Below are 57,671 nucleotides of genomic sequence, written 5' to 3'. Positions count from 1 at the left end.
GAAGGCCGCAACGTAGGCCTGCTCACCCTACACGCCGCAGCGCCTGACGGGCGGCTGATCGGCGCCGACATGGTCGCACCCGCAGGCGAGCACCTCGCGCACATGCTGGCTTGGGCGATCCAGGAGGGCCGCACGGCTAGCGAGCTCCTCTCCCTCCCCTTCTATCATCCCACCATCGAGGAAGGTCTCAAGAACGCGCTGCGCACGATCTGCCAGGCGACGCCCATCGACCTTCCCCAGGACCAGGACGCTGGCACCCCGCCCGGCGCCTGATGGAAAAGGGCAGCCCGCAAGCGCCTTGAACGCGGCGCAATGTTCGCTTCATGGACAGAGGCGAGCCGCCATTTGCCTTGCTGCGTCCTGCCGGGGGAGGCTGGTGCTCGATAGCGCGCATCGTCGCGTCGCCCCCCAATCGAGCAAGGATCCATCTGCCTCATGACACCCCGGTCCGGCCTCAAGGCCGCACTTCTTCTCCTGTCCGCAAGCCTCTCCTCGACCGCGTTGGCGCAGGCCCAGCGCGCGCAGGAGGTTTCCGGCCCGGCCTCGGCGGGCACGAAAAATCCCGATGCGCGGGCGCGGGCAACCGAGAAGGCCATGACCGAGGAGGAGCGCTACCGCTACCTCGACAGCCCCATGGCGCTGGACCTCCCGGGCCTTGCGCAGGTCCCTGAAGGCGCGCATCCGGCGGTCGGCTATGTCCCACCGATCCCCCGCCTTGGCCTGCCCGCCCTCTACGAGACCGACGCCAGCCTTGGCGTCACCAACCCTTCCGAGGTCCGCAAGGGCGACTGGTCGACGGCCCTGCCCGCCAGCATTTCGCTGGCATCGACCTTCTCGCCCGAGCTGGCCGAGCGGGGTGGCGCCGTCGTCGGCCAGGAAGCCCGCGCCAAGGGCTTCAACATCGTGCTGGGCGGGGGCAGCAACCTCATCCGCGAACCGCGCAATGGCCGCAATTTCGAGTACCTGAGCGAAGACCCGCTGCTTACAGGGCTCATGGCCGCCGGATCGATCCGCGGTATCCAGAGCCAGAAGGTCGTCTCCACGGTCAAGCACATGGCTCTCAACGCGCAGGAGACGCTGCGCATGACGCTCGATGCCCACATTGCCGAGCCCGCGCTTCGCGAGAGCGACCTCCTCGCCTTCCAGATCGCCATCGAACGAAGCGCGCCGGGCGCGGTGATGTGCGGCTACAACCTCGTCAACGGCCAGTACGACTGTGAGAACGAATTCCTGCTCAACACGGTGCTCAAGGAGGACTGGGGTTACAAGGGCTGGGTCATGTCCGACTGGGGCGCGGTGCATAGCCTCCAGTCGGTGGTCAACGGGATGGACCAGCAGTCGGGCTCCCAGCTCGACCCCGATGTCTACGTCGGCGCCCCCTTGCGTGAGGCTGTCGCCGAAGGGCGCATCCCCAAGGCGCGCGTGTCCGAGGCTGTGCGCCGCATCCTGCGCTCGGTCTACGCGGTCGGCGCGGACGCCCCGTTCACCAGCGAGCCTGCTCCCATCGACTACGCCGCCCACGCCAAGGTCGCGCGCGAAGCCGGGACTGCGGGCATCGTCCTCCTCAAGAACGCCGAGGACATCCTGCCGCTTGCCGCCAGTGCAAAGTCGATCGCGGTGATCGGCGGCCATGCTGACATGGGTGTCATGACCGGCGGCGGATCGAGCCAGGTCACGCCTGAAGGCGAGGTCGCGACCCTGCCCATCGGCGGGCGCGAGAGCTGGGGCGGCTGGGCCAAGGCTGTCTACTTCCCCTCCTCCCCGCTCAAGGCTCTGAAAGAGGCCCTGCCCGACACGCAAGTTGAGTTCGACAGCGGCTACTACCACCAATCCGCCGCCAGCTTCGCGGCGCGCAAGGAGATCGCGATCGTCTTCGTCACCGCCTGGTCGGGTGAGGCGCTCGACGGCAGCCTGACCTTGCCCGAGGGCCAGGACGCGCTGATCGAGGCGGTTGCCGCGGCCAATCCCAACACCGTGGTCGTGATCCAGTCGGGCAACCCGATCAAGATGCCCTGGCTGGACAAGGTGAAGGGCGTGATCGAGGCCTGGTATCCCGGGCAGGAAGGGGGCGCCGCCATCGCCGACATCCTGACCGGCAAGGCCAATCCCTCGGGCCACCTTCCCGTCACCTTCCCGCGCGACGAGAGTCAACTGGTCCGCCCGGAAATCCCCGGCCTTGGCGAACCCGAAGGCACGCGCCTTGTCGTCGAGTACACCGAAGGCGCCGATGTCGGGTACCGCTGGTATGCGGCGAAGGACCTGAGCCCGCTGTTCCCCTTCGGACATGGCCTCAGCTACACCCGCTTTGCCCATGAGGACCTGCGCGTGAACGCGGCTCCCGGCAACGCGCCCACGGCCTCCGTCTCGGTGCGCAACACCGGAGCGAAGGCCGGTACGGACGTGGTCCAGCTCTATCTCACCTCTGGTCCGAAGGGGGCGACACGCCGCCTCGTCGGCTTCCAGCGCGTGGACCTGGCGCCAGGCGAAGCCCGCAAGGTGGAGATCACCCTTGACCCGCGCCTGCTCGCAAACTGGCAGGACGGCGCCTTCGTCCAGGCCGCCGGGCGCTACACGTTCGCCGCGGGCCATTCCGCGCAGGACCTGGGCGCCCCGGTCAAGGTGACGCTGAAGGAACGCTCGTTCGGCCGCTAAGCCCTACCGCACCCCACCCCAGGCGATACCCGCGCCCGCCCTCCCGGACCTGGGAGGGCGGGCGTTTTCGTATCTTCGCACCGCCACCGAACTCTACGCCTTCCCCAACGCGAAATGCCCGGCGTGCACGAGGCACACCGGGCATTTGCAGGAACCGATGGCAGGGACCGGCAGAAGGCCCCTGCAGATCGGATCGGGATCAGAAGTCGTAGCGGATACGCGCGCCCCAGGTCCGCAGCTGCGGAAGGCCCACGTACATCACGTCCTTCTCCTGGAAGGTCGCGTTCGGGTTCGACAGGTCCCAGTTGGGCTGCACGCTGGTGTAGGTCTTGTCGTTGAAGGCGTTGGTGACAAAGCCCTCGATCCACACGTTGTCCGAACGCAGGCCCACGCGGAAGTTGACCTTGGTCGAGGCGTCGGTCTTGGCGAAGTTGCCTTCGCTTTCGTAGACGCCCGACTTGTAGGACAGCTCCGAGCGCAGGTACCATTCGTAGTCCGGCATCGGCGAGAAGGCCTGCGCGAATTCCGCGTTCACCTGGGCCGAGTACTTCGAGACGAACGGCAGGCTCTGACCCGACACGTCATCCGAACCGGTCAGCTGCGCGCAGGTCGAGCACAGGCCCTCGTCGATGTTGGTGTCGTTGATCGCCCCGCGCGCGGTCAGCGTGAGGGCGTCGATCGGACGTGCCGTCAGGTCAAGCTCGATACCCTTCAGCGTCACCTTGCCCATGTTCGTGAAGAACCACGAAATCTCGGGCATGCCGCCGCTGTTGTTGGGAATGATCAGCGTCTGCTCGGTGATCTTGTCGGTCCAGATGTCGTAGTAGACATCGCCCGAGACGATCAGCCGGTCGTTGAAGAAACGTCCCTTGAAGCCGACTTCGAAGTTGTCGAGGTATTCCGGGCTGACGCCGCGGGTCACGCCCATCGCGATCAGATCGTCGACAAAGGCAGGATCGGCCGATTCCAGCGGATCGAGTCCCAGCCCCGGGTTCACGCCGCGCGAGTAGGTGGCGTAGACCATGGTGTCGAGGTCGGGCTTGTAGCGCAGGCTGACGCGCGGCAGGAAGCTGTTGTAGGTGCGCTGGTAGACGATGTCGTCGGTATCGCCGGTGCGGCTGATGACCTTGTCCGACTGGTAGCGCGCGTCGAAGTCGACGGTCAGCTTGTCGGTGATGTCATAGGACAGCCCCAGGAACCCGCCCCAGGTCTTGTTCTCGCTGGTGGACGAGAAGGCGCTGTTGATGCCGGTGAAGTAGTAGATCTCCGAGTAGCCTTCGTAGCCCTTGGCCCACAGGTAGCTGCCCCCGAACATCCAGCGGAAGCGCCCGTCCTGGTTGGAGGCAATGCGCACTTCCTGCGAGAAGTCCTTCTGCTCGTGCTGGATCATCAGCGGCCAGTCGGTGTACTCCTGCGCGAACTCGCCCGAGGTGAAGGTGTTCTCGTAGGGCGAGGCATAGGCGTTGAGCGGATAGAGCACCGTCCAGGAATTACGGTTCACGCCGGTCAGACTGGTGATCGAGGTGCCGCCAGCGGTGACGTATTCGGCAACGCCGCTGAAGTGGTTGCTGTCCCGCGTCATGCCGAAGTGGTCGATCTGCTCGTCCTGGTTCATGATCGGCGAGTAGTTCTCGAGCATGTTGGCAACGCCCGCATTGACCTCGGTGCGTGCGCTGGGCTGGCCCGGCAGCAGGCCCGGCAGCTTGCCGCAGAAGTAGGGCAGATCTTCGGCGCCCAGGTTGCAGTTGGACTGCGAGCCCAGGATCACGCCGGTGGCGCCCGGACCGTCATCGTCGTTGGCGACCATGCCGAACAGGTTGACGGTGAAGTTGTGGCTCGGCGTGAACTTGAGCTGCAGCGTGCCGCTGCGGGTGCTCTGGTCGCCCAGCGTCTTGCCCGGCTCGGCGTTGTTCTTCCACGAACCGTCCCGCGTGAAGTAGCGACCCGTCGCGCGGAAGCTCAGGACGTCCTGGATGATCGGCCCGCCGACCGCGCCGCGCAGGTCATAATAATCGTCCGTGCCGGCAAGGCCGCTGACATAGCCGGTGAAGTAGTCGGTCGGCTCGGCGGTCACCATGTTGATCGCACCGGCAAAGGTCTGGCGGCCGAAGTAGGCGCTCTGCGGACCCTTCAGGACTTCGACGCGTTCAAAGTCGAACACGCCCGTGACCGTGCCGTCGGAGACCTGGATACCGTTGATGAAGGTCGAGCTGGTGCGGTTGCCGCGCGAAGGCGCCATGCCGCGGATGATGAGAGCGGTCTGGCTGCGGTCCGAGCGGCCCGAACCGGTGATCGAGTTGTTGAGGTTCATCCCCGGCGTCACCGCGGTCAGATCCTCGACCGTCTGGACGTTGAGCGACTGGATGTCCTCGCCCGAAAGCGCGCTGATCGCGATGGGAACATCAAGCGCGCTTTCCTTGCGCTTGCGCGCGGTCACGACAATGTCGCCAAGCCCGGACTGCGCGGGGCCCTGCTGGGCCGCAGGCGCCGTCGCCTGGGCATGGGCCGCCTGGGTTCCCCCGAGAACCAGCGGCGCGAATGCGACTGTCGACAAGAGCAGCCGGCTCGTGTGCTTAAACATCATGCTTTACCCCCTAAGAGCTTCTTTTCTTCAAAACCGCAGCCCCCCGGCCCCTGCCCTCATGCAGGAACCGGACGCACATGCGGCGCCCTCCGGAGCCCTCGTGAAGCTCCGAAATCCTCAGCCCGTTGAACCGTGAATTGGCGTACCCGGGCCCCGTCCGTTTTCGTTCTTGCGGCACGCCATGTGCTCGCCCGGGGCAGTGAGGAGACTGCTCAGGGTTTCGTGTCCGGTCGACGGGACTGCGGCAAAAAATTCGTGACACGAACTATTCGCCGCGCAAGCATCCGCATGGAGAGAGACTGAAGTTGTGAGACGGTGGAGATCGAAGTGTCCGCCAGCCGGTCGCCAGGGCGTCCTGACCCGGCGATATCCGGGCCATCGCCAGGCATGGCGGCATCCCAAGCTACGGTAGTCGTGGAAAAAACGCGTTCCGCATTTGACGTTATAACATCACATAGCTTGAAGGCGCTTCCTTTTGAAACAGGTGGGACGCCATGCGACACGTTACCCTGCTCGCCGGTTCGGCAGCTTTCTTTCTTCCCCATTCCGGAGCGCTGGCCGCCCCGGCTCCCGACACCGATATCCTCGTTACCGGAGAGCGCGCAGAGGTCGCCCGCGCGAGCGACCTTGCCAGCGCCCCGGCGCGCGTGCTTGCAGGCGAAGCGCTGGAGGAGGACCGCTCGCAATCGCTTGGCGAGACGCTTGCCCGGTTGCCCGGGGTCCAGAACAGCTACCAGGGCCCCCTCGCCGGACGCCCCCAGATTCGCGGGCAGGCCGGCAACCGCGTCGCGCTGCGCCTCAATGGCCTCGCGCTCGATGACATGTCGGGCATCACCGGGGACCATGCCGCGCCCATCGAGCCCTTCCTCGCCGACGCGATCGAGGTCCTCAATGGCAGTGCCGGGGTGCTCTACGGTGGCCACGCCATCGGTGGCGCGGTCAACCTGCGCGATGGGCGCATCCCCCGCAGCGCCGCGAAGGCCCCTCTGTCCGGGCGGACGCAAGTAAGCGGCGGGTTCAACACGCCGACAACCGCCATGGCCCGGCTCGACGGCGGGAAGGACGCGTTCGCCTGGCACGCCGACATGCTCTATCGCCACGCTGGCGACTTCGACATTCCCGGCCTTGCCAAGGCCGACGAATGCCGAAGCTGGGCGGACCTTGTGACGAACGTCACCTTGCAGGGCATCTGCCAGGTGCGCACCGCGAGCCCGCAGTGGGCCTATGACCCGGATCAGGGCCGCTATGTCGATGCGACGCCCCCTGAGCAGCAGATCATCGAGGACCCGGCGCCGGGCCGCAAGGGCAAGCTCGTCAACAGCGGGCTCGAGACAGTCGCGGTCAACCTCGGCGCAAGCCATGTCGGCAGCCAGGGCTATTTCGGGCTCGCGGCGGGCTACTATCGCAGCGACTACGGCGTTCCCGGTTTCCAGTCGGTCACGCCCGCAAGCCCTTCCCCCTCGCCCATCGTCATCGCGGCCGAGCAGCTGCGCCTCGATATCGACGGGGTCCTCTATGCCCCGCTGCCGGGCCTTGCCGCCGTGCGCCTGCGCGCAGGTTCGGTACGCAGCCACGATCGCGAGCGGATCGACGGCAACGACGCCAGCGCCTTTGACATCCACTCCGACACCGTCCGGCTGGAACTAACGCAGGCCGCACTCGGCCCGCTCACCGGCGTCCTTGGCGGCGAGGTCAACCACCGCAAGCTGGAGACCCGCAGCGACACGGCCTACCTGCCCAGTGTCGAGACGACGAAGCTTGCGATCTTCGCGCTCGAACGTCTCACCATTGGCCCTGTGCGCCTGAGCGCAGGCGGCCGCCATGACTGGATCGAGCAGGACCTCGACCAGACCACCGTGCGCGATGGCCGCGGGCTCGGCGTCAGCTATGCCCAGGACCGCGACTTCCGGCTGTGGAACGCCTTTGGCGCGCTGCGCGTGACGCCGCTCTCCTGGCTGCACCTCGACGCCCGCTATGCACTGGGCGAGCGCGCGCCCGAGGTCAACGAGCTCTACGCCAACGGCAACCACTTCGCCTCGCTGTCCGATGAACAGGGCGATGGCCGCCTGCGCAAAGAGCGCTCACAGACCTGGGAACTGGGCGGAACGCTGGACCTCACGCCGTTCACGCTCTCGGTGACCGGCTACCGGGTGAATTATGATGACTACATCTACCTCGGCAACACCGGCATCAGCCGCACCCTGCCGGTGCGCGAGTGGCGCCAAGGCGACACGCGTTTCAAGGGCATCGAAGGCGAGGCGACCTTGCGCGTGGCCGACGTGGGCCCAGGCGATCTGGAACTCCATGTCTTCGCCGACCACGTGCTGGGCAAGCCCCGCTTCCACGCCCCCGACGACTACAGCCCGTTCAACTTCGACTATCCCTCGAACGCGCAGTGGACCGCCGAATACTACCGCCGCCAGCTCGATGGCGAATACCTGCCGCGCATGCCGGTTTCGCGCTACGGCGCCGATGCCGCGCTCACCGGCGCGCGCTGGCGCGTCTCGGCGGGCACGGTCCATTTTGCCCGGCAGACCCGCTTTTCGCAGGATGAGACCGCGAGCCCGGGCTACTGGCTGGTCGATGCCCACGCGCGCTACAAGCTGCCGCTGAGCGCGCACGACATCGAGATCTTCGTGGACGCCACGAACCTCACCAACACCGAGGCCCGCGCGCACAACAGCCCCCTGCGCTACCGCGCCCCGCTGGTGGGTCGAGCGGTCACGCTGGGCGCCCGCGCCGCCTTCTAGCCGCGCGCCTCGCCCTGTACCGAGAAGGGGGCGGTCCGAACCCGAACCGCCCCCTTCAAATGGGCTGCATGGCCATCGGAAAGTGGCTCTGTTTACCGCTCCCCGGCCGCAGGGCTCAGCCGCGCCGCCGCGCTGTCTTCGGTTGGGAGGCGGACCAGGTAGGGCGTACCATAGACATTGCCGGGCCGCTCGAAATCGGTCGAGACGATCTGGGCGCCACTCCCCAGCGCGGCATTGGCGCGGGTCATGTCGTTGGTCTTTGCCTCGTAGGTCTCGATGTCCGAGCGCGTGCGGACGAGATAGCCCTCGGCCACGGCCGTGCGGATCTCGTCCTCGCGCACGATCGCGTTGTCGTACATCAGGAAGGCGGCGTGATCCTCGCCCGGGTTGGCCCGCAGGAAGGCAACGCGCCCGGCGAGCGAGGGATGGCCTTCCAGATAGGCCGCCGCGCCCTGCGGCCCGTTGGCGGTGATCATCAGGAACATCACCTTTCCGCGCGCACTCTCCAGGCTTGGCCAGTTTCCAGCCAGAGCCGCGGCGTTGAGCGTGGCATACCGCCCGCGCAGATCGTCGGGCGTGATGATCCGGGACCTGTCGAAGACCGAGAGGATCTCGGCATCGAGCGCGTCGAACGCGGACCTGTCGAAGGGCAGCGGCTCGGCGGAATCGGCAAAGAGCTTGCGCCCCTGGCTTTTCGCCTCGACCAGGATGAAGAGCGGAACGTGGCCCCGATGGGCGTCCGACCAGTCCCGGATCTGCGAAAGGCAGGTCACGAACAGAGTGCAATGGCTGCGAAAGTCATAGTCGACGATGTGCTGCACCTTGTACCCCGGCGTGGCGAGCGCCGCTGCGTCGATGGTGAAACCCGGCGCAATGCCCTCCCGACGCAGCGCCCGATACCCGGCGGGATCGGCATAGCGCCCCCCCTCCGGGTCCGGGTTCACGTCAAGCTCCAGGCTGCGCATGCCCAGGTCCAGCTGCGTGGTGAGGTCGGGGTGCAGGTAGTTCAGGGCATCGTCGAAGGAGATCCCGTTGGGATGCTCCTCGGCCATCAGCGCGCGGCGTTCCTCGGGCAGCGCATCGAAGGCGGCAAGCATGGCCTCAAAGCGCGGGCGCATCAGTTCGACCAGGCGCCGGTCCACCGGCAGCGCATAGCTGTTGTGCGTTCCCAGGACCTGGAGATGGTTGATCGGCGTTGCGCCCGGCAAGTCCGGCGCATCGATGCGCTCGGGCGTGTCGGCACGCGGCGCTGGCGGGGCGCCTTGCGCGCTCACCGCGAAGAGAGGGAGCGCCAGCAAGGCGCCCCCCAGCACGCGGGTCCGTGTGATCCGGCCCCGCATCAGAAGTCCGCCGCGATGAAGCCGCCCAGCGTGCGGCGCGACGAAGGCGAGGTGTAGTGCAGCATGCCAACCGCACCGTAGTTCTGGAAACCCGTCGAGTAGTAGGTGTCGAACAGGTTGCGGGCATAGGCGCCGAAGCGGATGTTGCTGTCGGGCAGCGTGAAGGTCACGCGCGCGTTGACCAGGCCATAGCCATCGACGTGCGAGTAGTCGGGCTGGCCGGTGACGGTCCAGTACTCGCTGCGCCAGGCGTAGTCCACGTGGGCACGTGCGCCCAGCCCCGAAGCGAAAGTGTGCTCGTAGTCGGCCGAGACCATGCTGGAGAACTTGGGCGAATTGGTGAGCGCGGTGCCGGTGTAGTCGGTCGTCTCGTTGTAGACGTAGTCGGTGAACTCGCCATCGGTGTAGGTGAACGAGCCATTGAGGGTCAGCCCCGGCACCGGCACCAGCGCGATCACGCCTTCGACGCCCTTGGTGCGCAAGGCCCCCGCATTGCCAATCGTGGTCGCCTGCAGTTCACCGCCCTGCCCATCGGGAATGGTGGTCAGGATGGTGGTCTGGAAGTCCTTGAAGTTCGAGAGGAAGACATCGAGGTTGACACGCAGGCGGCGGTCCCACCATTCGGACTTGATGCCCGCTTCCCAGGCCTTCACGGTTTCCTTGCGGTAGGGGCTGTAGTCGTTGCCGACAAAGGCGATGCCCGCCGGCTTGTACCCGGTCGAGTACGTGGCGTAGAGCATGACGTCGTCGCTCACGTGGAAGGTCGGCGCGATGCGGTAGGAGAAGTTCCCTCCCGTGACCTTGCCATCGGGATATACCGGCGCCGGGCTGGTGCCCACAAAGGTCGGATTGTAGCCGGTGATCGGCTCGGGATCGAGCCAGATGAAGTCCAGGCTCTGCGAGTTCCAGTCGTGGGTGTAGCGCCCGCCCAGCGCCAGGTTGAACCGGTCGGTGAAGTTGAGCGTGACCTGCCCGAAGGCCGCCGCGGTCTCGTTCGTGGAATCGAACAGCGAAGTGTTGGCATCGGCGACCCCTGCCGCGCCCGTGATCGCGTAGAGCAGCGGTGCGACCGGGGCCCCGCTTGCATCATAGACAGGCGCGCCCAGCGTCGCCCACTGCAGCTGGGTCTGCTGCGCGTTCAGCTTGTTATAGAAAGCCCCCACGACATATTCCACGAACCCGCCGGTGGGCGAGGCCAGCTGGAATTCCTGGCTGAACTTGTTGGTATCCAGTTCGCCCAGGTTGAAGGGAACATAGGCATACTGGTCCAGCGGGAGCAGGTTTACAGGCGTCGAGTTGTCATAGGCGGTTTCGCGATAGGCCGTGATCGACTTGAGCTGATGGTCGCCAAGACCCAGGTTCACCTCCAGCGAGCCGCCGTATTCGCGCGTCGTGATCTCGCCAAAGCTGCCATCGGCGGTGTCGGCGCTGCGTCCATCGGGAAACACGCCCAGGGCGGCGAGCATCTGCGCCACGTTCTCGGGCTGGTTGCCAGCGGGCGTGCGCACGCTGGAATCCCAGTGACGGGCAAAGTCGGCGCGCGCAATGAATTCCAGGTCCGGCCCGGCATCGACCAGCAGGCGCGCACGGCCGCCGTATTCATGGGTCGAACCGATCGTGCGATCCAGCGTGACGTTGCGCCCGAACCCGTCCTGGGCCTGATCGAAGCCCGACACGCGCAGGGCAACGTCACGCCCCAGCGGCACATTGAGGGTTGCGTTGAGAATGCGCTCGTCATGTTCGCCATAACTGCCGCTCGCCGACAGCGAGGTCACGCCCAGTTCGGGCTTGCGGGTCGTCACCGAGATCACGCCCGAGGTCGCGTTCTTGCCGAACAGGGTGCCCTGCGGCCCCATCAGCACGTCGATGCGCTCCATGTCGGTGATGCCGATGAGGCCATTGGCCCGCTGGCCGTCCATCACGACACCATCGACGACGACACTGACCGACTTGGCGTTCGAGAAGTCGAAGGAGCGGCTGCCCACGCCGCGGATCTGGAAGGCCGCGCCCTGCGTGGGATCGTACTGCACCCCGGGGACCATGTACTGGATATCGGTGAAGTCGGTGTAGCCGGTCTGCGCCAGAGCATCGGCATCGACCGACTTGATGGCGAGCGGCACATCCTGGCTATTCTCCACGCGGCGCTGCGCGGTCACGGTGATTTCATCGAGCTGGCCGGGCGCAGCCACGGCGGCCTCGGCCATCTCACCAGCAGCGGCCATGGCGGGCAGCGAAGAGACAAGGGCGCTCCCGGTCAGGAGCACCGTGGCAAGGCGAAAAGGCAATCTGGAAGAATCAAAGGCGTGCATATCGAGCGTCCCTGTTGTGCGTCAGGAGCGCCCGATAGGAGTGACCCATTGCCGTTTTAAGACATCTGTTCTGTCAAATATCCGCCATATAATTCACAATTAGCACAGATGTTCCGCCTAATCGCGGACCAGTTGGTACAGCCGTTCCGGAAACGCGGCGCTGCCCGGCTGCTGGCCCTCATTCCCCAGAGCCATCGCCTCGCCGATCAGCGCCATGGTGAACGCCTGGCTGCGTGCACGATCCCCCTCGCCGTCGACCAGGGGGGCGACCTGCGCGTGAACATTCTCCGCGCGCCTTCGCCGCATGTCGATCGCAAAGGGCGTGAGGCGCGGATCGCGCAGGGCGCAGAGCGCCATCTCATGGGTCAGCAGCAGCACCTGGCGTCCTGCGCGCGCATCGCCGGGGCGCCCCAGCGACGCGCGCATACGCCGGTAGAGTTCCTCCACACCGCCCAGCACCAGATCGCGATGCGAGAGAAAATGGTGCGTCAGCGTGGAGAGAGGCACCCCGGCCGATGTGGCGATCTGGCGAAACGAGATCGCCTCCACCCCATCGCGGGCCATGGCGTCGGCAATCTGCCCCGCCAGCGCGGCCTTGGTGCCCTTGATCTCGCTCGCCCCCTCAAGCGCCGCCTGCGCCGGACCGGCCAGCTGCGCAATGAGGTGGAGATGCCAGGCACTCGACGCGCTGCGACCTTGCGCCCCGGCAGGACGCAGCAAGGCCCGCAAGGTGGACTGGCGCAGGAGCCGGTAGTCGCGGCTCTGCCCCAACAGGACACTGAAGACGCGCTCATCCACGCAATAGCCCGCGATCCGGCGCACCAGTCCCCGGGCCTCGGGAAAGCCCTCGAACAGCCCCTGCCAGAACCCCTGGTCGTGCGCCCACAACCGCGCGCGCAGCGGCTCGAGTGCCGGATCGCGATGGGCCTGAATGTAGATCTCGGCCATGACGATTGCCGAAACGCGCCCCTCCTGAGACACCTCGTCAAGGACCTGCGCGACGATGTCGGTCACGCTGGCAGGGTCCAGCTCGGGACAAGGGGCCAGCTGCGTGCGCCACTGGTCGCGGCGCGCATCGATGATCTCGCATTCGCGCGCGACAACAGCCTCCAGCAGCGCGGCCTTGTCCCCGATCTGGTAGCGGATCTTGCCGACAGACATCCCCGCCTCTCTCGCAACGAGACGCAGACTGAAATGGTACAGCCCTTCACGCGCCAGAACATTTCGTGCCGCATCAAGGATTTCGTCGCGATCCCGGGCCTTGGTCGAGGAGCTTGTCATCGCGGTTACGGATAGTGCGATCCTGCGATTTTCCAAGCCGGGACTTTGCCCGTCGTGGTCCGATGGTGTCCGCCCAGATGCCAGCGGCGGGCGCAACGCAGCGTGCAACGATTGACGCTGGCGCACGGTTTTCCTAAGCGCGGAGCATTATCAACCCACGGGGTGTCCTGGCGCTGTCAGGGCTGAGAGGCGGATCACGGCGCATTCCCGCGCAAAGTCTGCAAACCCGCGAACCTGATCCGGTTCATGCCGGCGGAGGAATAGGGACCATGCGACAACGCGCCGCACGTCACGCCACACGTACGTCTACCATCTTCACGGTTCTGGGCGCAGGCCTTGGCCTGGCCGCCCCCACCCTTGCCCATGCCGAGGAGGCCGTGGGCGAGGATCCCATCGTCGTCACCGCGCGCGGCCGCCCCGAGGCGCAGATCGCGGTCCCCGACACCATCACGGTCTACACGCAGGACGACATCGCCCGACGCAAGCTGACCACGATAGACGACTTCATCGCCGCAACGCCGGGCGTGTTCCTTATCAACGACCAGGACCCGGGCACCAACATGATCTCGGTGCGCGGGGTATCGACCAACCGCAACCAGTCGCCTTCCATCGCCTACGTCGTGGACGGCCTCGCGCTTGCCGATTCCGAGCTCTTCACCCTGCGCACTTATGATGTCGCGCGCGTCGAGATCCTGAAAGGGCCGCAAGGCGCGCTGTTCGGACGTTCGGCTTCGGGCGGCGCGGTGGACATTGCCACCAATGATCCCACCGACGAGGCGGGCGGCATGGCCTCGCTGGGCATGGGCAACGGCTTTACCTGGACCGCGGACGGCGTGGTCAACGCGCCCGTTTCCGAGCGCGTGCAGCTGCGGCTGGCGGGCTCGTACCGCAATTCCGACGGCTTCATCCGCAACAGCTACCTCGACAGGAAGGTCGACGGCTTCACCAGCCGCAACCTGCGCCTCAAAGCCAAGATCGAGACTTCCGAGACGAGCACCCTCAACCTGCGCCTTGCCTGGGCCGACGAGGATGGCGGCGCGGCCTATATCTCGTCCGAAAACGTCACGGGGCGCAACGGCGGGCGCCTCTCCGGTGCGATCCTGACCGATCCGCAGGGCGACTTCGAGGGCCGCTTCGCACGCAAGTGGTGGGGCGCGCAGGCAACCTTCGCGCAGGACCTGGGCGATACGCTCCAGCTCACCTGGTCGGGCGGCTATGACAACTACCACAAGGATTTCACCGAAGAGCTCGACTTCCGCCACGATACGCCCGTCACACTGGACGGCGTGCCGCTCTTCCCGGACGGCATTCAGCCGATCTCGCAGCCGGTCGACATCGAGGCCTGGACCAGCGAACTGCGCCTGACTTCGCAAGGCGTCGGCCCCCTGCGCTGGCATGCGGGCGTGTTCTTCCAGCGCCTCGAACGTGACCGCACCGACGATCTGGGCCCGCTGCTGTTCGGCGCCGAGCCGCAGCGCGCCGAGACCCGGAGCAACCAGATCGGCCTCTTCGCGCAGGCCAGCTACGATGTCCTGCCCACCCTGGAGGCAACGCTGGGGCTTCGCTACGACCGCGACCGGCGCAAGGAAGACACGGTCGGCACGGACACTGCCACCACCACCGCCCGCCGCGCGCAGACTTTCGACAAGTGGCAGCCCAAGCTCTCGCTCGCCTGGCGCCCGAGCCAGGATTTTACCGCCTATGTCACGGGCAGCGTCGGCTTCAAGGCGGGCGGCTTCAATCCACTTCCCGGCCCCTCGGACATCTGGACCGCGAACTTCGCGGCCGAAACCGTCAAGTCGCTGGAAGCAGGTATCAAGGGCCAGCTTGCCGAAGGGCGCGTGCGCCTTTCCCTCGCAGGCTTCGTGACGGATTACAGCAACTTCCAGAACACCGTGTTTCTGGGCAATTCGGTCGTGCTCTCGGTACCCAAGGTCAATGTCCACGGGCTGGAAGCCTCCGCGCAGGCGGACCTTGGAGAAGGCTTCCGCCTCGATGGGGGCGCAGCCTGGACGCACAGCCGCACCGGCACCTACATCACCCCTAACCCCACGCCGGAACCGGGTGAGCCTGACCTGGTGGATCTCACCGGCAAGCGCACCCCCAACGCGCCCGACTGGACGCTGAACGGCGGCATCGGCTGGGAAGGAGAGGCCGGGCCTGCCAGGCTCGACGCGCGCCTCAGCGTTGCCTACGTCTCGCGCGTGGACTTCGAGATCGACAATATCCTCCACACCCCCGGCTACGCCTCGGTGGACGGGCGGCTTGGCATCGAACTTGGGGCGTGGAACCTGGAAGTCTGGGCCAAGAACCTCTTCGACAAGCGCTGGGCGATCTCCGCCTTCGGCCAGCAGCAGTTGCCGCTGCTCCTCGGCCTTGGCCCCAACGGCCCGTTCGACAGCTTTACCATCAACACCGGCCGCCAGTTCGGCGTCGGCGCCACCCACCGTTTCTGAAGGACGCTCCCATGAGCTTTTGCGACACGATCTGGCAGGACGTTGCCCCACTGCGCCGTGCGATCCTGGACCAGCCTTTCCTCGCCGAGCTCGCCGATGGCTCGCTCGCGCCGGAAAGCTTCCGGCACTACATGCTGCAGGACAGCCTCTATCTTGCCGAATATGCGCGCGCTTTGGCCATTGCCTCGGCCCGCGCGCCCACGGCCACCGCGCGGCTCGAATTTTCCGACGGCGCCAAAGTCGCGGTGCAGGTGGAACAGGCGCTGCACCAGGCCTTCTTCGAAAAGTTCGGCGTCACGCCCGAAATGGCGCGCGAGGCCGAGCCCACCCCCGTATGCCTTGGCTACACCAGCTACCTCACCGGCCTTGCCGCAACGCGCAGCTACGAGGAACTGATCGCGGGCATCCTGCCCTGCTTCTGGGTCTACTGGGAGGTCGGCTGCGACATCAAGCCGCGTGCGGCCTCGCCCAACCCATATGCCGCCTGGATCGACACTTATGCCGATCCCGGCTTCGGCGAAGCGACCGCGCGGGTGCGCGCGCTGGTGGACGAGGCCGCAGCCAATGCCACCCCGGCGGTCCGCGCCGCGATGGAAACGGCCTTCCGCAACGCCACGCGCTACGAGTGGATGTTCTGGGATTCGGCCTACCGGCGCGAGACCTGGCCGATCTGAGCCTTGCGCCCGATCGGCCAGACGTGATGATGCACGGGAAAGGGCGCGCCTACCAACTGACGCCGATCTTCCCGAAGTGGGCCCCGCTTTCCTCGTAGCGGAAGGCCTCGGCGAGGTCTGCGAGCGCGAAACGACGGTCGACATGGGGCTTGATCCCCATGACCTCGATGGCGCGCACGAAATCGACCTGCTCGCGCCGGCAGCCGACGATCACGCCGTGCAGCCGCACCTGCTTGGCCATGAGGAGCCCGGTCGGAACCTCGCCGCCCATGCCGGTCAGCACGCCGATAAGGGTGATGTGGCCGCCGATGCGCACCGCCTGGAGCGATTGCGCCAGCGTGGCAGGGCCGCCGACCTCGACCACATGGTCAACGCCGCGCCCGCCTGTCCAGGCAAAGACCGCCTCGCCCCACTCCGGCTCACTGCGGTAGTTGATCGTGTGGTCCGCGCCCATCGCTCGCAGCTTTTCCAGCTTTGCATCGGAAGAGGAGGTGGCCACGACCCGGGCCCCCATCGCCTTGGCAATCTGCAAGGCCCAGATGGAAACGCCGCCCGTGCCCATGACCAGGACCGTGTCGCCCGCCTTGAGGCCCCCTTCGACGATCAGCGCGCGCCATGCGGTGAGGCCTGCGGTGGTGATCGTGGCGGCCTCCACGAAATCGAGGCCTTCGGGCATCCGGGTGAAAGCCGTCGCGGGGCGCACGACCAGCTCCTGTGCGAACCCGTCGATGCCGTCTCCGGGGACGCGTGCAAAGTCGCCCACGGCGGGCGGCCCGTCCTGCCAGTCCGGAAAGAAGCACGAGACCACGCGGTCGCCTTGCGCGAATGCGTCCACGCCCTCGCCCACCGCCTCGACGATGCCCGCACCATCGGCGAGAGGAATGCGCCCATCCTCGGCAGGCGTCGCGCCGGAACAGACGAGGTAGTCATGGTAATTCAGCGATCCGCCATGCAGGCGCACGCGGATCTCTCCGGGGCCGGGCTGGCCGGGATCGGGAAGGTCGACGCATTCCAGCGTGTCGAGGCCACCGGGCGCCTTGATTTGAATGGCTTGCATGGATCGTACTCCTCATTGGCTCGCCCGATCAGGTAGGTATCGCAGCCCCGGCTTCAATGCAGGCACGATGGAGTGCCCCCACGCTTCGATGCGGCGCAGGCGCTCAGGCGCACGGGCGGGGCCCCGGCGAAAAGCCCGAGCCGGGCAGCTGCGCCGCAGCGGCCAGGGCATTGATCACGATGCGCAGGCGCGGCTGCTCATAGCGTGAGCTGGGCCAGACGAGGTGGATCGGCATCTCGGCCCCTGCACATTCCTCCAGCACCGGCACGAGCGCGCCAGCGGCAAGTTCCTTCTCGATCAGCCAGTCGGGCAGTTGGGCCAGCCCTTCCCCTGCCAGCGCGGCGGCGAGAATGGCCTCGCCGTCGCTGAATTCATGGCGGACCTTCACTTCCTGGACCACTTCGCCCCCGGCCTTGTCCTTCAGGAGCCAGACCGGGCGGGGAACCCTGCGCCAGCCGATGATGCAATCGCGCTGCGTCAGCTCCTCAGGGCGCATCGGCGCGCCATGGCGGGCCAGATAGTCCGGCGAAGCGCAGATCAGCAGGCGCTGCGTGCCCAGCCGCCGCGCGGTCAGGTCCGCATCGTTGCCGAGCGTGCCAATGCGCACGGCCAGATCGATCCCCTCCTCGATGACGTTTGCCGTGCGCTCGGTGAACATAACCGAGAGGTCGAGATGGCGGTACTGCGCCGTTAGCTCCAGCAGGATCGGCATCACGTGCCTGCGCCCGAAGGCAGCCGGCAGATTGAGGTGAAGCGTACCCACCGGCGTGTCGCGGCCCGAGGCCATCGCCAGCTCGGTCCCGTCCAGATCGTCGAGAATCCGCTGGCACGCCTCGAGGTAGACCTGCCCTTCCCCCGTCAGGGTCAGTCGCCGCGTCGTGCGGTGCAGGAGCTTGGTTCCCAGTCGCGCCTCCAGCCGGGTGACGCTCTTGCCCACGGCCGAGCCGGTGACGCCCAGTTCGCGCGCGGCCGCCGCAAAGCTTCCGAGGCGGACAGTCGTGACGAACTCGGTCAATCCGGCAAAGCGATCCTGCACATCCATTCCGGAACTGTGGGATCGAGTGAATGGAATAGCAAGGGGATTATCCTCCAAGAATTCCACTCTAGGTAGAGCGCAACGCTTCGCCCCTTCCTCTCCCGCCGCACTTTTCAGGATACCCATGACCAAGCTTTTCGAGCCCTTCGACCTCTCCGGCCTCACGCTGCGCAACCGTGTCGTCATGGCGCCGATGACCCGGGCCCGGGCGCTCGACACCGTGCCGAACGACCTGACCGTGGAATACTACAGCCAGCGCGCGGGCGCGGGCCTCATCATCAGCGAAGGCGCGCCTGTGTCGCTGGAAGGCTGCGGATACCTCTTCAACCCCGGCCTCTACACGGCCGAGCAGGCCGCAGGCTGGCGCCGCGTGACCGACGCCGTCCACGCAAAGGGCGGGCGCATGTTTGCCCAGCTCTGGCACGTTGGCCGGGTCTCGCACACCTCGATCCTGGGCGAGGGGCAATCGCCTGTCTCGTCCTCGGCCACCGTGGGTGAAAATGTCTGGGCCTTCGGGCGCGACGAGGACGGCGTTGCCAAGAGCCTGGCGGCAAGCCCGCCGCGCGCGCTGGAAACCGAGGAAGTCGCTCGCATCACGCGGGACTTCGTGCGCGCCGCGCGCACCGCCATCGACGCCGGTTTCGATGGGGTCGAGCTGCACGGCGCCAACGGCTATCTCTTCGAGCAGTTCGTCAACGGCGCGCTCAACCAGCGTGAGGACCGCTACGGCGGCTCGATCGAAAACCGCCTACGCTTCATGCTCGAGACGCTCGATGCGATCAGCGCGGAGATCGGCAGCAACCGCGTGGGCGTGCGCGTCTCCCCGTTCGGCCGCCTCTTCGGCATGGAACCCTACGCCGATGAGGCCGAGACCTGGGTCACGCTGGCGAGCGAATTTGAAAAGCGCAGTCTCGCCTATGTGCACCTCAGCGACCAGCTGACGATCGGCGCGGAGAAGATGCCCGAGACCTTCGCGCGCGATTTCCGCACCACCTATACCGGCACGCTGATCGCGGCGGGCGGCTTCGAGAAGGACAGCGCCGAGGCCGCACTGCAGTCGGGCGAGCTTGACCTTGTCGCCTTTGGCCGCCCGTTCATCGCCAACCCCGACCTGGTCGAGCGCATGCGCGCAGGCCACCCGATCAAGCCCGCCGACCGCGCCACCTGGTACGGGGACCTCGGCGCACGTGGCTACACCGATTACCCCACCTGGACCGAAGAGGAGGCCGCCCAGAATGGCTGAACCTGACACCCCTCACGAGAACGACCGCGACACAGCGCCGCTGCACCTCAGCCTGCTAGACTATGCGCCGGTCGATGAAGGCCAGAGCCCCACAGATGCCTTCGGCGCCTCGCTGCGCCTTGCCCAGCTGGCCGAACAGGAAGGCTTTCACCGCTACTGGGTGTCCGAGCATCACGGCATCTCGGCGACGGCCAGCAACTCGCCCGAGATCCTGATGTCGCATGTCGCCTCGGGCACCTCGCGCATCCGCGTCGGCTCGGGCGGGGTGCTTCTGCCGAACTACTCCAGCCTCAAGATCGCGGAGAACTACCAGCTTCTCGAAGCGCTGTTCCCCGGCCGCATCGATCTGGGCTTCGGCCGCGCGCCGGGCGGGGACCAGCGTATCAGCGGCGCGCTCAACGATGAGAAGGCGCGCCCGCTACCCTACCCGCAGAAGGTGTCCGACCTGCTCGGCTTCGTGACGGGTTCGCATCCGGCCGGATCGCGCTATTCGGGGATGAAGGCCCGGCCCGAAACGCAGGCCCCGCCCCAGCCTTTCGTGCTGGGGGCCTCGGGATCGACCGCACAGATCGCGGCCGAGGCGGGCCTTGGCTTCACCTTCGCGCACTTCATCAATCCCACGCGCCGGGGGGCAGATGCCAGCAGGGTCTATCGCGAAGCCTTCCGTCCCTCCCACTTTGCCCAGCGTCCGCAGGTCATCGTGGCGGTCTTCGTGGCCGTAGGCGATACCGAGGAGGAGGCCGCCGCGTATGCCGATGCATTCCACCTGTGGCTCACCCACGCCGAGAGCCACACGCAGTTCGACCGCGTGCCCTCGCTGGAGACGAGTGCGGCCCACGTCTGGACGCAGCAGCAGCTTGCGACGCGCGCGGGCAATGAAGGCCGACTGATCTCGGGCACGGCCGCGCAGGTCCTCACCCAGCTGCGTGCCCTTGGCGAGGCCTATGGCACCAACGAAGTGATGATCAACCTGATGATGCCGGGGGAGGCCGCGCGCACCAACGCCGTAAAGGCGTTGAGCGCCGCGCTGCGGGCGTAAGGGGCGCTCAACGCATTCATCCGATGAAGGAGGCCGACATGAACGCCATCCCCACGTCCCAGCGCCATCACATCGCCCTCTCCCTCGCCCACCGGTGGTTTGCCTTTTTCGAGGCGCCCGGAGGCGACATGGCAGCGCATCTTGCGATCTTTCATCCGCACGTGCGCCTGTCGGGCCACCGCGGGCAGCGCCTCTTCGCACAGGATCACGAGACCCTGCGCGCGTGGTTTGCCGCGGTTCCGGACGAAGTCAGCTCGCACCATATCCTCCACTCGGTCTACGAGGACCTTGGCCCGGATAGTGGACGCCTCGCGTTTCTCGTCGCCTACCAGGCGCCGGGCGCGGAGGGCGCGGTGCGCGGCTCGATCATCAGCTACGAAACGCAGATCGCGTTTGATCGCGAGCCCCGGTTCCTGGCTCTCGACAAGACACCGACCCTGCCCAGCACCCGGCCCGTCTTCGAGTCGTCCTGGGCCAGCAACCGCGTGCTCGCGCGTCTTCACGCCGAACTGGGCGGCCTTGGCGAGGCTGATGATGCAAACGGGCAGGCCCTGCGGTCGGCCATGGGGAACAACGTCCAGGCCCTGTCCGTCCTGACGAACGCCCCGGACGGCAGTTGCTCCTACGAGGCTCTGGCCTCCTGGATCGGCGGCACCCCGTCCACGCCAACATCACTGCGCCTCGCCGTGTGCGACGATGTGCGCGCCCCTCTCCCGACAATCCAGCCTCTCAGGGCCACCTGAGCCCCACCGGAAGGTCCACGAAACCATGCACGACAAGATCCAGGCGCTGCTCGACAAGGACGAGATCCGCGACCTACGCATCCGCTACTCCCACCTTCTCGACGGCAACCGTATCGACGAACTCGACACGGTGTTCGCCGCCGACGCCGTCGTCGAGGTGACGGTCGGCCGGATGGAAGGGCTGGATGCGATCAAGGCCGGACTGAAAGAGGCCTACGCCCTGTTCGACCGCGACGGGCGGGGCCACTACCCCTTCCTGCATCCCATCGCCAACCACCTGATCGAACTGACCGGCCCCGACACGGCACAGGGAACCTGCTATCTGGTCGATTTCGAGACCGCCTCCAAGGCCGATCCCAATCCCCTCCTGCTGCTGGGCCTCTACGCCGATGAATACCGGCGCATCGACGGCGCCTGGCGCATTACCCGCAGCCAATTGGAAGTCGTCTGGCCGACACTCGAAGCTCTCGAAGAGAGCAACGGCCCGGCGTAAACTCCGCCCCGATACCGGATCTCGACCCCGCGCCTCCCCCCTCCCGACGAGGCCGAGACCGGTATCGGCTTTCTCTTCTGAACACGGCGCAAGCCCTGTCCCCACGAAAGCGGCGCGCACGAGCGCCCAAAATGTGCTACACTGCAAAGAAAACGGCCGGGCCGCAAAAATATCCATCGAGTAGTTATAGTTAGAACTGCCTTGGGAGATATTTCGCGATGCCAGATGCAGCCAGGCAAAGCGGCGGATGCCCCTTCATGGCCCGCCACGACCAGACCCCCGAGATGGTGTCGGACGATCCGCTCGCACACATCAACGCCGGAAATTTCGCGCGCGCCATCGCGATCTACCGCGCCCGGGACACAGACGGCACGTTGTCGGCCGAAGACTGCGCGCTGGCCGCCCACGCGCTGCGCAACACCGGGGAATTTGGCCAGGCGGCGGACTGGTTGCTAAAGGCGATAGACCTTGCCCCGGAGCATCGCTTCGCCGCATCCTGGCGCGCGCAGGTCGAGACCAACCGCATCGATGAACGCAGCGGCGCCGGGATCCTGCGGCCAAACACGCTGAGCGAAAGCTACCTGCGCACCGACCCCGAAGACACCTATCGCGACAATCCCGCAAGCTGGGTCCTGTGCACCGACTTCCAGCGACCGGGCGACTACATCCCGCCCCAATCGGTGCGCGACAAGCTGCGCAACTTCAAGGATTCGCTGGTCTCCCTCGCGCTCGGGCCGATTGGCGAACTGGCCAACAGCGGGGCTACCCCCGGCAATGCAGGGCGCTGGACCCAGCGCCGCCTCAGCATCTTCCGCCTCGCCGCGCTGGGGGCTGCGCGCACCTGGATGGCCAGGCGCGAGCGCGATCCCGATGGCGAGCATCACGATATCGTCGGGCAGCTTGCACGGCGCAAGGACCTGCCCAAGTGGGCAAATTCCGGCTTCAGCCCCGACGGCGCCCATGTCTCGGACCAGTTCGGCCCCGGCGAGGGGCGGGTCGGCCAGTCCTTCGTCGACCATGGCATGCCCGAGAACTACCGCCCCCAGGACCGTTCGCACGACGCCAACCTGCCCAGTGAGGCCGCCGTGGCCAGGGCCTTCGGCTACCGCAATGGCACGACGCACGAGGCCATGACCGCCAGCTTTCATGCCGCCGCCCACCTCCAGCAGCTTGTCCACGATGTGGCCCAGACCGCGCCGGACAACCAGCGCAAGCACGCCATTCCCATCGATCCCGACAGCGAACTGGCCGCGCTGGGGGTGACCCATAACTGGAGCCGGGCCGATGCGCCCAATGTCCTGCGCCCCGATGGCGAGGGCATGCACGGCACCACCGTGTGGTGGGACATGAGCCACATCTACGGCAGCGACATCGAGACACTGGCCGCGATCCGCTCGTTTCCGGACGGCGGCAAGGTGCCCGGTGGCAAGATCTACCTCGAGGGCATGGACGCGGCCGGGAACGGGGGGCTTTTCCTTCCCACCCGTGAGGTCGCGGCCGGCGAGAACGGGCGCGCGCGCCGCCAGATCCTGACCGGGTTCGGGCGCAACATGACCGCCCCGCTCGAAGCCGAGCACACGCTCTATGCGCGCCACCACAACTGGGTCGCCGATATCCTGAAGGAGCGCTACCCGGACTGGTCGGACAACCAGATCTTCCAGATCGCGCGGCGCGTGGTGACGATGACCTACGCCAAGATCCACACCGGCACCTGGACGCACACGCTGTTTGCCAACGAGGCGGTGGTGAACGGCCTCAACGCCAACCTGTTCGGCCGCGCCGAGCGCAAGCTTCCGCACTTCGACAAGAAGATCTACCGCCCTGAACAGGGCACCGACCCCATCGCGCACGGCATCGCGGCGGGCAAGGTCGACAAGGACAAGCCCGAGATCAAGGGCAACTTCTTCAGCAAGGCCTATCGCTTCGGCCACCAGATCTGGGTCGACCAGCTCCACTGCCCGCCCATCGGGGCCAAGCCCGATGCGGACACGCGCCGCGTCAACATGAAGGAGCTGCGCGAGCTTGACGGGCACGAGTTCCTGCGCCGCGAAGGCCTGGGTGCGGTCTACTACTACATGATGCACACGAGGCTGGGCGCGCCTGTTGCCGGCAACACCGCGGACTTCTTCCGCGACATGGCCAGCGAAGAGGGTGTGATGAACATGCTCGAACAGGAGATCCGCAAGGATCGGCGGCGCGGCACCCCCTCCTGGACCGACTACCAGAAGGCCCACAACATCCCGCCGAGCGAAACCTGGGAGCACCTTTTCCTCGATCCCGAAAGTCCGCAATCGCAGGCCACCATCGCCACCTTGAAAGCGCTCTATCCCGATGGGATCACGACGCTCGACGCGGTGATCGGGCTCACGCTCAACGAACACCGACCCGAGGGCCTTGCCATTACCAACGAGGGGTTTCAGACCTTCGTGCAGGAGGCGACCAGCCGCATCCGCAAGAACCCCTACCTCACCGAGAAATGGCGCCCCGACGAGGTCGGCTGGACCGCGATCAACCTTGTCGAGGCGATCGACAAGGAGAAGCTGCTCTACCTCCACTGCCCCGAGCTGCGCGACTGGCTGCTAAACCGCGAGACGGTGAACAGCTACGAATATGCAGGCACGAACCCGCGCGACAATCCTGAGGAACACCCCCTCGAAAGCACCGGCATCATTGTCTGGGGCGAACAGAACATGCACGACTTTGGCCTCGGCGATGCCTGGAAGGACGCGCATTTCCACGCGGGCGTCCCCAACGACATGCTGCGGATCGAGCACGGCGAAGAGACCTATGTCGTCGATCTCACCGACAATCAGGTGCTGGCCGATTTCGAAGGCGAGGGCCGCGTCCATGGCCGCGATGTCCTGTTCGAGGACCCGCCCGGCGTCACGCGGCGCGAACTGCTCGCAGCCGCAAAGGCGATCCGGGATACAGCGCGGTATCCCTGGCCGGGCTTCGAAGCGCCCGGACATCCCGGCTTCGTGAGCGGTTGGCGGCTTAGCCAGGACGAAGTCGACACGCTCAAGCGCTACAAGGGCGATGCTGAAGGGCGCGGCGTGCAGGCGCGCCTGACCGATCTGGAAAAGCACCTCGTTCCCTTCAACCTTGCCGGGAGGAGCCCAACCATCGGCTTTTCGCAGAACCTGCACGGCTGGCGCACGCTCGAGAAGAGCGGCGCGCGGGCCCTGTTCCTCACCCTCGGCTCGATCTTCACGTTCGGCGGCCTCTGGAATTTCGTGACCGGGCGCGGCATCCCGATGGACGCCATGGCCCGGCGACGGCCCGCGCAGCGTACCGGGATCTTCGATGCCCAGGGCATGATCGACGAGGCCCGGCTGGCTCAATACCTTGCCGATCTGCGCGCGATGGCCGGGCCGAGTGAGACGGGCGCGATACCCGAAGAGGACTTCATGGCGATGCTCAAGGCGAAAGGCGCCCTCGACAGCCTGACCCGCAAGCAGTGGGGCTCCTACTTCCGCCTGCTCGAACGCGCAGGGCGCGCGCAGGCGATCACGCCCGAAGACTTCGAGGGGCTCTACCGCAACACGCTGATCCCGGCGATGTTCGAGAAGCTGGAGCGCACCTAGCGCCGGATCAATCGAAGCGCTCGTCCCCCGTAGGTTCGATGTGCGCGACCGCGTTGTTGGCCTGCCGGAAACGCGCCAGTTCGGAATAGATCCGGCGCCGCGCGCGGTTGAGGTTGCCGAGCGGACGGTGCGCGGCGATGCAATGCCAGGGGTTGTAGGAAAGGTTGCGCGCAAAGGCCATTTGCGCCGGTGTATCGAAGACCTGCCGGGGAATACGCAAGGTGGCCACCGGCACCCGGGGGGAGAGTTTCTCCGGCCACAGGATGCCTGCGTGTTCGATCGGCATGCGGCGCGCGTCGGTCTGCACCTGTACGGTCATGGTGAAGGCGACATCCTGGCGCGCCAGGGTGCGGGCCATGTTCTCGCGCAGATAGTGGTCCGAGGGGCGACGTGGCAGGCCCTCGACTTTCATGTCGACCTTGCCTTGGGGCACGAAGGCGTACTGCATCGCTCTCCCCTCCCCCAGAAAATAGGGCACGCAGCTGTAGTAGGCCGTGCCCAGCGGATTGCCCTGCGTCCGGCTCCAGAGCCCCTGCATCAGAAGGTCGAACACGTGGGGACGCGGCCCCAGGAAGTACCACAGGGGCAACTCGCGCAGGCTCCAGTACTGCAGGCAGACGTTCTCGCGCAGCGTAGGCGTGGTGAAGGTCGGGCAGCTGATCCCGGTGAGGTCCTGCGTGAAGCGCTCGTCCTCCATCAGCTTGGGGCCGGGTACGTCCATCAGCTTCACGCCGATGCTCAGCACGCCGACATCATCGATATCGGGCGGGGTGTGCGGGCCTGGTCCACCCAGCCGCACCCAGGCCGGGTAACTGCGCTCAGCAGCAAAAATCCCCTTTCGCAAGGGCTCGGGCAGATCGGCATGCACCACCAGTTCGCCGCGCACCACGCCATGTGTCTTGGTGTTGCCGCCGCGCTCCATCTCCCTGGGCGCAAAATCCTGCGCCATGTGCTGGCGCATGTGCGTGATGACCTGCTCGAGCAGGCGCTCTTCATCGGGGCCTACACGCTCTTGCGCCAACGCCAGATCATCGCCCCGGTACCACAGCAACGTGAGCTTCTGGACCAGGGCCGTGCCTGGCCGCTGCAGCAAACCATCAAGCGCAGGACGTAGCCACGGATCGATCCGCCGCTCGGCACGGAGCGAATATTCCAGGAAATTGTGCAGCCAGCGCAAAGTCACGACAGCCCTCCCTGAACCATGACCGGGCATGATCAATTGTACACATTAGAGAAACGTGGCACTTTTGTCATCACACAACCATGTCGAGTCGGCCCGTAGAGACCTCCAGTGCTCTTTGGCGGGGATCACATATCCGGGAACGACTTGCGCTTTGGGGAGGCAAGATCATGACCGTGACTGTCGCGGACCTGCTCACCAAGACCGGCGAGGAACTCGACGCGCTGTTCGCAGCGGCCCCGCGCGGCGACATCCCCGATGGCGAGACCAAGGGCACGGCCATCATCGCGGCCGGGACATCCTACAGCGACGAGGTTGCGAAACTGGTCGAACTCTTCGCCTGGCAGGGCAAGGTCTTCGATGCCGAGCACGGCTTCCTGCGCAACTACATCCTGCCCTTCGGGATTAAGGCCATCGTCGCCAAGGTCTATTACGGGCAAAGCTGGATGGACCAGAAGGACTGCATCGTCATCGACTATTCGGAAACCTCGCTGGTGGCCGCGCGCGTGCGTGACGAAATCCGTCTGGTCGCGCCCGGCCTCTTCCTCGGCAAGGTCTACTGGGGCGACAAGGCGCTGATCCACTTCGCGCTCGAGGTCTAGGCCCGTGGCGCGCCAGTCGCTCCTAGCCGTGGCCGCCACCGTACGCGATCACGCGATCCCGGAGCTGGAGGCCCTGCTGCGCACGATGACCCGCGCGCCGGAAGCCCCCGGGCAGGCCGATCCGGACAACCCGATCATTCCTTTCGGCCAGATCGAGGGGGTCCATTTCCTGCGCTTCGTCCTCCTGGAGGACCCCTCACTTCCCGACCGCGCGGCCTACCCCCGGCTTCCGGCCTACGAGCCGACCCGGCTCATGCTGATGGTTGATGGCGACGGGTCGCCCGAGGACATACTGCACCGGCTGCTGCGCACGGCCCGCGAGGGCCTCGTGCGGGTCTTCATCCATTGCGATGCCACGGTCACCGGCACGAACATCGCGGCATGGATGGATCGCCACCGGGTGAGGTCGGCCGCGAACTACGTCAACTGGCCCGGGCGCAGCGCGCGTCAGGTGCGCGAGGAAGCGCGCCTGCACGAGGCCTGGCTCGCGGTGCGCCTGGCCCATCCGGACACGTCTCCCGAAGAGCTCTGGCCGCTTTTGCGCGCGGCGGCCCAGGATCTGCCCCTCTCCCCCCCGGTGCGCCCTGCGCTGGCCGAGCGGCTGGGCAACCTTATCCACCTCCTCTCCCTTCCCGTGCTGGCCCTGCTGAGCCTGCCCGTGCTGCTGCCCGCACTTCCCGTCCTGATCGTGATGCTGCGGCGGCGCGAGACGCGGGACCGGGTGATCGCACCGCGCCCCTCGCGCACGCGCAACGCAATGCTTTCCTCGCTCGAAGACCACGATGTCACCAACCCCTACAGCGCCATCGGCAGTCTCAAGCCCGGACGCTTTCGCCGCTGGCTGGCCATTGTCATCCTGTGGATCATCGACTGGGGCGCGCGCCATATCTATCGCAGCGGACGCCTCGCGCGCGTGAACACCATCCATTTTGCCAGCTGGACCTTCCTCGACGACAAGCGCCGCGTGTTCTTTGCCAGCAATTACGACGGCAGCCGCGAGGCCTACAACGACGACTTCATCAACAAGGTCGCTTTCGGGCTGAACCTCTCGTTCTCGAATGGCCTGGGCTATCCCCGCACCGACTGGCTCGTGCGCGGCGGCGCCCGGCACGAGCGCGACTTCAAGTGGTACCTCTTCCACCACCAGATCCCGACGCAGCTCTGGTACAACCCTTTCCGCGGCCTCACGACTTACGACATGGCGCGCAACGCCCGGCTGCGCGCGACGTACGAGCGGCGTCCGACAGGCGCGGAACTGGCCCGCTTCGTGGCCGAGATCTGACGCGATGGCGGTGGACAGGGACGATGTGCAGGCGCTGGTGCGGTCCGGGTTCGGATCGCTCGGCAGCGCGCGCTACATCCTTGTGCGGATCGTCGATGCCGCGCGGGCCAAAGCCTGGTTGCGCGGGCTCGTCCCGACACGGGCCAGCGAAGTCGGAGGGGGCCGCGCACTGGAGACTGTCCTGCAGGTCGCCTTCACCCGTACAGGTCTACGCGCGCTGGGCTTTACGGCGGCCGAACTTGAGAACATGGCCCCGGAATTCCTCGACGGGATGGCCAGCGATGCGCGCCGCTCGCACCGGCTTGGCGATGTCGGTGAAAGTGCGCCCGCACATTGGGCATGGGGTACAGGCGCGCGCGAGCCCCATGTGCTTCTCCTCCTGCTAGCCGGGCCGAACCGGATCGCAGACTGGGCAAGCCACGTCGAGCGCGACGCGCGCGCCAACGGATTTCTCCTCGTGACCACCCTGGCCAGCAATCCCGGGCCCGAAGAGACAGGCCCAGCACGCGAGCCTTTCGGCTTTGCCGATGGCCTCTCGCAACCGGAGATCGACTGGGACGCCAAGCACCGGCCGAGCGCCCGCGCCGATCGCGCGTACCGCCCCCACATCGCGGCGGGCGAAGTGCTGCTGGGGCATCGCAACGAATATGGCGCAATCGCGGGTGATACGACAGGGCCGCTGGTCCAGCGCAATGGCAGCTACCTTGTCTATCGCCAGCTCGCGCAGGACGTCACCGGCTTCTGGGGCTGCCTGCGCGCGGCCGCGGGGCCCGACGGGGCGCAGGAACTGGCCGAACGGATGGTTGGACGCTGTATCGACGGCGCGCCCCTCCCCGGACTGGTACACGGGCGCGGACTGGAAGACTTCGATTTCCAGAGCGATCCGCTGGGGCTCCTGTGTCCGCTGGGTGCTCACATCCGCCGCGCCAATCCCCGCGTAGGGGATGATCCCCTGGGCCCTCTGGGTATCCTGGGCAACCTGCTTTCGACCGCAGGGCTGCTGGGAAACGCGGCGGGCGATGCGGTCGCCAGCGCACGCTTCCACCGCCTACTGCGCCGGGGCCGCCCCTATGGCGCGTCCATGACGCCCGAGCAGGCCATGCGCCCGGGTCAACCCGAGACAGAGGCCGGGCTGCACTTCCTGTGCCTCAACGCCAGCCTCGCGCGGCAATTCGAATTCGTGCAGGGGGCTTGGCTCATCAGCCCGACCTTTGGCGGCCTTTCGCAGGAGGGCGACCCACTGATCGGCGATCGCTGCCCATTTCCCGACGACCGGCGCACCGACCTGTTTCGCTATCACGATGCCGAGGGCATACCCCATATCGCGCAGGGGATGGACCGTTTCGTCACGGTGCGCGGCGGGGCCTACTTTTTCCTGCCGGGCATCGAAGGCCTGGCCTCGATCACCGCGCGATAAGCCGGTCTAGACGAGGCCGTAACGGGCGCCCTTTGCCGCCGCTTCGGCGAGGGTGAGTGCATCCAGCTTGCGCTTGAGATTGGCCGCATGCAGATCGACGGTCGGCACCGCGATCCCGAGGCGATGGGCGATTTCCTGGCGCTGCAGACCTTCGGCCAGCCAGCTCAGCACATCCTGCTCGCGCGGGGTCAACTTCTGGGAAAAGCCGTCGATCTGCGCCTCCAGCACCGGCGCGATCCGGTCGAGCAGGGCAAAGGCGGCCAGTTCCAGTTCCGGCATCAACGCCGTGATGTGGCCACCTGAACCCCGCTCTCCGGCAAAGACGAAGCCGAAGAAGCGCCCCCGATGGAGCGGCCCTGCGCCCGATGTATCACCGATCAGCGCCATGCCCTCGACGATGCCGTGGCGCGCGCACTCCTGCTGCACCGGCACCGAAGCGGGATTGAAGGCCGCGACCTCGTCAAGGGCAGGAAGGCCAATGGAAAAGCGGGCCACCGGCGCGCGCGTGGTGAGCTGCGCGGACTTGCGCATGACATAATCCTCACCGGCGAGTTCCTCGGTGAACTCCTCCTGGAAGGGAAGCGGGAGGCGGGACCCGCTGAAGGTCCCCGCATAGGCCCCGCCGTCCCTGCTCCTCCGGAAGCCGCCGAAGTTGCAATGCGCGACCCCCACCGCATCGAGGTAGCGGTAGAACGAGCCAATGGCCGCGTCCCGGCCTGCGGTATCCTGCACGCCCACCTTGCCACGGCGGGGCAGCATGGAGGTCAGGAACGCGGCGAGATGGGGCGACATGGCCGACACCTGTCAGGCCGTGACCGGCTGATCGTCCACGACCTTGCGGATCCAGCGGCGGAACCGCAGGATGTTGGGCGAGGTCCAGCGGTCATCGCGTGAGAGCAGCGCGTAGCTGCCGAAGCTGACCGGCTGGAACGGGGTCTGCGCAGGCATGACCCGGACCAGCCGTCCGGTCGCCAGTTCATCGTGCAGCAGCATGGTGTTGACGAGAGCAATGCCCTTGCCCCGGCAGGCCGCGTCGATGGTGAGGTGCGCGTGCCACAGGCGCGGACCGCTCAAACGCTCGGGCGGCGTGATCCCCTGGGCGAGCAGCCAGTGATGCCACTCGGCCCCGTCCTCCTCGTGAAGGAGCGGCAGGTCCAGGAAATCCCCGGCCTCCCGGATCGGGGCGACGCTGGCCAGAAACGCGGGGCTGGCTACGGGGAAGACCTCGGGGCGGGCGATGTCGAGGCGGCGCACCTCGCGCGGGATCTTCTCCTCCTCCCAGGACCGCACGTAGCGCACGTCGCAGTCCACGTCCTTGCTGCGGAAATCCGGCCCCACGTCGGCGGGACGGAAATCGACGTCGAGGTCTGGGTTCTCCTCCAGGAAGTCCCCCAGGCGTTCGGCCAGCCAGAGCGAGGCGAAGCCCGGGATGCACCAGACGCGCAACGTGTTGTCGGTGCCTTCGCCCAGCAGCGATCCGGTCGAGCGGGCGATGATCGAGAGCGCCTTGGCGACCTCGCCGTGGTAGACTTCGCCCTGGTCGGTCAGCCGCCGGTCGTTGCCGTAGCGCAGCACCAGCGGCGCGCCGACCCAGCCCTCGAGCGAGCGGATATGGCGGCTCACCACGGCATGGTCGATCATCAGCTCGCGGGCGGCCCGGCGAATACCGCCCAGGCGTCCGACGGCTTCGAAGGCGCGCAAGGCGGCCAGCGGCGGGTACAGGCTCGTATCGGTCACGACTACCTCTCTCAAATTCTTGTGTGCCCCGCGTGTCGGTCGAAGACCGCAGGCAGGTATCAAGCCCTTCAAGAAGGCATCCTCTGCCCAGGCAAGGCGCCGCATTTCGAAAATTCGCAAGCTGAACTGGTGGCCCCTGCGCACCGCATCATGCATTCAAGGCAACTTGCTGACAAGAATTCTATGCGCCTCAATACATTCGAACTTATTTATTCGCGAAACCTGTGCACTATTGCGCAATCGCGGTGCAGGACGCGCGGGGGAAACGGGGAATGGCGATGGACGAAAGCGAACACGAACGGCTGGGCATGAACCGGCCGATTGCCCGGCGTAGCTTCATCGGCGGCGTGGCCGCGGGCGGTGCAGGGCTTGGCGCGCTGTCGCCGCTGGCGCGGGCCAGCGAGCCCCTCCCCGCAGGAAGTGCACGCCCGGCACCTGCCCCCGATGCCTCCACCTATCCGCCCGTGCGCAGCGGCCTTCGCGGCCAGTATCCCGGCTCCTTCGAGAGCGCCCATGCCGTGCGCGACGGGGACTTGGGCGCGGACTTGAGCGCGGACATGGCCGCGCGCGATATCGGTGAACACTATGATCTCGTCGTCGTGGGCGGGGGCATCTCGGGCCTGTCCTCGGCCTGGTTCTACCGCAAGGCGCTGGGCCGGGACATGCGCATCCTCGTCCTCGACAACCATGACGACTTCGGCGGCCACGCCAAGCGCAACGAGTTCCACCACGAGGGGCGCACCATCCTCGCCTTTGGCGGGACGATGAACATCGAGAGCCCGTTTCCCTACAGCTACACCGCCAAGGCGCTGCTGGCCGAACTGGGGATCGAGCCCAGGACCTGGGAACACTACCGCCGCGAGGACACCTACAAGGGCCTGTCGGGCGGCGTCTTCTTCGACAAGGAAAGCTTCGGGCGCGACGCGGTTGCGCCGGGCTACGGCGCGCTTGCCTGGGAAGACTTCTTCGCGCGCGCGCCGATCCGCGCCGACATCCGCGCCGAGCTGACCCGGCTCTACACCGCGAAGACGGACTACCTGCCCCATCTCGATCCCCTCGCCAAGGCCGAGGCGCTCAAGCGCATCAGCCTTCAGGACTTCCTGCTCGGACCCGCGGCCATGAAGCGCGAGGCGCTGCCCTTCTTTGCCGGGATGGGCTTTCGCAACAACAAGCGCGTGGACACCTGCCCCGCCTACGAGGTCGCGCACCTGCCGATCTTCGATGGCATGGAGATCGCTGGCCAGATCCGCATGCACTGCGACGAGTTCCACTTTCCCGACGGCAACGCCTCGATCGCGCGCCTGCTCGTCAACCGGCTGGTGCCCGGAGCCCTTCCCGGGGTCCACGACCAGGAGAGCATCGTCACCGCGCGTGCGGACTACAGCCAGCTCGACCGCCCCGGCGCCCCCACGCGCCTACGCCTGGGCAGCACGGCCGTCCATGTCGCGCACATCGGCACGGTCACCGCCGCAACCGAAAAAGCCGTGCGCGTGGTCTACATGAAGGACGGCCAAGCCGCCTCGGTCACCGCCGCAAACGTGGTGCTGGCCTGCTTCAACAACATCATCCCCCATCTCGTGCCCGAACTACCGGACGCGCAGAAGGCGGCGCTGGGCGAAGCCTCGAAGGTGCCGATGCAGTACACCAACGTGCTGGTGCGCAACTGGGAGCCCTGGCGCAAGCTGGGCGTGCGCAGCCTGATGGTGCCGAACGGCTATCACACGCGGGTCGGGTTGGATTACCCCATGGCCATCGGCGGCTATGCCAGCGCCACCCGGCCCGACCAGCCCGCCATCGTGACGATGATCCGCAATCCCAACCAGCCCGGCCTGCCGCGCAAGGAACAGCACCGCGCCGGGCGTCACGACATGCTTGCCACGCCGTTTGAGACCAGCGAGCTGGAAGTGCGCCGTCAGTTGCAGCGCATGCTGGGCAGCGCCGGGTTCGACGCCGCGCAGGACATCCTGGCGGTCACGGTCAACCGCTGGCCCCACGGCTATGCCTATACCTACGACACCCTGGCCGATCCCGACGTGCCCGAAGCCGAGCGCCCGCACGTCGTGGGGCGCCGTCCCTTCGGGCGCATCGCGATTGCCAACGCCGATGCAGGCGCGGCGGCCTACACCAATGTCGCAATCGACCAGGCCGAGCGCGCCATTGGCGAGGTTCTGGTGAGCCGCGGGCTGACCTGACCCTTTCGCGCTGCCTCAGCGGCGGTAGAGCACCTTGCCATCGACCAGCGTCAGATCGACTCTGGTGGCAAGGATCTCTTCCTCGGGCACGGTGAGCAAGTTGCGGTCGAGCACGACGAGATCGGCAAACTTGCCCGGCGTGATCGTGCCGCGATTGTCTTCATCGAAGCTGAGGTAGGCGGCCTCGCGGGTGTACATCGCCAGCGCCGCCATACGCGAGACCTCCTCTTCCTCGCGGGCATAGGCCCTGCCGCTTTCAGCCTTGCGCGTCACCGCTACGTAGACGCCGTAGAGCGGCCCGATGGGCAGGTTGTCCGAGCCCAGCACCATCTTCACACCGTGGCGCAAGGGGCTGCCCAGCGGGTTGATGTGGGTGAGCGCGCGGCCCTCCAGCGTCTGCTCGTAGCGCCCTTCAAGGTTGTAGAGGAAGTTGGGCTGGGCCGCGCCCCAGATACCATGAGCGGCCATCGTATCCAGAGTCGCCTCCGGCGGCAGCATGGTGAGGTGCGAGGAGAACCAGCGGTGGTCCTCCAGCGGCTTTTCATCAAGCGCTGCGGCATAGACATCGATCAGCCGCTCGATGGCGGCATCGCCGATGGCGTGAATGCCCATCTGCCAGCCCAGGTCACGCGAGGTGCGCACCATTTCCTCAAGGGCGTCGGGCTCGATCGCGAGACGTCCGCGAAAGCCCTCCATCCCCTTGTAGTCTGCGAGGGTCCAGGCGGTCGGGCCGGTAAAGCCGCCATCGACACCCGGCGCTTCGCCGATGGGGCCGATCTTGAGGCGGTCATCGCCATGTCCGGTGCGCCAGGGAAAGCGCTTGAGACGCTCGGCTCCCGGATAGACGATGTACATCGTCGTTCGCGGCAGTTCGGTCCCGTGCGCCGCGTAGATCTCCTGGAACTGGCGCCAGGTGTGGACCGCGCCGCGCTTTTCCGGGGCCAGCCCGCCCTTGTCCACCGGCTCGTCGTCGATGGTTGAAAGCGCTTCCATGAGACTGGTAATGCCCAGCGGCAGGAGCGCCTTCAATTCCGCGGTCCAGCTCGGCTTCATCTCCTCGGGCGTTGCGGGCGGGACGTGCGAGAGGAAAAGATCGGTACGCTCGCGCACGAGGCCATTGGGCACGCCATCGGCGCCGCGCTCGATAAGGCCATGCTCGGGATCGGGTGTCTGCGCATCGATCCCGGCCTTGGCCAAGGCAAGGCTGTTGCCCACGATCGAGTGGTGCCCCGCGCGCGTCAGGGCCACCGGATTGTCGGGGGCGGCTGCGTCGAGATCGGCCCGCAGCGGATTGCGCCCCTCGGCCATCTGCGCCTCGTCCCAGCCATAGCCGGTGATCCATTCACCGGGCCCCAGCTCGCGCGCCTTGGCCCGCACCATCTCCTGAAGCTGCGCAATCGAACGGGCCTTGCCCGCCGCAATCGCGCGCGGCGCCTGGCCGATGATGTGGATGTGGGTGTCGATGAAGCCGGGCATCAGCATCCGTCCGGCAAGGTCGATGGTCTCGGGCGCAGTGTAGGCCTCCGACAGTTCCGCGCCCCCTACCGCCACGATGCGCCCATCGCGCACCGCCACCGCGCTGGCGAAGGGATGGTCGGGGTCCATTGTCACGACTTCGCCGTTGGTCAGCAGGAGGTCGGCCGCCTCCTGCGCCAGCGCCTGGGGGCTGGCGCAGGCAAGCAGTGCAGCGGTCAACAGGCGCACAGGGGACAGGGCGCGGGCCATCGGGGTCCTTTCCATCAGAATGCCGCGTTCACGCGCACATACCAGAAACCACCGTTGTACCCGAACGGGGAGCTGTCGATATAGCGGTTGCCGCTGACCGTCGCCTGGGTGGGCTGGTACCAGTTGGAATTGGGCTGGCCGAGCGAACGGATGTCGCGGTCGGGGTAGTTGTCGAAGATGTTCTCCGCGCCCAGCGCCAGCGTGAAATTGTCGGTCATGCGGTAGCGCACTTCGAGGTCTGCGGTCACTTCGGACCCGACGTCGAGGGGGCCGCCGTTCTCGGGCAGGGCCCAGCTGGTGAAGCCATCGTAGAAATAGCCGCGCGCCGTGACCGACAGGCGCCCCAGCGTCCAGGTCTCGGTCATCGTCGCCTGCCATTTGGGAAGGCTGTCCTCGATGTTGCCCGCGCGCATGTCGTCGACCACGGTGGGATCGCTCGAGAGCACCTTGGTGGCGTTGTAGTTGACGGCCAGCGTCGTTGCGAACTGGCCAAAGCCGGTGTCCGCGCGGTGGCTTGCGGTAAAGTCGACACCCTGCGTACGGGTCTTGAAGCCATTGGCGAAGTAGCGCACGAGGCCCACCGTTGCCCAGTTGGCAAGGCCCGCCTCGCGCAGGACCGCACGCTGGGCATCGCTTTCGATCGGGATGTAGCTGGCAATCCCCATGCGGTCACGAATGGTGATGTTGTAGTAATCCACCGTGAGGTTGAAGCCCCCACCCGGCGTGAAGACGAAGCCGGCCGAGAGGTTGGTCGATTTCTCAGGCACCAGCGGCGTTGCGCCAAAGGCCTGCGCGGCGGCGTTGTCGGCGGGTAGCGTCAGCAGCTCGACCGGGTTGGGCCCGAAGAAGGCCGTGATCCCGGCCGTGGTGAAGAGCTGGCCCGGCGTTGGCGCGCGAAAGCCGGTGCTTGCCGTACCGCGCACCGCCAATGCGGGCGAGACGGCATAGCGGGCCGAGACCTTGCCGTTGGTGGTGCTGCCAAAGTCGGAGAAATGCTCGTAGCGTCCGGCAAAACCCAGGGTCAGGTTCTCGACGATGTCGCCCTCGATGTCGATGTACCCGGCGTAGGAACGGCGGGAACGATCGACCGCGAAGTTGGGCGAGTAGCCCGGAAAGCCGCTTACCCCCGGCCCCTGCGTGGCGAAGGCCCCGGTGTCGAGCTCCTGCACGGTATAGGGCCCGGCCTGATAGGAAGGCAGGTCGCCAATGCCGATCTGGTAGGCCTCGGTGCGGTGCTCGGCGCCAACCGCAATGGTCACCGGCGAGGCCAGCCCGATCTCCCAGGGGTAGGCGAGGTCGGCGTTGAAGTTCGTTTCACGCTGTTCGAGCGAGCCGGAATAGAAGCTGGTCGGGCTGTCCGGGCCCATCGAGGCGTTGAGCGATTCATCGACAGTGTATTCCACCCGGCTCTGGCCGTAGCTTGCACTGAAATCCCAGCTGAGGCCGCTGTCGAATTCGCCGCGATAGCCCCCCGCCAGCGAGAGGTCGGTCACCTTGCCCTGGAACTGCGGGTTGAAGCCATCGGGATAGAGCGAGGCAAAGTTGAAGGTGCGCCCGTTCGAATCCCAGGTGCCATCGGGCAACTGGTCGAGGTAGATGTCGTTGAAGACACTCGAGCGCGGATAGATCGCGGTGCCGGTGCCGTCCTGGCCCGGCCCTTGCGCGTCATAGGGCTGGCGCCAGTTGAATTCGAAGGCCTGCTTGCTCCAGCCGTAATTGCCGAACATGTAGATCTCGGACGCGTCCGAAAGCGCGATCGCGCTGTTTACGAAGAGGCGATAGGAACGCAGGTCCGGGTTGCCGATGCGCTGGATCGGGTCGGCCACGTTGACATCGGGCAGCGAGAGGGAAGTCGCGAGCGCGCCGATGCGCTGCCCACCGCGACTGGTCGGCGCGGAATCGAGGAACTCGCCCGAGACGTTGATGAAGCCGGTCGGCCCGAGCGGCAGGCCCAGGTTCGCCGCGATCTGGTAATCCTCGCCATCGCCCTCGTAGAACTGGCCGTAGCGCGAGCGCACTTCCAGCCCCTCGGCCGCATCGCGCAAGGTGTAGTTGATGACGCCTGCAATGGCGTCCGAACCGTACTGCGCCGAGGCGCCGTCGCGCAGCACCTCCAACTGCTTGACCGCGATGCTGGGGATCTGGGCGACGTCAGGCCCCTGCGCCCCGCTGGCGAGCGCCCCGCCGTTGAGCTGGACCATGGCCGAGCGATGGCGACGCTTGCCGTTGACGAGGACCAGGATCTGGTCTGGCGGAAGGCCGCGCAGGGTCGGCGGTCGCACGAAGCCCGAGCCATCCGAGAGAATGCCCACGAAGCGCCCCACGTTGTAGGAAGGCACCAGCGAACGCAGGATGTTGTTCATGTCGCCCGAGGCCTGGGTATCGAAATCCTCGGCCGTGAAGACGTCGATGGGCGCGCTCGATTCCAGCGCCGAACGGTCGGCACGGCGCGTGCCGGTGACGATGATCGCGCCTGCGTTTCCGGCCGTTTCGGTCTCGGCCTCTTGCGCGAAGGCCGGTGTGGACAGAACCATCGCCGCGGCCATGGCGGCGTGGCTCGTTGCGAATGCAAAGCGCATGCGTCTTCCCCCTGTTCGTGGTCGTGCGCCGCACCGGGCGCCGCGTTTCCGCTGGGCCGCCTTGCGGCTCTTGCGTGACTTTCGCAGGCCCCTGACGCAGCGGAAGGAGCCAAGTCTGACACCGCCGGTGCATGCAGGGCACCACTCCTGAACCATGTAAAAAAAGACCGCCAATCCCGAAGGATGGCGGCCGTCTCGAGGTTGCCGTAGGGTACGACGTGATCGGGTGGGATAGAGCGCTCAGGTGCGCCGGGCGAAGGGGTAGGTTTCGCGCTCGACGACCTCGCTGACGGCCCGGTGCGCCTCCAGGATCGCGGCATCGGTATGCGGACTTGCCGCAGCATCGGAGTTGGCGATGGAGACAAGTCCATAGGGTTGCCGACCGACCACGCAGGGCCGCTCGGGCGACTGCGTGTAGACCCATTCGACCGGATCGTAGAGGCTGTTGTAAGTATAGGCATAGCCGTGCGGCCAGCGGTTGACGGTGATCGCGGCGATGTCGCGCGCAGGGTCGAAACCGCCCGGCCCGAGGATGCGCGCAAGCTGGCTGCGGGTTTCGCGCTCGAACGTCTCGAAGCTCATTTCCAGCAATTCGGCGCGGCCGATGCGGTGCTGGTCGCGGCGGGGCTGGCCCGGTGCGTTCATGAACTTGGTGAGGTGCAGCGCGATCGGCTCCGCGCTCGAGCGGGCGTGGCGCAATGCGCCAAGGTCCGCCGCCTCGGTGAGCGCGACGACATCGTGGAACATGGTCGGGCACGAGATGCTGGAAACGCCCAGCTTCTCGAACGCGCGCCAGTTGCGCAGCACCACGTTGGTGTAGATGAGCGGCCCCTTCACGCCGTAGGCCAGCGCCTCCTTCTGGGGCGCGGGCAGTTCGGGCATCATGTAGGGGATCGCCATGTTCCAGCAGGCCATGATGACCGACCGCGCGCGCACCGATTTGAGCGCATCGCCGTTGGCATAGGTGATGACGGCCTCGCGCGCGGTCCTCGCATCGCCGTCGTGGGCCACGTTGACAACGATGCTGGAGAGACGGATGCGCACCGGATTCTCCGCCCGGTCAAGCGCGCCATAGGCAATGCGGGCGGTGCCCATGTCCTCCTGCGTGCGCGCCGAGGTGGTACCGGGTACGAGGTGCGCGACCAGCAGCCGGGCCAGCGTGGCGTTGCCATCGGGAAAGTGCACCGCGTTCCAGTCAATCTTCTGGCGCCCGTGCTGGCCGCCGGGAAGGTCGGCGAAGAGGCCCTCGGGGATTTCGCCAAGGCCCAGCCCCGAAAAACCGGGATAGCCCTCGACCCAGCCGAACAGTGCCGGGGTGGCATCGGCCCCGACGCAGAAGCTGCTGGTGCCCATCTGCTGGAAGAACCACATGACCTGGGGATCGACCTTCAGGGTCTTGAGGTAATAGTCCCGGAACGAGGTGGTCGCGAGGAAGTGCTTCTTTTCCGCCACGCTCATGCCCGCCAGATAATCGGGCTGGTCGGGTGCGACGAGGCGGGCCATGTCGGCGCGGGCCTTGGCCGAAAGCGGCGTGCGGGCGAGGAACTCGGCCGAGCCCATCGCGCCCGGACCGCCCCCGTGGCCGCCGCCGCTTTCCGGCACGACAAGTCGGTCCGCCTCCCAGGTCTCGGCATCGAAGAAGTGGCCGCGCGTCAGGCCCTTGTCCGCATAGAGATCGCGGACCTCGGCGTTGGAGACCCGGTAGCGTTCCAGGTCGATCCCCATGTCGTCCAGCAGTTGCGCGGCCCAGCGGTTGTAGCGCGCGGGCGATTCAACGTTGAGCGTGCCCCCGTTGATCACCACCAGCTTGCCATCGACCATGAACTCGTTGCGCTTGGCATGGCCGCCAAAGTCGTCGTGGTTGTCGAGGATGAGGATACGCGCGTCCTTGCCCACCGCCTTGCGGTAGAAGTGCGCTGCGGACAGGCCCGAGATACCGCCCCCCACGATCACCAGATCATAGGTTTCGCCCTGATCGGCCACCTCCTCGATGGGCAATTGCCCATCGCGCATGAGGTGCGCGAATTCAAAGGAGCCGGGGTGGCTTCCGCGCATGCCGGTCTTGGCCGGGGGATAGCTGGTGGCCGCCGCCCCGCCTGCCGCTGCCCCGCCTGCCGCCGTCTGCGCGAAGCCCGGCGCCGACAGGCTGGCCGCGCCGAGGGTGCCCAGGGCCATGGCGGTGCCGTTCAGGAAGTCGCGCCGGTCGATGCGGCAGTTCATTCCGAGACGCAGGTCATTCTCGGTCATTCAGCAGGCTCCTGGATAGTCGTATCGATATGGGCAAGCGGGTCGAGCGGGGCCGCCTTGGCCCGGCGCAATACGAGGAAGAGCACCGCGAAGAAGGCGGTGATGGCCACGCTCGACCAGAACTCGGCGGCCGATCCCGGGTTGAGCGCCATGGCGCCCAGGATCACGCAGATCGCCAGCACCGAGGCCCCGCTCAGCCAGGGGAAGAACCAGGTGCGGATGGTCAGTTGCTGCGGGCATTCACGCTCGAAAGTCCGGCGAAGGCGCATGTGCGAGAGCGCGATCATCAGGTAGACGATCAGCATCAGCGCGCCCGAAGCGTTGACGAGGAAGCTGAACACGACCTCGGGCGAGAGCACCGAGGCGGCCAGCGCGGCGTAGCTGAAGAGGCTCGCAATGAGGATCGCGCGAGCAGGCACCTTGCGCGCGTTGACCCTTACCAGCGCCTGGGGCGCATCGCCGCGCGCGGCCAGCGTGAAGAGCACGCGCGAAGTGACGTAGAGCCCGGAATTGAGGCACGAGAGCACCGCGACCAGCACGATCACGTTCATGATCAGCGCCGCGCCCGGAATGCCGATGGCGGCCAGCGCAGCGGTGAAGGGCGACTGGCCGGGCACCACGCTGTCCCACGGCACGACCGAGACGATGAGGAATACCGAGAGGATGTAGAAGACCAGGATGCGCAGCGCGACGGTGCTGGTCATGCGCGCGACGGTGCGGGTGGGTTCGGCGGATTCGGCTGCAGCGATCGTCGCGATCTCGGCGCCTACGAGCGCGAAGATCACGCTTGTCGTCGCGGCGAGCACCTGCATGCCTCCTGCCGGCGCGAAGCCGCCGTGCGCGGTGAGATTGCCGAAGGTCGGCCCGTCCGGCGCGCCCAGCCCCAGCGCATAGGCGCCGGTGACGAGGATGAAGACGATGATCCCTGCCACCTTGATCGAGGAGAACCAGAACTCGAACTCGCCGTAGGAGCGCGTCGACATGAGGTTCACTGCGGTCAGCACGGCCATCAGCACGATCCCGATGAGCCAGACGGGAAGAGCGATCCACCCCGCGATGATGACCGCGCCCGCAATCGCCTCGATGGCCACCACGACCACCCAGAAATACCAGTAGAGCCAACTGCTGAGAAACCCGGCCCAGTGGCCCAGACCCATGCGGGCGAACTCGGGAAAGGACTGGATGCCGGGGATCGCGACCGCCATCTCGCTCAGCATGCGCATGATGACCAGAACGATCGCGCCCGCCAGCGCGTAGCTCAGGATCACCGCAGGCCCTGCCGCAGCGATGGACGTGCTGCTGCCCACGAAAAGCCCCGCACCGATGATCCCGCCAATCGCGATCATCGAGACGTGGCGCGCCTTGAGCGAGCGACCAAGTTCATCCTGGCTCTCGCCCGGATAGACTTCCGCTGGCGAGACGATGTCGTTCTGCGGGATCGCCTGCGTCCCCTCGTCTGCCCTGCCGTTCATCGCGCTCCCTGCCGTGTCATGTGTGAGGGACCCAGTGCAGGTCGTATTCGACCTCCCAGGTCGCACCGTCGTCCTCGCTGCCCACCGAGAGCTCGCGGATGCCCCCGTCCCCGGTGCGCGTCAGCGTCCAGTGGCGCAGGCGCACCCGCTTTTCGCCCAGTGGCCCCTCGCCCAGTGGTTTGCGCGTCACGTAGCGGATCGCGCCGGGCCCTGTGGGTTCGCCGGTGAAGGTGGTGCTGGCACCATCGTCGGTCACCCAATGGTACATCCAGTGTCCGAGCAGCGCGGAGTAGTTGAAGATGCCGAGCCCGTTTCCACGTGTGCGCCCGCCGGTCACCGTCCAGGTCTCCTCAATGGCGCAGCTTTCCAGGATCGGCTCCAGCGTGACCCGCGCGATGCGTGTTTCGCCCGCGTAGACGTCCCAGTCCCCCAGCGTGAAATCCTGCGCGCGAAAGGCCGGATTCTCACGGCAGATGTCGGCGGCGGGGGGCTCCTCAGCGTGCGAGGAAGCGAAAGGAATGGTCAGCGCCACTCCGCACATGAGAGCGAACAGACGCAGCAAGCGGGCAACCACGGGCATCTCAGTCGACTTCCGCGATGATGCGGCGCAAGGTGTCCACGATATGCGCGACCTGCCCTTCCTCGATGATGAGCGGGGGCGAAAGCGCGATGATATCGCCCGTCACGCGGATCAGAACGCCCTGCTCCCAGCAGCGCCGGTAGATCTCGAAGGCGCGTGTGCCCGGACCGTGCGGGCCTGCCTCGAGTTCGATCCCGGCAATGAGACCAAGGTTGCGGATATCGACGATGGGCGCCAGCCCCCGCAGCGAATGGACCGCCTCCTGCCAGAGGGGTTCCAGCGCGGCGGCCTTCTCGAAGAGGCCCTCCTCACGGTAGACATCAAGGCTGGCGAGCGCGGCGGCACAGGCCAGCGGGTGGCCGGAATAGGTATAGCCGTGGGGCAGCTCCACCGCGCCTTCGGCCGCGGCCGCGCAGATCGTCTCGTAGATCCCCTCGCGCACCAGGATCCCGCCCATCGGCACCGTGCCGTTGGTCAGCCCCTTGGCCATGGTGATGATGTCGGGCATCACACCGAAGCGCTGCGCGGCAAAGGGCGTGCCCAGACGCCCGAAGCCGGTGATCACCTCATCGAAGATGAGGAGGATACCGTGGCGATCACAGATCGCGCGCAGCCGTTCGAGATAGCCGCGTGGGGGCACCAGCACCCCGGTCGAACAGGCGACCGGCTCGACGATGCAGGCCGCGATGGTCTGCGCTCCGTGCAGTTGGACGAGGCGCTCCAGATCATCGGCAAGGTCCGCGCCATGCTCGGGCAAACCCTGGGTGAAAAGGTTGCGCTGCGGGTCGTGCGTGTGGCGAAGGTGGTCAACACCGGCGAGCAGCGCGCCGAACATCGCCCGGTTGCCGACGATGCCACCCACCGAGATCCCGCCGAAGTTGATGCCGTGATAGCCGCGCTCGCGCCCGACAAGGCGAGTGCGCGTCCCCTCGCCCCGCGCGCGCTGCCAGGCGAGCGCGGTCTTGAGCGCGGTTTCAACCGCCTCGGAGCCGGAATTGCAGTAGAACACCTGGCCAAAGCCCTCGGGCGCCAGATCGACAAGCCGGTTGGCCAGCTCGAACTGGGCGGGGCTGCCCATCTGGAAAGGCGGTGCGTAGTCGAGCTTTGCGGCCTGCTGCTGGATCGCCTCGACGATCCGGGGCTGCCCATGCCCGGCGTTGGAGCACCACAGCCCGGCCGTCCCGTCGAGAATCTCCCGCCCGTCATCGGTCTGGAAATACATGCCCTGTGCGCCCGTGATCATGCGCGGGGCGGCCTTGAACTGGCGGTTCGCGGTGAACGGCATCCAGTAGCTCGACAGGTCATTGAGCTTCATTTGCAAGGGCTTCGCGCTCCCGGTTGTCTCTTCCGCAAAGAGACCTATCGCCGCAGGAGGTGCCCCGGGAGATGCCTATCCGGCGTGGACTGGTGCCTCGCGCGCACCACCTGCCGCTTGCCCCCTTCCCAATCCCTATCGAAAGCTGTGAGCAAGCTGCGCCAGCAAAGGCCCCTGCGGAGCGCTCCTTGATGGAACGAACCGCAGGGGCGTTGCAGGCTCAGAAGCGATACTTGCCCTCAAGTCCGAAGGTACGGCGCTCGGGGAGACCCACCACAAGGCCGGAATAGTAGGTACTGTAGGCGAAGTTGTTGCTGAGCACCGAGGTGTTCGCAATCGAGGTGTACGTCTCGTTGTCGAAGACGTTGCGCACCCAGGCCGAAATCGAGAACGCCTCGAAATCCACGCCAAGACGGGTGTTCACCGTGACAAGCGAGGGCGTGCGCACCGTGTTCGAGGCGTCTGCCCAGAGACCCGACTTGTAGGTCATGTCGCCGCGCACATACCAGGTTCCGTCCCCGGTCTCGAGATCGCCGTGCACCTGCGCGCCCAAAGTCGCCGAGTATTTGGCGGTGTTGGGGTTCTCCTTGCCGCTGAAGTCGGTGATCCCGGTCAGCTGGCTGACCTGCGCGTTCTCGTAGGACTTGATCTTGCTGTCGTTGTAGGCCCCTGCAAAGTCGATATCGAGGTGCTCGAACAGGGCCAGGCTGCCCTCCACTTCAAAGCCCTTCATATCCACACTGCCGGTATTGCCCGTCGCACGGATGATCTGCACCGACTGGGTTACCGGATCGAACTCGGTGATGGTGAGCGCGTTGATCTGGTTGCGCCAGGGAGCGTAGTACGCCGCCATGGCAAAGGACAGGCGATTGTCGAACAGCCGCCCCTTGAGGCCGATCTCGTAGTTGGTCACCTTTTCGGGATCGACGCGCACCTGCAGGCCTGCGGCCTCGGCCGCGCGCTGCAGCGGAGCGCTGAAGGAGAGGAACCCGACGTTGAACGCGGCCGGGTTCACGCCCTTGGAATAGGACGCGTAGGCCATGACATCAGGGGTCACATCGTACTCGACGATCGCACGCGGCAGGAAATTACGGTAGGTTGCCTTGAGCAGGGTGTCACCGCCCGCATAAGTGCCCTGGGGCACGAAGATATCGCTGTCGGCGGTAAAGCCTGTTGGCTGTGCATAGGCGTAGAGCTTGTCGATCTGGTAGCGGCCCTCGAGGCTGACGCGCAATTCGGGCAGCACTTCGTAGTTGGCGCCGAAGAACAGGCCAAAGGTCCGATTGCGCGTGGCACCGTCGACATTCGAGAAGGTGCTGGTGCCAAGCGCGCCGTTACCGCCACCAAGTCCGCCCTGGGCAAACGCATTGAGATAGCTGGCCCCGAGCGTGCCGGTGAAGGGTCCGCCGCGATCGTAGGACAGGCGCATTTCCTGCGAGAAGTCGCGGTTCACGCGTTCAACCAGGTAGGGCATGTCGAAATAGTCGGGAGCGCCCGGCGGGGGCGGGCCGAAACCGTTGTTGGGGATCGCGGTCGTGCCGTAGTTGTCGATGTCCGAGAACTGGCTGTAACGCTCGTTGTTATAGGATGTCAGCGAGGATATCGTCAGCCCGCTGTCCCCCAGCTCCCAATCCGCGATCAGGTGCAGGTGGTAGTAGCGCCGCACCAGCCCGTAGCCTTTGACCCCGTCCTCGGGACTGACCAGTCGGCCGGTCGGATTGGCCAGAAAGTCGGTGATGTAGCTGTTGGCAATCGTGTTCTGCGAAGGGCCAAAGGCGAGATCGGGCGTGACACCGCAGATGAACGGATTGGAAATCGCCCCACCGGCCGAGTTCCTACCCGAAAGCGTGCAGTTGGACTGCGAGGGCACCACCACCGTTCCATCGGGCGCGGCGATCTCGTAGGCCGAGATGAGGCCCTGGGCGGAGGGACCATCCTTGTCTTTCGAGAGAAGCCCGAAGCCCTTGATGGTCAAGGCGCTGGAGGGGGTCGCGACCAACTGCAGAGTGCCGCTCGTGGTGCGCTGATCCCCCAGTGTTTCGCCGGTGAAATCGTTGCGCCACGACCCGCTCTTGCCGAACCGGTTGACGGTGGCGCGAAACGAAAGCAGATCGTCGACCAGCGGACCGGACATGTCCGCGTGGACGCGGTAGTTGTCTCGCGTGCCGACCATGCCGCTCACGCTTCCCGACAGGGTGTCGGACGGTGTCTTGCTGACGAAGTTGATCGCGCCCGAGAAGGTGTTGCGCCCGAAATAGGCCGCTTGGGGCCCCTTCAGCACTTCGACCCGCGCCGGATCGCTCAGCGCCGAGAAGGCCGTGGTCGAGGCCACCGGCGTCCCGTCAATGAACAGGGCCGCGGTCGGGTTCGTCGCCTGTGACGGGGTGAACCCTCGGATGATGACCTGCTGGAAAGAGCGGTCACTGCGCCCTGCCGCATTGTTGTTGATGACGACGCCGGGCGTGTTGTTGGCCACGTCGTTGAGGTTGACGATCCCCTTTTTCTCGATCGCATCCTCGGTCAGGACGGACAGCGAGATCGGCGTCTTGAGCATGTCCTCGGCGCGCTTGCGCGCGGTAACGAGGATTTCTCCCCCCGACCCGGCCGCCACGTTCGGCGCCCCCTGCCCATCGTCCTCGGCAAGGCGGGCCGGTTCAATCAGGATGACGCCCGAAGGCTTGCGCCGCGAGACGAGGCCTGAGCCTCCCAGCAGGCGCCCGAGAGCAGCTGACGAGGAATATTCGCCACGAAGCGACGGACCACGATGGCCGCGCAGATCCGAAGCCGCATAGGCGATCTGTTCGCGCGTGACCCGGCTGAATTCACGCAGCGCCCCCTGCAGCGGCTGCGCCTCGATGTCGAAGCGGTACATCTGTTCGGCCGCGAACGCCGACTGCCCCGATACGGCCAGAGCCAGGCCCAGCGCCCCCAGCGATACGCGGCACCCCGCCGCCATCAATACCTTCATCATGTCTTCGCCCCACTTTTCCGATTGTTGTCGAAAAGCAAGACGCACAGCGCACCAAACGGGACAGCAGGTTAGAAAAATACAAGTTTGGCCGGTCTATTCGAAAGCCTCTACTTATTGTCTTCTCAGGGCCGTTCGGACGCGCGATCCTGCCCGTCAGGGGTTTTCGTGCGCAACACGATGGCCCCTTCCTCCTGCGTTGCCGTCAGGGAATGAAGCGCGGTAACCGCCTCGATCAGCGCGGCCATGTCCCCCTTGTTAAAGACGCCGCTGATCGGCAGTTGCGCCGCCTTGGCGTCGCCCATGCGCAAACGGGTCCGGGAATACCGGCTCATACGCGCGGCGACCAGTTCGAGGCGCTCCTCGTCAACCACCATCTGCCCATCGTCCCAGGCCGCGGCCCGTTCCAGATCGACCCGGTGCATCGGCTCCCGGATCAATCCCGTCACCGGCATGGTCAGTTCGTAGCCCGGCTGCAGCACCAGCGGCGGCGCAGACCGCGCCCTCCCGGTATCCAGCGCGTGCGCGGCGCGATGCAGCGCACGCACCTCGACCGAACCTTCGTAGAGCACGACGCGCACCTCTTCCTCGATGATCTCGACGCTGAAGGCGGTGCCCGTGGCCACCACGAGGTGATCGCCCGCGCGCACTTCGAAAGGACGGTCCACATCCTTGGAGACCTCGAAGAGGGCACGCCCCTCCAGCATCTCGAGATGCCGCACATCGTCCTCCAGCCGCACCATCACCCGCGTGCGGGCATCAAGCGCGACGCGCGAGCCATCCTCAAGCATGGTCACCCGGCGTTCCCCGACATCGGTCGACAAGGTGTCCGCCGCGGGCACCAAGACGCCCCACACGAACAGCACGATCGCCAGCGCGGCCCCGACCACACGCAGCCTGCGCACGCCCCGCGCCGGAGGATTGAAGCGGTTGAGCGCATCCTGGCGCAGGTGCAGAAGCGGTTCGGCGTTGAGCGCATGGGCCGAGAGGCCCCAGACACTGGCCGCCTCGTCGAAGGCACGGGCATTCGCAGGATCCTCCATCCAGCGATCGAAGGACTGCCGTCCCTCGAGTTCGAGCGTCCCCTCTGCAAGTTCCAGGCACCACATCGCCGCCTGTTCGTCGCGCGATGGCGGCGTGGCGGCATCGCCCGGCTGGTGGTGAGACCCGCTCACGACCGGAACTCCCGCATTTCCTGCATCAGGAAGGCCATGGCCTTGGCTACGTGCTGCTTCACCGCGCTGGGGGAGATACCGAAGCGCTCGGCGATCGCGGCCTGACCGATCCGTTCGACCCGGTAGAGCAGGAAGATCGTACGGCGCCGTTCGGGAAGCTTCATGACGGCCGCCTGGAAGCAGGCCAGCTCCTCGCGGCCTTCGGCAATCGTGGCCGGATGGAGGAAATCAATGCCATGGTTCTCATCGGCGCCCACTTCCTGGCTGTGCCGGTCGCGTACGATGCGCTTGCGCGCGCGGTCGACCAGGAGGTTTTGCGCCACCTGGAAGATATAGCTGTCCCGCTGGGCAGGCCCGCCCGCATGGCCGAGGAGTCGGAAGAGCACTTCCTGCGTCAGGTCCTCCGCCTCGGCATGGTTGCGGACACGGCGCTGGAAGAACGCCATGAGCGCAGGTCGCCAGCGCTGATCCAGACCACATGTCGAACTCCTCTGCCGCTCGCTCGCCAATCGAAACCCCCCTTCTTTCGATGCCGCCCTCTGCATGACGGACAAGGCGCGCGAAGGGACAGCGCGCGGCCCTCGAATGTTTGCAGGGCGAATGCGCCGCAGGGCCGGTGGGCTCAGCAATCAGGGGGAGGGGGGCGAGACATCGCGCGCCGGTGCCGAACGCGAAAAAGCGGACCATGCGCTGTCCCTTCGAAGGGCCGGCACGTCTTGCTTCCGGACACTGCTCTTGAACGGATGACGCGATGTTTCCTGCAGCCTGCGCCCGCCCCTTGCCTGCCCCCTGGCCTGCCGATGCCGATTGTTCCCGCAGGCGCCCTCTGCCCCGACGTGAACTTCTGCAAGGTGCGCTGGTCGCGGCAACCCTCGCTCTCCTGCCACCAGCCCGCGCCTTTGCGGCCACGCCACCACAGGTCTCCAGCGGTAACCGTCTTGCGATCACGACGGTCTCGCTGCGCGCACGCTATCCCTTCGGAGCCCGCGCGAAAGAGACCCGCTCACAAGATCGAACCTCGCTCCTCGACGCCCCGGACTTCGTGGCTCGCGACCTCGGCCTGCCGCACATCGAGCTGTGGTCGCTGCAATTCCCCGACACCTCTGCGGACTATCTCGACACGCTGCGCGCGCGCAGCGAGGCCGCCGGTTGCCCGGTCTGCAACATCCAGGTGGACAACCCGCACAACCTGGCCAGCCCCGACGCGCAAGAGCGGGCCGCGGCGATCCGGGCCGCCCGCACATGGCTTGATATCGCGCAGCGCCTGGGGGCTCCCTCGATCCGCGTCAATCTCGGGGCCCCGCGCGCACAGGCGCCCTTCGCCATGGACGCGGCCTGCGATTCCTTCCGCGAGTTGGCGGACGAAGCGGGGGCTCGGGGCATGCTGGTGCTGACCGAGAACCACCTTGGTCCCAGCCGCGATGCCGAGCTCGTCGCGGACTTTCTCGACCGCCTCGACCATCCTCGCTGCCGCGTGATCGTCGACTGGGGCAACAGCGCACCGACCGGAACCGACGACGTGCTTGCAACCACGCGCCTGCTCGCGCCCTGGCTCCACCTTGTCTCGGCCAAGGGCATGGCCTTCGACCGCACCTATACCGAGACCAGCTACGACATCGCCCGGATCGTACAGGCAAGCGAGAAGCTGGGCTTCCGCGGGCTCTATTCGATCGAACTGTTCGGAGAGACGCCCGCCTGGTTCTGTGCGGATGAGGCCGCAAAGGCCATGGCCCGAACCATCGGCTCGGCACTGGAGAACTTCGATGCCGCGAACTAGTCCTACCCCCTCCCGCGTCCTGGCGCGGGTACTGATGCTGGCGAGCGCGCCCCTTGCGCTCGCGGCCGCACCGGTCAGCCCCCCGGCGGACGCCGCACGCGCTGCCGAACAGGTGGTCGAGGATTTCGCGCTGACGCTCGAACTCGCGTGTCCCAGCGGCTGTGCCGGAGGCCTGTGGCTCGAACCGGTGGAGCCCGACGCTCCCGCCGTCCACGTCTCCTTTGCCGATGCGGACCGCTGGGCCTACCGCGTGGATGATCCGGCCACTGGGGCGCAGGTCCCCCTCGGCGACGCGCCCAATCCGTTTCAGGATGGGGCGGGAATCCCGCGACGTGCGGGCCAGGGCGGCTTCACGCCGGTGCCCGCGTCCCCTCCGCGCGGGCCCTTGCGCGTTCCCGAATGGGACAAGGCCTCACCGGGATGGCACCGGATCGAACTGCGCGTGCGCCGCGACATACTGGCGCTGCGCTTCGACGACGAACCGCTGCGTCCCTATGGCCTGGCCATGCCCGCAGCGACCGGTCCGGTCCGCGTGCGCTTCGATCTCCCTGTACATGGCGCGAAGACCGTAAACTGGCGCCTCACCGCCTTCGAGGATCTCCTCTCCGGCAAGCGCCACGAAGAAGTCGTCGGCGCGCCCTTCCAGCGTCTCGTCCTCAACGACCTGTTCCTTGGCGAAGCGATCACAAGCGCCGATTTCGACGGTGACGGGCACCTCGACATCGTGGCAGGCCCGCAGATCTACTTCGGCCCCGACTTCACCCGCACGCGCGAGATCTACCCCGCCCGCCCGCAGGGGCCGGGCGCCTACCAGAACGCGATCATGGCCTTTGCACAGGACTGGACCGGCAATGGCCTGCCCGACGTCCTCGAACTCGGCCTGCCAGGCGAAAGCGCGATCCTCTACGTCAATCCCGGAGCGCAGTCGCGCACCTGGGAGCCCCATGTGGTCATTCCCTCAGTAGCCTCGGAATCCGCGCAGCTCGCCGATATGGATGGCGACGGGGTCCCGGAACTGGTCTTTGCCCGGCGCGGCGAGGGCCGCTCACTCGAATTCGGATACGCCGGGCCGAACACGGCCGATCCGACCGCCCCCTGGCGCTTCACCGCAATTGCCCCGCCCGGTCCCTGGGGCAGCCACGGCCTCGGCGTGGGCGACATCGACGCAGACGGACGCCCCGACATCGCCAGCAGCACCGGTTGGTGGCGCGCGCCGCACACCCCGGGGGGGACGTGGACGTTCCATCCGCAGGACTTCGGCTTCGGCGCGCAAATGCCGATCGTGGACATCAACGCCGATGGCCGCAACGACGTCGTCAGTATCGAACATGCCCACCGCTGGGGCCTGGGCTGGTTCGAAGCCATGCCGGATACCGGCGACGCACCGCGCTTCACCCGGCACACCGTGCTCGGCTCCGCAGCCCATCCCGATCGGCCGCGTCTGTTTTCCCAGGCCCATGCCCTTGCCGTTGCGGACATCGATGGCGACGGGCTTACCGACATAGTCTCGGGCAAACGCTGGTGGGCGCACCTCCAGTCCGAGCTCGACCCGGATCCCGACGCGCCCCCTGTCCTGTACTGGTTTCGCCAGGTCCGCAGCGCAGACGGCATCCGCTTCGAGCCGCAGCTCCTCAGCAACCGCGCCGGCGTGGGCACCCAGATCGTGGCGCGAGACCTGACCGGCGATGGGCGTACCGACATCGCCGTATCGGGACGCCACGGCACATTCCTGTTCGTGAACACCGGCCTTCCCCGCGCGCACCGGGAAATCGCCGAGGGAGATCCGCCACATGACTGATCGCCACGCCTTGCCCCGCGTCCTTGGCCTTGGGACGCTCATGGCCCTTGTCGGATGCAGCACGCTGCCGCCCATGCCCGACACCGCCCTGAAAGCCACCTCCTCGATGCAAACCGACTGGCCCGCCTATGGCGGCAGCCCGGAGAGCGCCCAGTTCTCCCCCCTCGCCCAGGTCGATCGCAGCAACGTGGCGCAGCTCGAAGTGGCCTGGCAGCTACCGGTATCCCCGCACCCGAACACGACCAGCCCGATCGTCGTGGGAGAGCGGATCTACACCGTGATCGATGACGCCGTCGTAGCGCTCCACGTCGCCGACGGACATGAAATATGGCGCGCGCCCGACAGCGCCGGGAAAGCCCGCGGGGTTGCCTACTGGCCCGGGGGCAATGGGCACCCCCCGCGCATCTTGAGCACCGTGGACGATGCGCTGATCGCGCTGCGCGCCGACACGGGTGCGCGTATCGCCGAATTCGGGGCGGACGGACGGGTCGACCTGCGCGAAGGCCTGGGGCGCCCACGCGAAGAGGTCGGCAAGATCCAGTCTGCGACACCGGGGCGGATATTCGAGAACCTCATCATCGTGGGCTCGAGCACCGGCGAAGCCTACGGCGCGGCCCCCGGAGACATTCGCGCCTACGATGTTGTGACAGGTGCCCCGGCCTGGACCTTCCGCACGCTTCCCGCAGCCGGAGACCCCGGAGCCGAGACATGGCCGCGTCCGCCTCGCCCCTATGTGGGCGGGGCCAATGCCTGGGGCGAACTGACGCTGGATGCAAAGAACGGCATCCTGTTCGTTCCGACAGGCTCGGCGACCTACGATTTCTATGGCGCGGATCGTGCGGGCGACAACCTCTACGCGAACTCGCTGCTCGCCCTCGATGCCCGTACTGGGCGGCGCCGGTGGCACTTCCAGACCGTCCACCACGATCTTTGGGACTACGACAATGCGCAGGCCCCCAAGCTGCTGACGGTCATGCGCGGGGGCAGCCCCGTAGATATCGTGCTGCTCGCGGGCAAGACAGGCTATGTCTACACTTTCGAGCGCACGAGCGGAAAACCGTTCTTCCCCATTCCCGAGACCCCCGTGCCCGCCAGCGACGTGCCCGGCGAAGCGGCCTCACCGACCCAGCCGATACCGACCCTTCCCGCTCCCTTCGCGCGCCAGAAGATCGATGCCGAGGAGCTTAGCCCGCTTCTCGATCCGGCCGAACGCAGCGCCTATGCGCAGCTCATCACGCAAGCGCGGAACGAGGGAATATTCACCCCGCCCAGTCTGCGAGGCACGATCCAGTTCCCCGGCAACCATGGCGGTGGACAGTTCGGCAACGGCGCGGTCGATCCGGCACGTGCGCGCTTCTACGTCGCCTCGCTCGACCAGCCCGCTCTGCTCAAGCTGGAACGGCGCCGCCCGCCCGCCTCGCGCTCGGTTCTCGCCGCGTCTCCCGCCGCGCTCTATGCCCAGGAATGCGCGGGGTGCCATGGCGCCGATGCCAGGGGACAGCCGCCCATGGTTCCCCCTCTGGCTGGTATCACCGCGCGCCTGACGGCCTCGGCCTTCGCCACGACCCTGCGCGAAGGGCGCGGCCAGATGCCCTCCTTTACCGCCCTCCCCGACGCGCAGGTCACAGCACTTCGGGAGCTTCTCGACGCCGCCGCGCAAACGCCCTCGGTCCTCGCCTTACCTCTGGCCGCAACGCCCGGGGACACGTCCCTTACAGGTGCCGAGACGGGGGATGGCATCCACGACACCCGCGAGCCCGTGTCGGCACGGGGACGGCCGCAACCCTATTTCAGCGGCTACAATTTTCTTCTCGATCACAGCGGCCTGCCAGCCGTGCGCCCGCCCTGGTCCACACTCACCGCCTATGACATGGCAAGCGGGGCGACACTGTGGCGGGTCCCATACGGCACCAATCCCCAAGCCGAGGCCCGGGGCCTTGCCGATACCGGCGCCTCGATCCCCAAGGCCAGCCTGATCGCCACAGCAGGCGGGCTCCTGTTTTCCGCCACTCCCGACCGGATGCTGCGGGCATGGGACGCGGACACAGGGCGCGTCATCTGGAGCTACCCGCTGCCCGCCCAGCCCCAGGCCATACCGGCCGTCTACGCCTGGCAGGGGCACCAGTACCTCCTTATCGCCGCGACAGCCTCCGGGGCTGGCCCCATGCAGATGGGCCCGGGCCATGCCGAAGAGGCCTATCGCAACACGCTCCTGGCGTTCCGCTTGCCTGCCGGCAGCTGAGATCAGGCGGAAAAGGCGGACGAGCGGCTCAGTTCCTGAAGGTCGGCAATCAGGTAGCGCAGGAAGTTCTTGGCTGCCGAGGGCAATTCGCGGCCCGTACGGCTGACCACGTGGGCATGGCCGGTCAACGCACGGTGCTGGATAGGCAGGGCCACGAGGCGCCCCTCGGCAATCTCCTGCGCCGCCGTGAAGGCGGGCAGAAGCGTGGCCCCTTCGCAGTGTTCTGCATAGCTCTTGAGCGCGGCGATGGACGAGGAATTCATCTGCGTCGTCAAACGGATGCCCTCGGTCTGCTCGACGTTCTGCACGACCTGCCGAATGCCGAATGCCTTCTGCATCTGCGCCAGCGGATAGTCGACGAGATCGGCCAGGTGCAGCGGACCGCTGCGCTGCACCAGCGGATGATCGGGCGTCACGATCACCGACACGGCCTGGTTGACGGACACATGGCTGCGCAGGCGCGGATCGCGTGGGGGGCTGTAGACCAGCGCGATATGCACCGTGTCCTCATAGATCATACGCACGGCATCGTTGGTCCCCACCGTCTCCATCGAGATCGAGATTGACGGGAAGTCACGGGTGAAGCGCCTGAGGCTGCCCGCGCTCACAAGGCCGACAAAACCCTCGCCCATGGCCAGCGAGATCCGCCCCCGCCGCAGGTTACGCAAGTCCCCGATCTGTCCGATCGTGTCCTCTTCATCGGCAAGGCGGCGGCGATGGTAGTCGAGCAGAAGCTCACCCGCCTCGGTGACCCGCACGCCCTTGTTGTGACGTTCGAGCAGGTTCACGCCGAGCTTGCGCTCCATCACCGAGATCTGGCGGCTGACCGCGGAGGCATTGATGTTGAGCTTGTCGGCTGCGGCGCGCACGCTCCCGGCCTGAACGGTTTCGTGAAGATAGGTGATCCAACGGTCATCAAGCAGCATGGCGGGAACATGACCTGCCGTTGCCCTGAATGCAACACGAGCAGGGAGGTAACACCCTTTCGCCTCCTCCGGCCTCGCCTAGACTTGGCTGAAACAATGGAGTTTGCAGGACAAATGAACGTCGGAATCATCGGTCTGGGAGCCATGGGCAGCGGCATGGCCCGCACGCTCGTCGCCGCCGGGTATACGGTCTTCGGTCTCGATCCGGCCATCGACGCCACAGTGCTCGAGCTTGGTGACAATTTCACGGTGTGCAGCGCGCCCACGCAGCTCACCGCGCGCTGCGAGACCATCATTCTCAGCCTTCCCAACGCGGCCATCGTCGAAGACGTCGTCGCGGGCAACCAGGGCCTGATCCTGAGCGGTCGCGAGGGGCTGGTTCTCATCGACACCAGCACCTCCCACCCCGACACCAGCAAGGCGCTTGCAGCGCGCCTCTCCGAACGCGGGATCGCCTTCGTGGACGCCCCTGTCAGCGGTGGACCGGCCGCAGCCAATACCGGCGCGATGGGCATGGTACTGGGGGGCAAGGAAGAGGACATCGCCCGCGTGGCGCCCGTGCTTGATGCCATGACCCGCATCCGCACCCACGTCGGGCCGGTGGGCGCGGGCCATGCGGTGAAGATCATCAACAACGCGCTGTGCGCCGCCAACCTGCTGCTCGGTGCCGAGGCCGTACGCCTGGGCCAGGCCTATGGCATCGAGGCGGGCGACGTCATTACCGGCGTCAATTCGGGATCGGGGCGCAGCGGCGTGACCGAGGTGAACTTCCCGCGCTGGATTCTCTCGGACGATTTCGATTCCGGCTTCACCATGAAGCTGATGCGCAAGGACGTGCGCCTGGCCCGCGACCTCATCGGCGAGGCCGGGCTCGACCTCGCGATGATGGCCTCGACCATCGCCCAGTGGGCACAGAGCGAGGACACGGTTGCCGACGAGAGCGATTTCAACTGCATCGTCAAGACGGTGCTGAAGGACTGAGGCGAATGGAACAGATGACTTTGACCGATCGCAAGGCCGCACTGGCCGAGGCCCTCGCCGCCTTCTGGAACGAGGGCGAGGCGGGGCACTCGCACGTCGGCGGCGCCGCGCTGTCCGGCGAGGGCGAGAGCTTCACCATCGAGAACCCGGTCGATGGCACGCCGCTCATCGCCGTGCGCGATGCGGGTGAGAACGTGGCGCGCGCCGCGGCGAAGGCCGCTGCCGAAGGCATGGCCGCCTGGGCCGCGATGCCCGCCGCCGGCCGCGGCCGCGTGATGCAGGCGATTGCCGCGGGCGTGCGCGCGAACATCGAGAAGCTGGCCACCATCGAGATGCTGGTCGCGGGCAAGCCGCTGCGCGATTGCCGCGGCGAGGCGCTCAAGGTCGCCGAGATGTTCGAGTACTATTCCGGATGGGCCGACAAGCTGCACGGCGAGACGATCCCCGTCCCCTCCACCCACCTCAACTACACGCTGCGTCAGCCCTTCGGCGTGATCCTCCAGATCACCCCCTGGAACGCACCGCTGTTCACGGGCGGATGGCAGGTGGCCCCAGCCATCTCGATGGGCAATGCGGTCGTGCTCAAGCCTTCCGAACGCACTCCCTTCACCTCGCTCGCGCTCGCGAAGATCGCCGAAGAGGCGGGACTGCCCAAGGGCGTGCTCAATGTTCTCGTCGGTTTTGGACACACCACCGGCCAGGCCGCGCTCGCCGCACCCGAAGTCAAGAAGGTCGTCTTCGTCGGCTCGCCCATGGTCGGTCGGCGCATTGCGGCAGCCGCCGGTGAACTGCTCAAGCCCTCGGTCCTAGAACTGGGCGGCAAGTCGGCCAACATCGTCTTTCCCGACGCCGATCTTCGTGCCGCCGCGCTGGGCGCACAGGCCGCGATCTTCGCGGGCGCCGGGCAAAGCTGTGTCGCCGGCTCACGCCTCCTCGTCCATCGCTCGATCCACGACGAGTTCGTCGAACTGGTCGGCAAGGGCGCCGCGCAGATCCGCGTCGGCGATCCCCTTGCCGACGACACCGAGGTCGGCCCGATCAACAACCGCCGCCAGTACGAACACGTCACCGGCATGATCGAGGACGCTCTGAACAGCGGCGCGCGCCTGGGCGGACCGAAGGCGCCGGTTCCCGAGGAGGGCTTCTTCGTTCCTCCCACCGTCATCGCCAACGCCACCAACGCGATGAAGGTCGCGCAGGAAGAGGTCTTCGGTCCGGTCGTCGCGGCCATTCCCTTCGACGACGAGGACGAGGCCATCGCGATCGCCAACGACAGCCGCTTCGGTCTGGCCGGCGCGGTCTGGACTGCGGACGTGGGCCGCGCGCACCGGGTCGCAGCACAAGTCAACGCGGGCACCTTCTGGATCAACTCGTACAAGACGATCAACGTCGCCTCGCCCTTCGGCGGCTACGGCGAGAGCGGGTACGGGCGATCGAGCGGGATCGACGTCCTGCGCGAATACACCCAGATGAAGAGCGTCTGGGTCGAGACCGCCCGCGTGCCCACCACCGCCTTCGGCTACGCACCCGGCCTGGGCAGCTAAGCGATGACGGGGGCATCGACCGCACGCGCAACGGCGCGGGAACAGGCCGCAGGAGCGGGCCGCAGCGCCCGCGCGCCCGCTGCCATGGCCAAGCTGCTGCTTGGCATGATCGCCCTGGTCCTCGTCGCCGAGGTCCTGGGGCCGGTCTCGATACCCTTGCCGGTCGGTGCCGTCGTCCTCCTGCCCCTGCTCTGGGCCCTCCTTCTGGGCGCGGGCTGGGGCGCGCTATCCCCGCGCCTGCCCGCCGCCCTTGGCCTGCCTCACGCATTGCAGGCCCGCGCTTCGCACCTGTTGCAGTTCGCGCTCATGCTGTTCGTCGCCAAGCTCAGCCTGATGGTGGGCACCTCGGTGCCACGCGTGATCGAGTCCGGCACCGGCCTGATATTCCAGGAATTCGGGCACTTCCTCGGCACCATGGTCTTCGGCCTCCCCGTCGCCCTGCTGCTCGGCATCAAGCGCGAGGCCATTGGCGCGACCTTCTCGGTCGGGCGTGAGCCCAGCCTCGCGATCATCGCCGAGCGTTTCGGCATGCATTCCCCGGAAGGGCGCGGGGTCCTGGCCGAGTATCTGACAGGGACGGTGTTCGGGGCGGTCTTCATCGCGGTACTGGCCTCGGTGCTGACCGCTCTCGACGTGTTCGACCCGATTGCCCTTGCCATGGGCGCCGGAGTGGGCTCGGGCAGCATGATGG

General features: G+C 66.7%; 39 protein-coding genes and 1 riboswitch (2 of these 40 only partly in view). Of the genes, 20 read left to right on the top strand and 19 right to left on the bottom strand.

The window, feature by feature from the left end; all coding sequences use genetic code 11:
* Both LC060_RS01430 and LC060_RS01425 read left to right on the top strand, forming a co-directional pair.
* Positions 1 to 273 carry the 3' end of a dihydrolipoyl dehydrogenase gene (locus LC060_RS01430; protein WP_226632067.1) on the top strand. Its footprint begins 1,146 nt before the window's first position, so only the last 273 of its 1,419 coding nucleotides appear in the window; the start codon falls outside the window, past its left edge; its stop codon occupies positions 271 to 273.
* A 162-nt stretch (positions 274 to 435) separates the two neighbouring features.
* Positions 436 to 2,652: a beta-glucosidase family protein gene (locus LC060_RS01425; RefSeq protein ID WP_226632065.1), complete on the top strand. Its 2,217-nt coding sequence runs from the start codon at positions 436 to 438 to the stop codon at positions 2,650 to 2,652.
* A 199-nt stretch (positions 2,653 to 2,851) separates the two neighbouring features.
* Here the strand turns inward: LC060_RS01425 and LC060_RS01420 are convergent, their stop codons facing one another.
* Entirely contained in the window at positions 2,852 to 5,206 is a 2,355-nt protein-coding gene (locus LC060_RS01420) for a TonB-dependent receptor (protein WP_226632063.1), read from the bottom strand.
* 524 nt (positions 5,207 to 5,730) lie between these two features.
* Here LC060_RS01420 and LC060_RS01415 point away from each other — a divergent pair.
* Complete coding sequence (locus LC060_RS01415; protein ID WP_226632061.1) at positions 5,731 to 7,986, top strand: TonB-dependent receptor; 2,256 nt, start codon at positions 5,731 to 5,733, stop codon at positions 7,984 to 7,986.
* 92 nt (positions 7,987 to 8,078) lie between these two features.
* On the opposite strand, the gene LC060_RS01410 is transcribed toward LC060_RS01415, so the two are convergent.
* The 3 genes from LC060_RS01410 to LC060_RS01400 all read right to left on the bottom strand — a co-directional run bounded on the left by LC060_RS01410 (position 8,079) and on the right by LC060_RS01400 (position 12,916).
* Positions 8,079 to 9,326 carry a Ca2+-dependent phosphoinositide-specific phospholipase C gene (locus LC060_RS01410; RefSeq protein WP_226632059.1) on the bottom strand — a complete coding sequence of 416 codons (1,248 nt, stop codon included), beginning with the start codon at positions 9,324 to 9,326 and terminating at the stop codon, positions 8,079 to 8,081.
* Positions 9,326 to 11,611 (bottom strand): TonB-dependent receptor, encoded by a 2,286-nt coding sequence (locus LC060_RS01405; protein WP_226632058.1) that lies wholly within the window; start codon positions 11,609 to 11,611, stop codon positions 9,326 to 9,328. Before LC060_RS01405 ends, LC060_RS01410 begins: the two co-directional genes overlap by 1 nt.
* Positions 11,612 to 11,752: 141 nt before the next feature.
* On the bottom strand, positions 11,753 to 12,916 hold the full coding sequence (locus LC060_RS01400; protein WP_226632053.1) for a TetR family transcriptional regulator: 1,164 nt from the start codon (positions 12,914 to 12,916) through the stop codon (positions 11,753 to 11,755).
* Positions 12,917 to 13,064: 148 nt separating this feature from the next.
* Positions 13,065 to 13,194, top strand: a riboswitch (TPP riboswitch).
* On the opposite strand from LC060_RS01400, the gene LC060_RS01395 reads away from it, so the two are divergent.
* Together LC060_RS01395 and tenA are read left to right on the top strand one after the other, a co-directional pair.
* On the top strand, positions 13,186 to 15,372 hold the full coding sequence (locus LC060_RS01395) for a TonB-dependent receptor (protein ID WP_226632051.1): 2,187 nt from the start codon (positions 13,186 to 13,188) through the stop codon (positions 15,370 to 15,372). Its footprint overlaps the riboswitch before it by 9 nt.
* 11 nt (positions 15,373 to 15,383) lie before the next feature.
* On the top strand, positions 15,384 to 16,046 hold the full coding sequence (tenA, locus tag LC060_RS01390) for a thiaminase II (RefSeq protein ID WP_226632049.1): 663 nt from the start codon (positions 15,384 to 15,386) through the stop codon (positions 16,044 to 16,046).
* A 49-nt stretch (positions 16,047 to 16,095) separates the two neighbouring features.
* Here tenA and LC060_RS01385 read toward each other — a convergent pair whose 3' ends face one another.
* The gene (locus tag LC060_RS01385) at positions 16,096 to 17,103 is read right to left on the bottom strand and encodes a zinc-dependent alcohol dehydrogenase family protein (protein ID WP_226632046.1); all 1,008 of its coding nucleotides are present in this window, start codon (positions 17,101 to 17,103) and stop codon (positions 16,096 to 16,098) included.
* A gap of 103 nt (positions 17,104 to 17,206) precedes the next feature.
* On the bottom strand, positions 17,207 to 18,145 hold the full coding sequence (locus LC060_RS01380; RefSeq protein ID WP_226632044.1) for a LysR family transcriptional regulator: 939 nt from the start codon (positions 18,143 to 18,145) through the stop codon (positions 17,207 to 17,209).
* A gap of 118 nt (positions 18,146 to 18,263) precedes the next feature.
* Here LC060_RS01380 and LC060_RS01375 point away from each other — a divergent pair, with 118 nt between their 5' ends.
* From LC060_RS01375 to LC060_RS01355, 5 genes are all read left to right on the top strand, one after another.
* The gene (locus LC060_RS01375) at positions 18,264 to 19,382 is read left to right on the top strand and encodes an alkene reductase (RefSeq protein ID WP_226632043.1); all 1,119 of its coding nucleotides are present in this window, start codon (positions 18,264 to 18,266) and stop codon (positions 19,380 to 19,382) included.
* Complete coding sequence (locus tag LC060_RS01370) at positions 19,375 to 20,421, top strand: LLM class flavin-dependent oxidoreductase (protein ID WP_226632042.1); 1,047 nt, start codon at positions 19,375 to 19,377, stop codon at positions 20,419 to 20,421. Before LC060_RS01375 ends, LC060_RS01370 begins: the two co-directional genes overlap by 8 nt.
* 38 nt (positions 20,422 to 20,459) lie before the next feature.
* Positions 20,460 to 21,164 carry a hypothetical protein gene (locus LC060_RS01365; protein ID WP_226632040.1) on the top strand — a complete coding sequence of 235 codons (705 nt, stop codon included), beginning with the start codon at positions 20,460 to 20,462 and terminating at the stop codon, positions 21,162 to 21,164.
* A 25-nt stretch (positions 21,165 to 21,189) separates the two neighbouring features.
* Entirely contained in the window at positions 21,190 to 21,657 is a 468-nt protein-coding gene (locus LC060_RS01360) for a nuclear transport factor 2 family protein (RefSeq protein ID WP_226632038.1), read from the top strand.
* A gap of 257 nt (positions 21,658 to 21,914) precedes the next feature.
* On the top strand, positions 21,915 to 25,241 hold the full coding sequence (locus tag LC060_RS01355; protein ID WP_226632036.1) for a peroxidase family protein: 3,327 nt from the start codon (positions 21,915 to 21,917) through the stop codon (positions 25,239 to 25,241).
* 7 nt (positions 25,242 to 25,248) lie between these two features.
* On the opposite strand, the gene LC060_RS01350 is transcribed toward LC060_RS01355, so the two are convergent.
* Complete coding sequence (locus LC060_RS01350; protein ID WP_226632034.1) at positions 25,249 to 26,424, bottom strand: hypothetical protein; 1,176 nt, start codon at positions 26,422 to 26,424, stop codon at positions 25,249 to 25,251.
* Between the two features lie 167 nt (positions 26,425 to 26,591).
* Here LC060_RS01350 and LC060_RS01345 point away from each other — a divergent pair, with 167 nt between their 5' ends.
* From LC060_RS01345 to LC060_RS01335, 3 genes are read left to right on the top strand one after another with little or no spacing between them, the layout of a single operon-like run.
* The gene (locus LC060_RS01345) at positions 26,592 to 27,023 is read left to right on the top strand and encodes a hypothetical protein (protein WP_226632033.1); all 432 of its coding nucleotides are present in this window, start codon (positions 26,592 to 26,594) and stop codon (positions 27,021 to 27,023) included.
* Between the two features lie 4 nt (positions 27,024 to 27,027).
* Positions 27,028 to 28,305, top strand: coding sequence for a hypothetical protein (locus LC060_RS01340; protein ID WP_226632031.1), 1,278 nt, complete (start codon positions 27,028 to 27,030; stop codon positions 28,303 to 28,305).
* A 4-nt stretch (positions 28,306 to 28,309) separates the two neighbouring features.
* Positions 28,310 to 29,722 (top strand): Dyp-type peroxidase, encoded by a 1,413-nt coding sequence (locus LC060_RS01335; protein WP_226632028.1) that lies wholly within the window; start codon positions 28,310 to 28,312, stop codon positions 29,720 to 29,722.
* Between the two features lie 6 nt (positions 29,723 to 29,728).
* Here LC060_RS01335 and LC060_RS01330 read toward each other — a convergent pair whose 3' ends face one another.
* Positions 29,729 to 30,514 (bottom strand): response regulator transcription factor, encoded by a 786-nt coding sequence (locus LC060_RS01330; protein ID WP_226632026.1) that lies wholly within the window; start codon positions 30,512 to 30,514, stop codon positions 29,729 to 29,731.
* A 12-nt stretch (positions 30,515 to 30,526) separates the two neighbouring features.
* Positions 30,527 to 31,459, bottom strand: coding sequence for a LysR substrate-binding domain-containing protein (locus tag LC060_RS01325; RefSeq protein ID WP_226632024.1), 933 nt, complete (start codon positions 31,457 to 31,459; stop codon positions 30,527 to 30,529).
* Positions 31,460 to 31,731: 272 nt separating this feature from the next.
* Here LC060_RS01325 and LC060_RS01320 point away from each other — a divergent pair, with 272 nt between their 5' ends.
* Positions 31,732 to 33,651: an NAD(P)-binding protein gene (locus tag LC060_RS01320; protein WP_226632023.1), complete on the top strand. Its 1,920-nt coding sequence runs from the start codon at positions 31,732 to 31,734 to the stop codon at positions 33,649 to 33,651.
* A gap of 15 nt (positions 33,652 to 33,666) precedes the next feature.
* On the opposite strand, the gene LC060_RS01315 is transcribed toward LC060_RS01320, so the two are convergent.
* The 9 genes from LC060_RS01315 to LC060_RS01275 form a co-directional block, all read right to left on the bottom strand.
* Positions 33,667 to 35,376 carry an amidohydrolase gene (locus tag LC060_RS01315; RefSeq protein WP_226632021.1) on the bottom strand — a complete coding sequence of 570 codons (1,710 nt, stop codon included), beginning with the start codon at positions 35,374 to 35,376 and terminating at the stop codon, positions 33,667 to 33,669.
* A 14-nt stretch (positions 35,377 to 35,390) separates the two neighbouring features.
* Entirely contained in the window at positions 35,391 to 37,955 is a 2,565-nt protein-coding gene (locus tag LC060_RS01310) for a TonB-dependent receptor plug domain-containing protein (RefSeq protein ID WP_226632020.1), read from the bottom strand.
* 240 nt (positions 37,956 to 38,195) lie between these two features.
* Positions 38,196 to 40,202: an NAD(P)/FAD-dependent oxidoreductase gene (locus LC060_RS01305; protein WP_226632019.1), complete on the bottom strand. Its 2,007-nt coding sequence runs from the start codon at positions 40,200 to 40,202 to the stop codon at positions 38,196 to 38,198.
* Positions 40,199 to 41,674, bottom strand: coding sequence for an amino acid permease (locus LC060_RS01300; protein WP_226632018.1), 1,476 nt, complete (start codon positions 41,672 to 41,674; stop codon positions 40,199 to 40,201). Before LC060_RS01300 ends, LC060_RS01305 begins: the two co-directional genes overlap by 4 nt.
* Positions 41,675 to 41,690: 16 nt before the next feature.
* Positions 41,691 to 42,254: a hypothetical protein gene (locus LC060_RS01295; protein ID WP_226632017.1), complete on the bottom strand. Its 564-nt coding sequence runs from the start codon at positions 42,252 to 42,254 to the stop codon at positions 41,691 to 41,693.
* A gap of 1 nt (position 42,255) precedes the next feature.
* Positions 42,256 to 43,569 (bottom strand): aspartate aminotransferase family protein, encoded by a 1,314-nt coding sequence (locus LC060_RS01290; RefSeq protein ID WP_226632016.1) that lies wholly within the window; start codon positions 43,567 to 43,569, stop codon positions 42,256 to 42,258.
* A gap of 220 nt (positions 43,570 to 43,789) precedes the next feature.
* Complete coding sequence (locus LC060_RS01285) at positions 43,790 to 46,540, bottom strand: TonB-dependent receptor (protein WP_226632015.1); 2,751 nt, start codon at positions 46,538 to 46,540, stop codon at positions 43,790 to 43,792.
* A gap of 122 nt (positions 46,541 to 46,662) precedes the next feature.
* Positions 46,663 to 47,712: a FecR family protein gene (locus LC060_RS01280; protein ID WP_226632014.1), complete on the bottom strand. Its 1,050-nt coding sequence runs from the start codon at positions 47,710 to 47,712 to the stop codon at positions 46,663 to 46,665.
* A complete protein-coding gene (locus LC060_RS01275) occupies positions 47,709 to 48,221 on the bottom strand; it encodes an RNA polymerase sigma factor (protein ID WP_226632013.1) in 513 nt (170 codons plus the stop codon). Before LC060_RS01275 ends, LC060_RS01280 begins: the two co-directional genes overlap by 4 nt.
* Positions 48,222 to 48,463: 242 nt before the next feature.
* Between LC060_RS01275 and LC060_RS01270 the strand changes: the two genes are divergently transcribed.
* From LC060_RS01270 to LC060_RS01260, 3 genes are read left to right on the top strand one after another with little or no spacing between them, the layout of a single operon-like run.
* Complete coding sequence (locus LC060_RS01270) at positions 48,464 to 49,489, top strand: sugar phosphate isomerase/epimerase family protein (RefSeq protein ID WP_226632012.1); 1,026 nt, start codon at positions 48,464 to 48,466, stop codon at positions 49,487 to 49,489.
* Complete coding sequence (locus tag LC060_RS01265; RefSeq protein ID WP_226632011.1) at positions 49,476 to 51,287, top strand: FG-GAP repeat domain-containing protein; 1,812 nt, start codon at positions 49,476 to 49,478, stop codon at positions 51,285 to 51,287. Before LC060_RS01270 ends, LC060_RS01265 begins: the two co-directional genes overlap by 14 nt.
* On the top strand, positions 51,280 to 53,529 hold the full coding sequence (locus LC060_RS01260; RefSeq protein WP_226632010.1) for a PQQ-binding-like beta-propeller repeat protein: 2,250 nt from the start codon (positions 51,280 to 51,282) through the stop codon (positions 53,527 to 53,529). The genes LC060_RS01265 and LC060_RS01260 overlap by 8 nt, the downstream gene beginning before the upstream one ends.
* A gap of 2 nt (positions 53,530 to 53,531) precedes the next feature.
* Here LC060_RS01260 and LC060_RS01255 read toward each other — a convergent pair whose 3' ends face one another.
* Complete coding sequence (locus tag LC060_RS01255) at positions 53,532 to 54,455, bottom strand: LysR family transcriptional regulator (RefSeq protein WP_226632009.1); 924 nt, start codon at positions 54,453 to 54,455, stop codon at positions 53,532 to 53,534.
* Between the two features lie 114 nt (positions 54,456 to 54,569).
* Between LC060_RS01255 and LC060_RS01250 the strand changes: the two genes are divergently transcribed.
* The 3 genes in view from LC060_RS01250 to LC060_RS01240 are tightly spaced (at most 5 nt apart) and all read left to right on the top strand, a layout consistent with a single transcriptional unit that may run on beyond the window.
* On the top strand, positions 54,570 to 55,436 hold the full coding sequence (locus LC060_RS01250) for an NAD(P)-dependent oxidoreductase (protein WP_264191647.1): 867 nt from the start codon (positions 54,570 to 54,572) through the stop codon (positions 55,434 to 55,436).
* Positions 55,437 to 55,441: 5 nt separating this feature from the next.
* On the top strand, positions 55,442 to 56,980 hold the full coding sequence (locus tag LC060_RS01245; protein ID WP_226632007.1) for an aldehyde dehydrogenase family protein: 1,539 nt from the start codon (positions 55,442 to 55,444) through the stop codon (positions 56,978 to 56,980).
* Between the two features lie 3 nt (positions 56,981 to 56,983).
* Positions 56,984 to 57,671: the 5' end (the start) of a DUF3100 domain-containing protein gene (locus tag LC060_RS01240; protein ID WP_226632006.1), read on the top strand. 707 nt of this gene lie beyond the right edge of the window; only the first 688 of its 1,395 coding nucleotides appear in the window; it begins with the start codon at positions 56,984 to 56,986; the stop codon falls past the right edge of the window.

It is taken from the genome of Novosphingobium profundi (assembly GCF_020524485.1).
In the GTDB taxonomy this organism is placed as follows: Bacteria; Pseudomonadota; Alphaproteobacteria; order Sphingomonadales; family Sphingomonadaceae; genus Novosphingobium; species Novosphingobium profundi_A.
The sequence above is the reverse complement of the archived record's forward strand: the minus strand, read 5'-3'. Positions and strand labels throughout refer to the sequence as shown.

Bases quoted from the DNA above. Each gene is read 5' to 3' on its own strand.
- LC060_RS01425 (WP_226632065.1), top strand. From the start codon at position 436: ATGACACCCCGGTCCGGCCTCAAGGCCGCACTTCTTCTCCTGTCCGCA.
- LC060_RS01415 (WP_226632061.1), top strand. From the start codon at position 5,731: ATGCGACACGTTACCCTGCTCGCCGGTTCGGCAGCTTTCTTTCTTCCC.
- LC060_RS01410 (WP_226632059.1), bottom strand. From the start codon at position 9,326: ATGCGGGGCCGGATCACACGGACCCGCGTGCTGGGGGGCGCCTTGCTG.
- LC060_RS01400 (WP_226632053.1), bottom strand. From the start codon at position 12,916: ATGACAAGCTCCTCGACCAAGGCCCGGGATCGCGACGAAATCCTTGAT.
- LC060_RS01395 (WP_226632051.1), top strand. From the start codon at position 13,186: ATGCGACAACGCGCCGCACGTCACGCCACACGTACGTCTACCATCTTC.
- tenA (WP_226632049.1), top strand. From the start codon at position 15,384: ATGAGCTTTTGCGACACGATCTGGCAGGACGTTGCCCCACTGCGCCGT.
- LC060_RS01385 (WP_226632046.1), bottom strand. From the start codon at position 17,103: ATGCAAGCCATTCAAATCAAGGCGCCCGGTGGCCTCGACACGCTGGAA.
- LC060_RS01380 (WP_226632044.1), bottom strand. From the start codon at position 18,145: ATGGATGTGCAGGATCGCTTTGCCGGATTGACCGAGTTCGTCACGACT.
- LC060_RS01375 (WP_226632043.1), top strand. From the start codon at position 18,264: ATGACCAAGCTTTTCGAGCCCTTCGACCTCTCCGGCCTCACGCTGCGC.
- LC060_RS01370 (WP_226632042.1), top strand. From the start codon at position 19,375: ATGGCTGAACCTGACACCCCTCACGAGAACGACCGCGACACAGCGCCG.
- LC060_RS01365 (WP_226632040.1), top strand. From the start codon at position 20,460: ATGAACGCCATCCCCACGTCCCAGCGCCATCACATCGCCCTCTCCCTC.
- LC060_RS01360 (WP_226632038.1), top strand. From the start codon at position 21,190: ATGCACGACAAGATCCAGGCGCTGCTCGACAAGGACGAGATCCGCGAC.
- LC060_RS01355 (WP_226632036.1), top strand. From the start codon at position 21,915: ATGGCCCGCCACGACCAGACCCCCGAGATGGTGTCGGACGATCCGCTC.
- LC060_RS01345 (WP_226632033.1), top strand. From the start codon at position 26,592: ATGACCGTGACTGTCGCGGACCTGCTCACCAAGACCGGCGAGGAACTC.
- LC060_RS01335 (WP_226632028.1), top strand. From the start codon at position 28,310: ATGGCGGTGGACAGGGACGATGTGCAGGCGCTGGTGCGGTCCGGGTTC.
- LC060_RS01330 (WP_226632026.1), bottom strand. From the start codon at position 30,514: ATGTCGCCCCATCTCGCCGCGTTCCTGACCTCCATGCTGCCCCGCCGT.
- LC060_RS01320 (WP_226632023.1), top strand. From the start codon at position 31,732: ATGGCGATGGACGAAAGCGAACACGAACGGCTGGGCATGAACCGGCCG.
- LC060_RS01315 (WP_226632021.1), bottom strand. From the start codon at position 35,376: ATGGCCCGCGCCCTGTCCCCTGTGCGCCTGTTGACCGCTGCACTGCTT.
- LC060_RS01310 (WP_226632020.1), bottom strand. From the start codon at position 37,955: ATGCGCTTTGCATTCGCAACGAGCCACGCCGCCATGGCCGCGGCGATG.
- LC060_RS01305 (WP_226632019.1), bottom strand. From the start codon at position 40,202: ATGACCGAGAATGACCTGCGTCTCGGAATGAACTGCCGCATCGACCGG.
- LC060_RS01300 (WP_226632018.1), bottom strand. From the start codon at position 41,674: ATGAACGGCAGGGCAGACGAGGGGACGCAGGCGATCCCGCAGAACGAC.
- LC060_RS01295 (WP_226632017.1), bottom strand. From the start codon at position 42,254: ATGCCCGTGGTTGCCCGCTTGCTGCGTCTGTTCGCTCTCATGTGCGGA.
- LC060_RS01290 (WP_226632016.1), bottom strand. From the start codon at position 43,569: ATGAAGCTCAATGACCTGTCGAGCTACTGGATGCCGTTCACCGCGAAC.
- LC060_RS01285 (WP_226632015.1), bottom strand. From the start codon at position 46,540: ATGATGAAGGTATTGATGGCGGCGGGGTGCCGCGTATCGCTGGGGGCG.
- LC060_RS01270 (WP_226632012.1), top strand. From the start codon at position 48,464: ATGTTTCCTGCAGCCTGCGCCCGCCCCTTGCCTGCCCCCTGGCCTGCC.
- LC060_RS01265 (WP_226632011.1), top strand. From the start codon at position 49,476: ATGCCGCGAACTAGTCCTACCCCCTCCCGCGTCCTGGCGCGGGTACTG.
- LC060_RS01260 (WP_226632010.1), top strand. From the start codon at position 51,280: ATGACTGATCGCCACGCCTTGCCCCGCGTCCTTGGCCTTGGGACGCTC.
- LC060_RS01255 (WP_226632009.1), bottom strand. From the start codon at position 54,455: ATGCTGCTTGATGACCGTTGGATCACCTATCTTCACGAAACCGTTCAG.
- LC060_RS01250 (WP_264191647.1), top strand. From the start codon at position 54,570: ATGAACGTCGGAATCATCGGTCTGGGAGCCATGGGCAGCGGCATGGCC.
- LC060_RS01245 (WP_226632007.1), top strand. From the start codon at position 55,442: ATGGAACAGATGACTTTGACCGATCGCAAGGCCGCACTGGCCGAGGCC.